The organism is Actinosynnema sp. NPDC091369 (assembly GCF_044757065.1).
Lineage (GTDB): Bacteria > Actinomycetota > Actinomycetes > Mycobacteriales > Pseudonocardiaceae > Actinosynnema.
This window is the reverse complement of record NZ_JBIVUG010000001.1, coordinates 1,628,857-1,670,172: the sequence shown is the minus strand read 5'-3', so window position 1 is coordinate 1,670,172 and position 41,316 is coordinate 1,628,857. Positions and strand designations below refer to the sequence as shown.

Genomic DNA, 41,316 nt, shown 5'->3' with positions numbered 1-41,316 from the left:
TCCGGACCCGCCCCACGCCACCCCGTCGGCAGGAAGCACCCCAAACCAGACACACCAAAACGAGTCAGAACCAAACAACCCGGTTAAAACTCAAGCTGAACGTAGGACTCACGCGACTTGGACGTAGGACTCACGGCGCGGATGGCGTCGGGGAGGGAGTGCAGGAGGGAGGTGGCGGGGATCGGGGCGCCGTCGGCGGCCAGGTCGGCGGCGAGGACGTGGACCTTCGCGGCGCAGCCGGCGGCCAGGACCGGGTCCAGGCCCGAGGCCAGGAGGGAGCCCAGGACGCCGGAGAGGACGTCGCCCGAGCCGGCGGTCGCGGCCCACGACGTGCGGGCGCGGTTGACCAGGACGCGGCCGTCCGGGCCGGCGACGACGGTCGCGTGGCCCTTCAGCAGCACGACGGCGTTGAACCGCTCCGCCGCCTTCCGCGCGGCCGTCACCCGATCAGGGCCGACCGGCCCGGCCAACCGCTCGTACTCGCGGTCGTGCGGCGTCAGCACGAGCGGCGTGTCGGGGTCGCGCGCGTCCCACAGGTCCGGGTTGTTGGCGAGCATGGTGATCGCGTCGGCGTCCGCGCACACCGGGACCCCGGCCTCCAGGACCGCCCGGAGCACCGACTCCGCGCCCAGCCCGGTGCCCAACCCCGGCCCCACGACCCACGCCTGCACGCGGCCGGCGTCCGTGATCGACCCCGTGCAGATCGCCTCCGGCCACCGCGCCCGCACGTTCTCGGCCGCCGCACCGGCGTACCTGACCAGCCCGGACGTGGACAGCAGCGCCGCACCGGTCGCCAGCACGGCCGCACCGGGGTACGTCGACGACCCGGCCGCCACACCCGTCACGCCCTGCGTGTACTTGTCGTCCTCCGGCCCCGGCACCGGCCACGCCATGCCGACGTCGTCGACGTCGAGCTCCATCAGGTCCGGCCCGTGCAGCTCGCCGCCCAGGCCGATGTCGACCAGCCGCACGTCACCGCAGTCCGCCAACGCGTGCACGGGCTTGAGGCACCCGAACGTCACGGTGGTGTGCGCGCGCACCGCGGGACCGGAGGTCGCGCCCGTGTCGGGGTCGATGCCGCTGGGCAGGTCGACCGACAGCACGGGCGCGTCGAGGTGCGCCACGTGCTCGGCGGCGTCCGGCCGCAGCGGGCCGCGGGCCGAGAGCCCCACGATCCCGTCGATCACCAGGTCGACGTCCACCAGCCGGTCGACCACCCGCCCGCCAGCACGACGGAACGCAGCCAAGCCCTCCGCGTGCACACGATCAGGCGTCAGCAGCACAGCGGACACGGCGACACCGCGTTTGCGGAGGTAGTAACCCGCCCACAGCGCGTCGCCACCGTTGTTGCCCGCGCCGACGAGCAGGCCGACCCGCCGCTTGCCGGCCAGCAGCTCCGCCGCGACGACCGCCACGCCGAACGCCGCCCGCCGCATGAGCGCGCCGGGCGGCACGACCGCCATGACGCGTTCTTCCGCCGCCCGGACCCGTTCCGTCGTCCACAGACCCCGCATGGGGCCAAGCCTGCCCTACTCGACCGTGACGGACTTGGCGAGGTTGCGCGGCTTGTCCACGTCGTAACCGCGGCTGCGGGCGATCTCCGCGGCGAGCACCTGCAACGGCACCGTGGAGATCAACGGCTGCAGCAGCGTCGACACCGCCGGGATCTCGATCAGGTGATCCGCGAACGGGCGAACCGTCTCGTCACCCTCTTCGGCGATCACGATCGTGCGCGCGCCGCGTGCCTGGATCTCGGAGATGTTCGACACCAACTTCGAGTGCAGCACCGCGCGACCCTTCGGCGACGGCATCACCACGACCACCGGCAGGCCCTCTTCGATCAACGCGATCGGCCCGTGCTTCAGCTCGCCCGCCGCGAAGCCCTCGGCGTGCATGTAGGCGAGCTCCTTGAGCTTCAACGCGCCCTCGAGCGCCACCGGGTAGCCGACGTGCCGGCCGAGGAACAGCACGGCCTTCGAGTCGGCCAGCTCGCGGCCCAGCGCGCGGACCTGCTCGACGGTGCCGAGCACCTTCTGCACGGCGTCCGGCATGGCTTCGAGCTGGTGGAACTCCTGGGCCACCTCGTCGGGGTACTTCGTGCCGCGCGCCTGCGCCAGGGCCAGGCCGACCAGGTAGTTCGCCGCGATCTGGGCCAGGAACGCCTTGGTCGACGCGACGCCGATCTCGGGACCCGCGTGCGTGTAGAGCACGGCGTCGGACTCGCGCGGGATCTGCGCGCCGTTGGTGTTGCACACCGCCAGCACCCGCGCCTTCTGCGACCGTGCGTGCCGGACGGCCTCCAACGTGTCAGCCGTTTCACCCGACTGGGACACGGCGACGACGAGCGTGTCGCGGTCCAGCACCGGGTCGCGGTAGCGGAACTCGCTGGCCAGCTCGACCTCGACGGGCAGGCGCGTCCAGTGCTCGATGGCGTACTTGGCGACCAGGCCCGAGTGGTACGCCGAGCCGCAGGCCACCACGAAGACCTTGTCCACGTCACGCAGGTCCTGGTCGGACAGGCGCTGCTCGTCCAGCACGACCCGGCCGTCGCGGAAGTGGCCGCGCAGCGTGTTGGCCAGCGCTTCCGGCTGCTCCTCGATCTCCTTGAGCATGAAGTACTCGTGGCCGCCCTTCTCGGCGGCGGACAGGTCCCAGTTCACCGTGAACGGCTTGGCCTGCGCGTCGGCGCCGTCGAAGTCGGTGACGCGGTAGCCGTCGCGGTCGATCACCACGAGCTGGTCCTGGCCGAGTTCGACGGCCTCGCGGGTGTGCTCGATGAACGCGGACACGTCGCTGGCGACGAACGTCTCGCCCTCGCCGACGCCCACCACCAGCGGTGACGAGCGGCGGGCCGCGATGACCACGTCCGGGTGATCCGCGTGCGTGACGACGAGCGTGAACGCGCCTTCGAGGCGGCGGACGACCGAGCGGACGCTGGCCTCCAGGTCGCCCTTGGTGTCGCCCTCGTCGTACGCGCGGGCGATGAGGTGCGCGGTGGTCTCGGTGTCGGTGTCGCTGGCCATCTCGACGCCGACGGCCTCGAGCTCGGCGCGCAGGGCGGCGAAGTTCTCGATGATGCCGTTGTGGACGACGGCGACGCGGCCCGTGACGTCGCAGTGCGGGTGGGAGTTGCGGTCGATCGGCGCGCCGTGCGTGGCCCAGCGGGTGTGACCCATGCCGGCGGTGCCGGTGAAGGCGTCGCGGCCGACCTCGTCCAGGCGGGCCTCCAGGTTCGTCAGGCGGCCGGCCTTGCGCTCGACGGCCAGGCCGCCGTCACCGTCGAGGACGGCGACGCCCGCCGAGTCGTAGCCCCGGTACTCCAGCCGCCGCAGCCCGTCGAGCACGACGTCCAGCGCCGACCTGTGTCCCACATATCCCACGATTCCGCACACGCCGCACAGCGTAACTAGACCAGGGCCATCCCTCGAACGGGCCGGTTGACCGCGTTGCCGCAGGTCACGCCCGGAATTGGTGTAGACCAATCGGAGCGTGCGCGCCGTCACCTCGATCGACTACCGTTCGCGTGGTGAGCGGCTACTCGGCGAAGCAGGTGCTCGACCAGCTCAGCAGGCCCGGTGAGCACCCCGTGCTGCGGGGCGACCTGGCGCTGGTCGGGCTTCCGGGCCTGGTCTACACGCCCGAGGTCGGGCTGGGACTGCCCGCGGTCGCGTTCGGCCACGGCTGGTTGCAGCCGGTCAACCGCTACCGCGCGCTGCTGCGGCACCTGGCGTCGTGGGGCTTCGTGGCCGCCGCGCCGGGGACCCAGCGCGGGCCGCTGATGTCGGCGCGGCTGCTGGCCGGGAACCTGCGGACGACGCTGGACGTGTGCACCGGCGTGCGGCTGGGCGACGGCGGGATCAGCGTGGACGCGTCGCGGCTGGCGGTCGCGGGTCACTCGATGGGTGGCGGCGCGGCGGTGCTCGCGGCGGCGGACGACGAGCGCGTGCGGGCGGTCGTGACGTTCGCCGCATCCGAGACCCGGCCGTCGGCCCTCGACGCGGCCCGCCGGGTGACCGCGCCCGGGTTGCACCTGGCCGGCGGGGAGGACCGGATCGCGCCGCCGGTCGGGCACGCGGAGGCGATCGCGGAGGCGTGGCAGGGGCCGGTGCAGCTGCGGTCGTTGCCGAAGGCCAGCCACCTGGGGTTCGCGGAGGGGCGGCACTGGAGCGAGCTGCTGCTCGACGGCAAGGGTGAGCGGGCGGCGCAGAAGTTGGCGCGGGCGCTGATGACGGCGTTCCTGCTGCGGACGCTCAAGGGCGACAAGCGGTGGGACGCGCTGCTGGACGGCGACGTGAAGGGTGCCGTGCTGACCTACCAACGCGGCCCGCTGGTGCGCGGCTGAGGGGTCGGATCGAGCGTTCGCGCGGCGAGGCGCGGCGCTGACGCGATTCGCGGCGGACGCGCGAGATCCGCTGGGGCCTGGGCGCGACGACCGGGCCGAGAGCGGCTGCCGGCTGCGCGATGGCTGCCGGGCTGTGCGGCGACTGCGGGCTGTTTTCAGGCGAAGCCAGGCCAGGCGGCGGTGCGGGCCTGGCGGGTGGTGGTGGTGGTGGCGGCGTTGGTGGTCGTCGTCGTGGGGTTGGGCAGGTGGCTGAGGTCCTGTGGCCCCTCGTCGGGTCCGGTGGACGTTTCCCGGTGGCACGGTCGGCGCGGTGGTGGGCGTCGGCGGTGGTTGTCGGGGGGCGGTCTCGTTCTAACCGAGGTACGGGAACGGCGTTTCCGTACATTGTCGGGCGATGTTCACCCGATCGGTTGGTAGGACGCGACGAGGGGCCTGGGGGACGTCAGGTCAGCCAGCTCTGGCCGCCGAAGTCGTCGTCATCGTCCACCGGGGCCGGGCGGCGGGGTGCCGGGCGGGCCGGGGGCGGTGGCGGCGGGACGGCGGCCGGGGGTGCCGGCGGGGGTGGCGGGGTCGGGGACCAGGAGGTGGACACCGGCGGCGGGGTTTCGTAGGTCGGCTCGTCGTCTTCCGCGCCGAACTTGTACTCGCCGCTCTTCTTCTCCGTCGCCGCCTGGGTGTTCCAACCGCCGGCGGCCTTCTGCGCCTTCTCGGCCTCGTTCAGCCGCTCGACGATCTTCTGCGCGACCTGGCCCTGCTTGGCGAAGCTGTCGCTCGCCTGCTCCTTCGCCTCGCGCGTGCGACGTTCCCGCAGCTCACGCCGGTCGGCGTGCTCCCGCGCGATCTGGTCCATGCGGCTCATCGCCACAGCCAGCCGCTCCGACGCGACGCTCATCGGCCCTCCTCACCCAAGACACCCTGGACGCGGCTGAGGCTGGCGTCGTCGTCGAACAGCGACCCGGTCGTGCGCCACTGCCCGGGGCTGTTGCGCTCGCTGTCGCCGCCGCCGCCCTGCTGGCCACCGCCGGGCATGCCGCCACCCATCATCCCGCCGCCCATCATGCCGCCACCGACGGCGGAACCGCCGGGCTGGCCCGCCGCCTGCGACTCCTGCATCGACGGGAGGGTGGCCGAGCCGGCCTGGCCCGCCTGCGACGCGTTCGTGTCGGCCGCCAGGCCCTGGTCGGCGGCGCCGGCCGGGGAGTTGTTCCACGTGTGGTCCGAACCGGACGCCGACGAAGCGCCGCCCAGCACGGAGTCCGCGCCGTTGAAGCCGGAACCGCCGCCGAGGACGGAAGCGCCGGACGTCGACGTGGTGCCCTCGGTGTTGTACTGGGTGAAACCGCCGTCGAACGCCGCCGGCGGGGCCTGGAAGCCCGGGGCCTGGAAGCCGGGCGCCTGGAACGGCTGCGCGGCCGGTGGCTGGAACGCCGACGGTTCGGTGAAGCCGCCCGCGATCGGGGCCGCCGCCGGGGCGCCGCCGGTGAAGGCGGCGTGGTCCGGTGCGGGCATCGGGGTGGCCGACGGCTCGGTGAACCCGCCCGAGAAGCCCGGGTCGGGTGCGGTCGGCGGGCTGAACTGCGGTTCGGTGAACCCGCCCGAGAAGCCGGGGTCCGGTGCGGTCGGCGGGCTGAACTGCGGCTCCGTGAAACCGCCGCCGCCGAAGCCCTGGTCGGGGGCGGGCACCGCGCTGACCTGCGGCTCGCCGAAGCCACCGCCGCCGACGGCCGCGCCCACGGCCGGTTCCGGCTGCCCGATCAGCGTGTCCGCCTGGGCGGGCATGGTGGTGACGTCCGCCGGCAGCGGCACGGCGTTGTCCATCCCCGGGATGCCCGGCGTCGCGCCGGAGTCGGCGTTGTCCTCGCCGAACTCCACGCCGTACTCCTCGGGCGAGCCGTCGCCGTTGTCGACCGTGAGGTTGATCTCGCCGGTCAGCGGGTCGACCTCGGCGGTGATGGCCAGGCCGTCCAGTTCGATCAACGCCTTGCCGTCCGCGCCCGCCTCGACCGGGATCGCGCCGTTCGCGCCGCCCTCGGCCGGGCCCGCGACGACACCGGCCGCGCCGACCGCACCGGGGGTGCCGCCGGGCACCGCGCCCGTGGTCGAGGTCGCGCCGGCCACCGCGCCCGCCAGCGCCGCCGCGCCGTTCTGACCCATCAGGGCCTTGAGCGCGTCGGGGTTGTTGCTGAAGTCGACGTCGTAGGTCTTCGGCTCGCTTTGCGGCGTGTCGACGGTGATCTGCACGTGGCCGTTCTCGTCCGGCTCCGTGATCTTGATCTCGTTGTCGCCGCTCTTGATGGTGACGGTCTCCGGGGCCTCTTCGTCGCCCTTCAACCCGTCGGGCTTGCCGGCCTGGTCGTCCGGCTTGCCGTCGCCGTCGAGGTCGTCGATCTTGCCGTCGCCGTCGGTGTCGCCGGGCAGCTTGATCTCGTCCGGCTTGCCGTCGCCGTCCTTGTCCAGCGGGTTCTCGGGCTTCGGCATCTCGGGCACGGGCGGCGTGCCGCCGCCACCACCGGAACCGCTGCCGCCGCCACCCGTGCCGCCGCCGGTGCCGCCACCGCCCCCGGTGCCACCGCCGGTGTCGCCGCCCTTGTCCCCGCCCTTGTCGCCGCCCTGGTCACTCGCGGGCGCCGGGAACGGGTTCTCGAACTCCGCCATGTAGTTGGCGAGGGTCTCCCACTGGGCGTCCACCGAGGACTTGGTCTCGGTGCAGCACGTCTTGAACTGCTCGTAGAGCTGCCAGAACTCGCGGTTGAACGACTCGCGGATCCACTTCTTGCACTGGTTGATCGCGTAGTCGCGGTTCTCGTCGTTCAGGCTGCAGTCGTCGGAGTGGATCCGGTCGGCGATGTTGCTGCCGGTCTTCGAGTCGACCCAGCCGGCGATCTCCAGCACGCGGTCCTTGGAGTAGTCGCCCTCGCCGCGCGCGAACGAGACGACCTTCTCCGCCATGTACGTGTCGGCCTGGCCGATCTGCTCCCGGTACATGCCCAGGACCTCGTCGGCCTTGCTCTTGCACAGGTCGTACACGCCGCGGACCGCGGTGCGGGTCAGCTTCGCCGCGCCCTCGAACGCGTCGGCCAGCTCGGTGATCTTCGGCGAGAGCTCGCCGGTGTAGTGCTCGTGGGACTTGGTGGCCGCCTGGCCCTCCCACTCGCCGTACAGCGCCTTGAGCTGGTTGTCGACGTCGGACTTCATCTCGTCGATCTTGCTCTTGGCGGTGCTGAACTCGTCGGCTTCCATCAGCAGCTTGTGGAAGTTGATCCCGCGCTGCTCGTCGTACGGCTTCTGGATCTGCTCGGCGTAGTTGATCGCCGTGGTGTTGCCCATGCAGTCGCCGGGCCGGTTGTTCCAGATGCCCTCGAACTTCTCGAAGACCTTCAGCCCGGCCTTGCCCGCGTCGAACAGCTCGTCGGACAGCTTCACGCCCGAGCCGGACGCGGTCGGCGGCTGCTTGGCGTCCAGGTCCTGCTGGCCGTCCTGGACGGCCTTGGTCTGCTCCTGGCTGTTGTAGCTGTTGGACTCGCCCTCGGCCTTGGCCTCGTCGTAGCGGTTCTGCAGGCCGTTGTCGGCGGACGCGCCGTCACCCCAGTTCCAGAAGCTGGAGGTGTCGTAGCGGTCCTTGTAGGCGTTCGCCTCGTCGGGGATGTTCCACGGCGCGGTCTCGGACACGTAGGCGTGCATGAGCTCCGCCTTCTTGTCCTCCGAGACGTTCGGGTCGTCGAGAACGGCCTTGACGTCGTTCCAGCTCGGCTCGGCCATCAGTACTGGCTCCCCAAGTCGGCAGCGTTCGTGGATTCGACGTCGCCGTAGGTCGTGGCACCGGAAGCGATCTTCCCGGCGAATCCGCCGAGGACGCTCGTCATGTTCGTGATGCCTTTGCCGAAGTTGTCGATGCCCGCTTTGTAGTTGGTGAAGTGCTGCTGGTGCGCTTCCCCGAAATCACGGGCGACCGTCTGGGTCTGACCGACGTCCTTCAACCCGTCGGCCGTCTCCTTCGCCGCATCGGAAATGCCCTTCGAGGCTTTTTGCATCGCCTCGGTACTGGTGCCGTAACCGGCCACGGCGCTCCACTCCCCTCCGTGGCGCGAAGGCCACGACCCAACTCGACGACTCGCCCCTTTTCGACGCGACGCTTCGGTGTGCGGTTCCCATCGTGGCACCCCGGCGGGCGGCCTGACGGCGGTTCCGCACGGGTCCTTGCAGGTGTAAACGCGCCGGTGGCGGCTACTGCGGCGGACCGGCGGGCGGCTGGGGACCGTGGGGAGGGTTCGGGCCGTGCGGCGGCTGGCCCGGCTGGCCGGGGTAGGGGCCACCGGGCTGCTGCCCCGGCTGACCCGGGAACTGCTGACCCGGGAACTGCTGACCGGGGAACGGCTGTCCCGACTGGCCCTGACCGGGGTGGCCCTGGCCGGGGAACGGCTGACCCGGGTAGGGCTGGCCGGGGTAACTCTGGCCGGGGTGGGGCTGACCGGGGTAGGGCTGGCCGGGGTAGGGCTGGCCGGCGTGATGACCCTGGTACGGCTGCCGACCCCGGTTGCCGCCGCTCTTCTTCACCAGCACCACGATGCCCACCACGACGGCGATCACCACGATCGCGATGATCCCCATCTCGGCGAAACCCAAGTTGCCCATCCCCGAACCCCCCGAACGACTCGCGCGTCAGTGCACCGAGGAAACCACACCGGCGAGCCGCTGCGCCGCGGACTCCGCCAGTTCGTGCGTGGCCGCCTCGACCATGACCCGGACCAGCTGCTCGGTGCCGGACGGCCGCAGCAGCACCCGGCCGGTGTCGCCCAGCTCGGCCTCGACCGCGGCGACGGCCTCCTTGACCGCGGCGTCCTTCGCCACCGCCGCCTTGTCACCGACGACCACGTTGATCAGCACCTGCGGCAGCCGGCGCATCACGCCCGCCAGCTCGGCCAGCGGCTTGCCGGTCTCGGCCATCCGGGCCATCAGGCGCAGCGCGGTCAGCAGACCGTCGCCGGTCGTGGCGTGCGCGGGCAGGATCACGTGCCCGGACTGCTCGCCGCCCAGCGCGAACCCGCCCGCGCGCAGCTCCTCCAGCACGTAGCGGTCGCCCACGGCGGTCGTCTTGAGCGCGATGCCGTGCTCGCGCATCGCCAGGTGCAGGCCGAGGTTGCTCATCACGGTCGCGACCAGCGTGTCGTCGGTCAGCTCGCCGGCTTCCTTCATGCCCAGCGCCAGCACCGCCATGACCTGGTCGCCGTCGAGGTCGTTGCCGTCGGCGTCGACCGCGACGCAGCGGTCCGCGTCACCGTCGTGCGCGATGCCCAGGTCGGCGCCGTGCTCGACCACGGCGGCACGCAGCTTCGCGACGTGGTTGGAGCCGCAGTCGTCGTTGATGTTCAAGCCGTCGGGCGCGGCGTGGATCTCCACGACCTCGGCGCCGGCGCGGCGGTAGGCGTCGGGTGCGGCCACGGACGCGGCGCCGTTCGCGCAGTCCACCACGACCTTCAGGCCGTCCAGGCGGTGCGGCGTCACCTTCAGCAGGTGCTGCACGTACTGGCCCTCGGCGTCCTCGATGTCGCGCACGCGGCCGATGCCCGCGCCGGTCGGGCGGTGGTCGCGCTCGCCCAGCTTCTGCTCGATCTCGTCCTCGACCGCGTCGGGCAGCTTGTGCCCGCCCGCGGCGAACAGCTTGATGCCGTTGTCGGGCATGGGGTTGTGCGAGGCGGAGATCATCACGCCGACGTCCGCGCCCAGCGCCGACACCAGGTAGGCGACGGCGGGGGTGGGCAGCACGCCCGCGCGCAGCACGTCCGCGCCCGCCGAGGTGAGGCCGGCCACCACGGCCGCCTCCAGCATCTCGCCGCTGGCCCGCGGGTCGCGGCCGACCACCGCGACCGGGCGGTGCGAGCGGTCGTGCTCGGCCAGCACCCGTGCCGCGGAGGCGGCGATGGACAGCGCGAGTTCCGGGGTCAGGTCCGCGTTGGCGAGACCGCGTACGCCGTCAGTGCCGAACAGCCGAGCCATGATCGCCGTGACCTCCATGTAGCGAGGAAAAGAGGGGAAAAACACTGCGGGAGCAGCAGTTCGACGAAGAACTGACTGCTCCCGCAGGATGGTGCTCGCTGGACCCGGGTGAGGGGTCAGCGCTTGCTGTACTGAGGCGCCTTGCGGGCCTTCTTGAGACCGTACTTCTTCCGCTCCTTGACCCGGGGGTCGCGGGTGAGGAAGCCGGCCTTCTTCAGCACCGGGCGGTCCTCGGAGTCGACGGCGATCAGCGCACGCGCGATCGCGAGGCGCAGCGCGCCGGCCTGGCCGGTCGTGCCGCCGCCGCGCAGGTTCGCGATGACGTCGAACGTCTCCGGCTTCTCGGTGGTCACCAGGGGCTCGCGGATGAGCTGCTGGTGCACCTTGTTCGGGAAGTAGTCCTCGAGGGACTTCCCGTTCAGGGTGAACTTGCCGCTGCCGGGGAGCAGCCGCACGCGGACGATGGCCTGCTTGCGCCGGCCGACGGTCTGCGCGAGGTGGTGCGCACCCGCGTTGAGGGTGTGCCGCACGACGGGCGTGGCCTCGACCTCGGCGGAGTCCTCGACCTCGTCGGACTCGGCTGCCGGGGTGTCGGCGTCGGTGGCCTCGGCCTCGGTGGCCTCCGCCTCGACGGCTTCGGTCTCGACGGCGTCCGTCTCGACGGCGTCGCTCTCGGCCTCAGGGGTCGTCACGTCGATGTCCTCGGTCTGGTGCTCGGTCACTGGGCGACCTTCTTGATCTCGAACGGCTGCGGCTGCTGCGCAGCGTGCGGGTGGTTCGGGCCCGTGTAGACCTTGAGCTTGCCCGCGATCGCGCGGCCGAGGCGGTTCTTGGGCAGCATGCCCTTGATCGCCTTCTCGACCAGCCGGTCGGCGCGGGTGTCGAGCACCTCGCCGAACGAGCGCTGGCTCAGGCCGCCCGGAAAACCGGAGTGCCGGTACACGAACTCCTGATCACGCTTCTTGCCGGTCAACGCCACCTTGTCCGCGTTGATGACGATGACGAAGTCACCGGTGTCAACGTGTGGGGCGTAAGTCGGCTTGTGCTTGCCGCGCAGCAGCGTCGCGGCCTGGGTGGCGAGCCGACCGAGCACCACGTCCTGGGCGTCGATCACGTGCCAGGTTCGGGTCACCTCGCCGGGCTTCGGGCTGTACGTGCGCACGGGTCTACCTCGTCGTCACTTGCGTCTGGGGTCATTGCGGCGGTTGCTCAGGCCAGAGACCCCAGGTGGGCAGAGGACCAGAACACGCGGCACGCATACTGCGCACCAGTTACCGCACAACAACGTAGGAAGATACCGGTTGGGGTCGGCGTGGGTCAAAACGGGGGTCCCGAACCGGCCGCGAACAGACGCGTGGCCCCGGAACCTCGAGGTTCCCGGGGCCACGCGGGGGGTCACACCGAGGTGACCGAAGTCACCAGCGAGCGGCGTTCTTCGACTCCGCGGCCTGGTACGCGTCGGTCGCGGACTGCACGGCCGTGCCGATCTGGGCCAGCACCTGCTGGAGGCCGGCGGCGGACTCGTCCCACGCGCGCTGGGCGGCCTGGTAGTTCTCCGACGCGCCACCGCCCCACTGGGCGATGACCGGCGCGAGGCGGGACTTCAGGTTGTCCAGCTCGGACTGGATCTTGCCGGCCTGGTTGGTGATGTCACCGGCGGCGCTGCTCAGCGAGCCGAAGTCGACCTTGATCTGGTTGGTGTCCATGGTCTCCCCTTGGAGGTGAAGTCAGAAAGAGAAGGAAAAGCGAAAGGAACGGAAACGAGGCGCCAATGCGAAGCGTCAGCCACCGAGGCGGTTGGTGATCGCCGACATCTCCTGCGCCTGCTCCTCTTCCTGCTGGACGTAGGTCTGCGCGCTGCCGTCCATCTGGTCGGCGATGTCGAGCAGCGCCTTCTGCAGCTTGTCGGCGTCCTCGCGGAAGCGCTCCATCAGCTTCTGGAACGCGAGGGCGGCGCCACCGCTCCACGCGCTGGACAGACCGTCGATCGTGCCGCCGAGCTGACCCAGGACGCCCTGCACGTTGTTGTTGGTGCTCACGATGTCCTTGGCGGCATCGAAGAGCTCCTGTGATCCAGTCTCGTAACCGGCCATTTGGGTGCGACCCCCTTGGTAGATGAGATCAGGCGTTCTCGCTTGGTACGCCTCTTACGACGCAGACCTTGCCATGTCCGGTTCCACGCTGTCCCGACTTCTTCGGAAGTCGTTGCGGTTGTAAACGCAGGAGACGTCGGAGCCCGTTCAGTAGAGGATTCGCGCTTGCGAAAAGTCCTCGTCATCGCCCCTTTCGGGGGGAAGTTGGCCGCTGGGGCCCGCCACCGGGCGGGAACCGAGCACGGGCCGCGGCGGAACCGGATTTGCATTAGCGTCCGTTTGCTCTCGCGATTTCTCCGGCGCGAGCAGTTCGGGGCCCGACGGCAACTCTTCGACGGGCAGGCCGCGGTGCTGCCGAAAACCGGCGGCGACCCGCTGCACGTCCGGCGACGTGGGCGCGTGCCGGTCGGGCCGGACCTGCCGCGCCTTGGCCTGCTCGGCGAGCTGCCGGTTCCGCTCGCGCTGGGCCGCGCTCCGCTCGCCCGCGGCGGCGGCGGCCCGCCTACCTCTGGTCACCGCCGCGTCGAGGTCGGCGCGGAACCGGGCGAAGACCTCCGGGATGCCGGTCATCACATTCCCCACACAGTCACTTGGTCACGGTCAGCGTGCCGACCACCTGTTCGCACGCGGGGCGGACCCGGTCGCGCCCGTCCTGCGGGTACTGGCACCCGACGCTGACCTGGACGTCGTCCTGGAACAGCACGTACCAGTCGATGACGGCCGACCCCGCCTGTTCCCGGTAGTAAACGACATCCTTGGCGCCGAAGTCCGCGGAAGGGTCGAAATCGGACACGTTCTCGCGCTGGTCGTACTGGTCGCGCAGCTCGGTCTCGGCCCGGCCCCGGTCCTCGGTGGCGTTGTAGTTGAGCAACCGCTCCTCCACCGCGATGACGTCCAGGTCGGACCCGGCCGCCTCGGGCTTGAGCAGCACCTTGCGGGTCTCGACCTGGCCGCCGGTCTGCTGCCAGCCGCCGGGCGCGACGAAGCTGTAGTCGTACTGCGCGATGGTCTTGCCCGTGACACCGGACGCGGTCGTGGTGGGCGCGGCGGGCGTGGTCGCCCCGCCGCCGATGTCGTTCTCCCTGGTCAACGCGTACGCCACGGACGCGCCGACGATCGCGACCACCACGGCGACGGCCGTCACGAGCAGCGGCACGCGGCTGCGGCGGGCCGGTGCGGGCGGGGGGACGGGCGGCGGGAAGTACCCGGGCTGCGGGAACCCGGCGGGCGGCGAGGGCGGTGTGATCCGCCGGGTGATCTTGCGGGTCTGGTTGTCGGTGATCTTCTGCGTGACGTCGCCCTGGCCGGCGGGCAGCGCGCCCGTGCGCAGCGGGTCCACGCTCACCGCCCGCAGCGCGCCCCGGGCCACCACGGTCTCCGGCTGGTCGATGCTCGTGGGCACCACGCCGGACTGCTCCAGGACCAGGCGGGCCACCAGCGGGATGCGGCTGGACCCGCCGACCAGGAACACCCCGGCCAGGCCGCGCGGGTCGAGGCCGGCGTCCCGCACGGCCGTCACCACCAGGGCGGCGGCGCGGGTCAGCGGCGTGCTGATCAGGCGTTCCAGGTCCGTGCGGGTGACGTGGGCGTCGGGGAACGGCGGCGGCATCGGCACGTCGGTGTAGGCGTGCCGGGACAGCGTCTCCTTCGCGCCGCGCACGTCCTGGCGCAGCACCCGGCGCTTGCGGCGGTCGGCCAGCTCGCGGCCCTCGACGAGCTGCCGCCACGCGTCCGGGTCGCCGGGCGCGACCAGCGAGCCGACGTGCTCCAGCAGCGCCTGGTCGACGTCCGCGCCGCCGAAGCCGGGGTCGCCCTTGGTGGCCAGGACTCGGAACGTGCTGCCCTGGCGGGTCACCACGCTGGCGTCCACCGTGCCGCCGCCGAGGTCGAGCACGGCCAGCGCCGCGCCGTCGGGGATGGCGTGGGTCGCCGAGTGGAACACCGCCGCCGCGACCGGCTCGGGCACCAGCCGGATCTCCTGGCCCAGCCCCCGGGCGGCCTGGAGCAGCACCCTGGTGCGGATCGCGCCCCAGTCCGCCGGGTGGGTGAGCACCAGCAGGTCGACCCGGGCGCCGCCGGCCACGTGCCGCGCCTCGTCCACGGCCCTGGTCAGCACGGCCCGCACGACGTCGACGACGGGCAGCACGCTGGAGCCGAGCAGCAGTTCGCCCTCGTCGACGCGGCGCTTGGGGTGCGGCTCGTAGCGGGACGGGTCCACCGCCGCCTGGCGCTCGGCCTCCTGTCCGACGAACAGCGTGCCGTCGGCCGCGGCGAACACCGCGGAGGGCACGATCGGCTGCCCGTCGACCACGACGACCTGCGGTTCGCGGCCGTGCCGGGACATGGCGACGCAGGTGCTGGACGTGCCGAAGTCCACCGCCACGTGCAAGCTCATCCGTCATCCCCTCGTCGGCCGGGGCGGGCCTGCATATGCATACCTCACGGGACCGACGGTGCGCCGCCGGGTCGCGGGACCACCGCCGAGGCCCGCCGGAAGGCCCGCCGCATCCTCTCGGTCGCCTGGGCCGCGCCGACGTCCCGGTACTCGCGCATCGCCGGTTCCAGCTCGCGCACCGCGTCCTCGGGCCTGCCCAGCTCCAGGTAGCCCTCGGCCATGGACGCCACCGCGTCCACCACGCCGACGCCTTCGCCGATGTCGACGAAGATCCGGTGCGCCCGCCTGGCGAGGCGCACGCCCTCGGCGTGGTCGCCGACGGCCAACTTCACCCGGCCGGCGAGGTTCGTCACCCAGCCCGCGGCCCGCGGGTCGTCGATCGTCTCGATCAGCCGCACCGCCCGGTCCGCCGCTTCGACCGCCCGGTCCAGGTCGCCGTTGTCCAGCGCGCACCGGGCGATGCCGTAGTGCACCTGCGCCTCGGGGAGCGTCAGGCCGAGATCGCGGGAGATCGCCAACGCCTCGTCGAAGCAGGACAGGGACTCCTGATGTCGACCCGACTCGCCGAGGATCAGGGCCAACTCCCGCACCGTCGAGCAGTAGGCGGTCCGGGAACCGCTGGCGCGCCCGACCTCGACCGCGCGACGGGCCAGGTCGATCGCCGACCCCTGTCCGTTCATGTGGCAGTAGTGCGCCAGCGTCGCCAGGGCGATCGCCTCCTCCACGGTGTCGCCGTACCGCCGGAACACCTCGGCGCACTGCTCCAGCTGCCGCAACAAGCCGTCCTCGACGGACCGCTTGAGCAGCTGGTACGCCCGGTGGAACTCCACGCGCCACGTCAACCGGACGTGGCCCTCGGCGTGCAGGACGCCTTGGACCCGCTCGGCCAGCTCCACCACCCGGTCCAGGGGGATGAAGACGTCGAGGTACCTGACCGTGCGCTCGTAGAGCCAGGCCGCCGCCACACCCCAGCCCTCGCGGCAGGCCACCTCGACAGCGCGTTCCAGCTGGACCTGTTCGACCAGCAGCCACTTGGCGCCGTCCGCGGTCAACCGGTCGACCTCCGGCGCGGTGAGCACGTCCGACGGCTTCACCGGGAGCAGGGGCAGCTCGTCCACGGTCACCGCCAGCCGGTGGCACGCGGCGTCCGCGAGCGCGGTCAGCGCGTCGAGGTAGGCGCGCAGCGCCGGGGCGCCGCCGTCGTCGTGGTCGACCAGCTCGGCGGCGTAGACGGCCAGGATGTCGTGCAGCCGGTAGCGCGGCTCGCCGGTAGCGTCACGGCCCACCTCCTCCAGCAGGTTGGCCTCGACCAGCTGCTCGATCGGCTGCTCCGGGTCGGCCAGCCCGGTCAGCGCCTTGACCGCCCAGGACGCCACGTCGGACGCGCCGAGCAGCCCCAGCCTGCGGAACGCCAGCGCCGCGCCGGGCGGCAACGCCTCGTAGCTCAGCTCCAGGCCCGCCCGGACCTCCAGGTCGCCCGCGGCCAGCTCGTCCAGCCTGCGGCGTTCGTCGGCGAGCCGGTCGGCCAGCTTGGCCAGCGGCAGCGACGGGCGCGCGGCCAGCCTGGCGCCGACGATCCGCAGGGCCAGCGGCAGGCCGCCGCACGCCTGCGCGATCGAGACCGCGGCCCCGGCCTCCGCCTCCACCCGGTGCTCGCCGATCACCCGCGACAGCAGGGCGAGTCCCGCCGAGGCGGTCAGCGGCGGCACCCGCAGGGAGCGGACACCGGGCAGGCCGGCGAGCCGGTGGCGGCTGCTGATCAGCACGGCGCTGGTCGCCGTGCCGGGGAGGAGGTGCCGCACCTGCTCGAAGCCCGCCGCGTCGTCCAGGACCAGGAGCACCGCGCGGTCGGCGACGCGGGACCGGAACGCGGCGGCGCGGGCCTCCAGCCGGTCCGGCATGGCCGCGGGGTTGAGGCCGACCGCGGTCAGCAGCTCGGCCAGCACCTCGGCCGGGTCGCGCGGCACGGCGCCGGCCCCGTCCAGGCGGACGAACAGCTGGCCGTCCGGGAACCGGTCCCGCAGGGCGTGCGCGACGCGGACGGTCAGGGTGCTCTTGCCCGTGCCGGGCGCCCCGGTGATCGCGACCACCGGCACCGCCGTCCGCGATGGGACGGTGAGCAGCGCCGACGCCCGCGCGCAGAGGTCGTCTCGGCCGATGAAGTCGGCCGTGTCGGGAGGCAGCTGGCACAGGGCGGTCCACGGCGTGAGCGCGGGCCTCGCGTCACCGGCCAGCACGGTGCGGTGCACCGCGCGCAGGTAGTCGCTGGGGTCGACGCCCAGCTCCTCGGCCAGCAGCTCGCGCACCTCGCGGAACGCGGCCAGCGCCTCGCCCTGGCGGTCGCTGTCGTGCAGGGCCAGCACCAGCTGACCCCAGAACCGCTCGCGCAGGGGGTGCGCCCTGGTCAGCGCCCGCAGCTCGGGGACGAGCCCGGCGGTCCGGCCCGCCGCCAGGTCCGCCTCGACCCGTCGTTCCAGCACCACCAACCGCTCGTCGCGCAGCGGCTCGACGTCTTCGCGGTGCAGCGCGTCCGACTCCACGTCCGACAGCGGGTCGCCGCGCCACAACGCCAACGCCTCGGCGTGGCGGCCCTCCGCCGCCAGCCGGCGGAACCGGTGCAGGTCGACCGACTCCGGGTCGACCTCGGCCACGTACGCGTTGGTGGCCGTCCGCACCACGTTGGCGGCACCGAGCGCCTGGCGCAGCCGTCGGACCACCATCTGCAACGTCGCCTTGGCCCGGTCGGGGTTCGGCGCGCCGTCGTCCCACAGCCGGTCGACCAGCGCGTCCACCGGCACCGGCTGGTTCGCCCGCAGCAGCAACGTCGCCAGCAGCACCCGCGCGCGGCCGGCGGGGATCGGCACGGGCACGTCGCCGTGCCACACCTCCAGCGGGCCCAGCACGTTGAACCGGACCTGCGGGCGCGCTCCCGCGGCGGTCACGGCGATCCCGCCTTGGTCCGGACGCGGTCCGCGGCGGCGTGACCCAGGTCGTCCAGCACGAGCACCGCCTCGGACCACATCCGGCGCGCCGCGTCGCGGTCGCCGGAGGCGGCGAGCGTGTCGCCGAGCCGGTCCAGGGTGAGGGCCTCCTCGTAGCGCTCGCCGATGGACCGGTACATCGTCAGCGCGACGTCGTAGCTGCGCACCGCGTCGGCCGGGTTGCCGAGGTGGTGGTGGACGTAGCCCAGGCTGTCCCAGACGACCGCCTCGCCGGACACGTCGCCGGCCTCGCGGTGCAGCGCCAACGCGCGACGGCAGTGGTCCAGCGCGGTGCGGTGGTCGCCCAGGAGGGCGTGCAGCCAGCCGACCGAGTTGAGGGTGCGGCGGTAGAGCATGGCGTCGCCCAGCTCGTCCGCGATCCCCAGGGCCTCCCGGGCGTGGTGCAGCGCCTCGACGTGCTGCCCGTCGTCCTCGTGCAGGACGCCGAGGTCGGCGTGGATGGTCGCCTGGGCGCGGCGGTCACCGGTGGCGCGCGCCGAGGCCAGCGCCCGCTCGAAGTGCGCCGCCGACTCCTCGAAGTGCCCGAGCACGACGTGGATGCGGCCCAGGCCGCGGTGGACCGCCAGGAGTGCGGCCCCGTCGTCGAGCTCGCGGGCCGAGTCCAGGGCCAGCCGGTGGCAGCGCAGCGCCTCCCGCCAGTACCCGCGCCGGCCGCAGAACGACGTGAGCCACGAGGTGAGCCGCCAGGTGTGCGCGGGGAAGCCGTGCCGGGACGCGTGCTCGACCACCCCGAACACCGTGGCCTTCTCCAGCTCCAGCCAGGCCAGCGCGTCGTCGCGGTCGGCGGCGCCGGTCACGACCACGTCGGGCAGCGGCGGGTCGAGGGGCGTGTCGGAGTCGCGATAGGGGGCGCGCACGCACTCGACCTCCTTCACGGTGTGCAGGTAGTGGTCGAGCAGGCGGTGCAGGGCGGTGCGCCGCTCCGCGTCGCCGAAGCGCTCGACCACGACCTCGCGGGCGTAGGTGTGCACGAGGTCGTGCAGGGAGAAGCGGCTCGGCCGGTGCTCGACCAGCAGGTTCATCCCGCTCAGCTCGCGCAGGCACGCCCGTGCGCCGCGCACCGCGATCCCGGCCAGGCTCGCGGCGGCCGGGACCGACACCTCTGGGCCCGGGGTGCAGGCCCAGCAGCTCGAACACGCGGCGGGCGGCCGGGGTGAGCCGCTCGCACGACCACGAGATGACGGCCTTGACGCCGGCGACCTCGTCACCGGTGTCGAGCGCGTCGAGCCGGGTGCGCTCGTCGGCGAGCTCGGCGGCCAACGCGGGCAGCGGGAACTCCGGGTGCGCCGCCGCCCGTGCGGCGACCACGGCCAGCGCCAGCGGCAGCCCGGCGCAGTGCGCCACCACCTCCCGCGCGGCCTCGGGCTCGGCCGCCACCCGCTCCTCGCCGAGCTGCCGCCGCAGCAGCGCGAACGCGTCGGCGTCGGTCAGCACGCCCAGGGCCAGCGGCCGGGCGCCCTCCCGCACGATCAACCCGTCCAGCCGACGCCTGCTGGTCACCACGGTGGAGCAGCCCGGCCCGCTCGGCAGCAGCGGCCGGACCTGCTCGCTGTCGTGGGCGTTGTCCAGCACGACGAGGACCCGCCGGTCGGCCGTCGCACTGCGGTACAGGCCGACCAGCTCGTCCGTCGTCGACGGCATCCGCTCCCGCGCCACGCCCAGCGCGCCGAGGAAGCCACGCAGCGCCTCGCCGGGGTCGGCCGGTGAGCCGCTCGGGTCGAACCCGCGCAGGTCCGCGTAGAGCTGCCCGTCGGGGAACCGGTCGGCGTGCCGCGCGGCCCAGTGCAGCGCCAGCGTGGTCTTGCCGATGCCGGCAGCGCCGTCGACCGCGGAGATCACCACGGTGCCGCCGCCCGCGCCGGACGCCGGGTCGAGCAGCCCGGCCAGCAGGTCCAGCTCAGGGCCGCGGCCGACGAAGAACCGGGTGTGCGCGGGGAGCTGGCGCGGCGCGGACACGGCGGCCGAGGCCGTCTCCTCGGACGTCACGATCCGCCGGTGCAGCTCCTGCAACCGCGGCGCCGGGTCGACGCCGAGCTCGTCGACCAACCGGCCGCGCAGCGCGTCGTAGACGGCCAGCGCCTCGGCCTGCCGGCCGGACCGGGCCAGCGCCAGCATCAACTGGCCCCAGAACCGCTCGCGCAACGGGTGCTCCCGGGTCAGCGCGCGCAGCTCCGGCACCAGCTCGGCGGCCCGGCCCGCGGCCAGGTCGACGTCGATCCGGCGTTCCAGCACGGTCAGCCGCTCCTCCAGCAGCGGCGCCACGTCCTGCACGTGCGGCACGTCGGACAGCGGGTCGCCCCGCCACAGCGCCAACGCCTCGGCGAACCGCTCCTGCGCCACCAACGCGCGGAACCGGTCCAGGTCCAGCGCGTCCGGGGGCACCTCGGCCAGGTAGCCGTTCGTGGCCGTGCGGACCACGTTCGCCTCACCCAACGCCTGCCGCAGCCGCCGCACCACCATCTGCAACGTCGCCTTCGCCCGGTCCGGGTTCGGCGCGGCGCCGTCCCACAGCCGGTCGACGAGCTCGTCGGCCGTCACCGGGCGGTTCGCGTTCAGCACCAGCACCGCCAGCAACGACCGCGCCCGACCCGCCGGGACGGGCACCAGCACGTCGCCGTGCCACACCTCCAGCGGCCCCAGGACGTTGAACCGCGTCGTCGTCACGCCCACGACCCTCTCATGCCCGTCCGCGCAGCTCACGCCGCTCGTCCGCGGTCACCCCGAGCGCGGCGAGCCGGGCCCGCAGTCCGGTCTCGTGCGGCAGGCCCCGCTCGACCGACAGGTCCAGCGCGCGGACCAGGTGGGTCCGGGCCGCCTCCGGGTCGTCCATCATCAGCAGCAGGTCGGCGTAGTTGGCGTGCAGGCGCACCAGGTTCAGCCCGCTCCACGCCTCGGTGCCGTGCGCCAGGATCGCCCGGTACGTGTCCGCCGCCTCCCGCAACCGGCCCAGCTCCGCCAGGATCCGCGCCAGGGTGTCCTTCACCGCGCCGAAGTCCGGCTGGTCGGGCATCCGCTCGCTGAGCGCGACCGCCCGCAGGCAGACCTCCAGCGCCTGCTCCGGGTCGCCCGCGAGCAGCAGCGTCCCGGCGTAGTTGTTCAACGTCACGACCAGGCCGGCGAGGTCGCCCAGCTCGGCGCGCCGCTCGGCCGCGCGCTTGCTGTGCTCGACGGACAGCTCGTAGCGGCCCAGCGCCTGGTACGCGCTGGCCAGCTCGGTCAGGGTCACCGCGATGCCGTGCTCGTGCCCGATCTCCTCGCGGATCTCCAGCGCTTGGCGCAACAGCGGCACCGCCTCCTCACCGCGCAGCGTGTTGCGGTGGATGCTGCCGAGGGTGTGCAGCGCGACGGCCTCGGCGAACCGGTTGCCCAGCAGGCACGCCGAGTCCAGCGCGACCCGGGTCAACGTCGCCCACTCGGCCCAGTGCGACGACAGGTACAGGTAGCCCCACAGGCCGGTGGGCAGCTGCCAGGCGTGCTCCAGCCTGCCCCGTTCCCGCGCGAACCCGATCAGCACCCGCAGGTTCGCGAACTCGTCGTCCACCCAGCCCACGGCGCGCCGGCGGTCGGGGAACGCCACCAGCGGCACGGCGTCGGTCAGCGGGGTGAGCGGCAGCTCGGTGCGGCTCTTGCGCAGCACCCGGTCCGCCCGGTCGACGTTGTGCAGGAAGAAGTCGAGCAGCCGGTCCACGGCCCGGTCGCGCTCGTGCTCGGTCTCGTCGGTCCGGGCGCGGCCCTCGGCGTGCAGCCGCAGCAGGTCGTGCAGCGCGAACCGGCCCGGCCGGTGCTGCTCCAGCAGGTGCGCGCGCAGCAGCTCGCCCAGCGTCGACCGCGCCTCCGCCACGCCGACGCCGGTCAGCGCCGCGGCGGACTCGGCGGTGAAGTCGCGGCACGGCGTGACGCCGAGCAGCCGGAACAGCCGCTGCGCGGCCGGCGTCAGCTTCCGGTACGACAGGTTGAACGTCGAGCGGACCGCGGCGGGCAGGTCGCCGGGGATCTCCAGCTCGGCGAGCCGGTCGCCCGACCGCAGCGCGGCCACGTAGTCCGCGACGCCGCCCGGCTCGACGGTCAGGGTCGCCGCGGCGACTCGCAGGGCCAGCGGCAGCCCCGCGCACACGTCCACCAGCTCGGCGACCGCGTCCGGCTCGGCGTCCACCCGGTCCGGGCCCAGGATGCGGCGCAGCAGGTCCACCGCCTCGGCCGGGGCGAGCCCGTCCAGCCGGACGAGCACGGCGTCGTCCAGCGCGACCAGGCCGCGCAGGTCGTCGCGGCCGGTGATCACGGTGAAGTTCCCGCCGCCGGGCGCCAGCAGCGGACGCACCTGCGCCACGTCGGCGGCGTTGTCCAGCACGACCAGGGTGCGCCGGTCGGCGACCACCGACCGGTACAGCGCGACCTGGTCGTCCAGCCCGAGTGGGATTCGCTCCGGTGCCACGCCCAACCCGCCGAGCAGGTGGGTCAACGCCTGACCGGGGGTCAGCGGCCGGACGTCGTGGTCGTAGCCGCGCAGGTTGACCACGAGCTGCCCGTCCGGGAAGCCCGCGGTCACGCGGTGCGCCCAGTGCACGGCCAGCGCCGTCTTGCCCAGCCCGCCCATGCCGGTGATCGCGACCACCCGCGCGTCACCCGCCACCCGGTCCAGCTCCGCGAGCTCCCCGTGCCGCCCGGTGAAGCTGCGCACGTCCGCCGGGAGCTGCCGGGGCGCGATCGGCCGGCCGCGTGGCCCGACCCCCGCGCCCAGGACCTCCTGGTGCGCGTCGCCCAGGCGTTCCCCGGGGTCCACGCCCAGCTCGTCGGCGAGCAGCGCGCGCACCTCCTGGTGGGCCGCCAACGCCTCGACCGTGCGCCCCGACCGGTGCAGGGCCAGCACCAGCGCGGCCCAGAACCGCTCGCGCAACGGGTGCTCCCGGGTCAGCGCGCGCAGCTCCGGCACCAGCTCGGCGGCCCGACCTGCCGCCAAGTCCGCCTCGACCCGGCGTTCCAGCACGGCCAACCGCTCCTCGAACAGCGGCGCGACCTCCTCGGGCCGCAGCACGTCCGACAGCGGGTCGCCCCGCCACAGCGCCAACGCCTCGGCGAACCGCTCCTGCGCCACCAACGCGCGGAACCGGTCCAGGTCCAGCGCACCCGGAGGCACCTCGGCCAGGTAGCCGTTCGTCGCCGTCCGCACCACGTTCGCCTCACCCAACGCCTGCCGCAACCGCCGCACCACCATCTGCAACGTCGCCCTCGCCCGGTCCGGGTTCGACGCGGCGCCGTCCCACAACCGGTCCACCAGCTCGTCCACCGACACCGGCCGGTTCGCCCGCAGCAGCAACACCGCCAACAACAACCGCGCCCGACCGGCCGGAACCGGCACCAGCACGTCGCCGTGCCACACCTCCAGCGGACCGAGCACGGCGAACTCGATCACCAGACCCCCTCCACCTCGGCGTTGACATGGTTCACGACGTGCCGCCGGGTGGCTACTCGGTTGTCGCGGCACGCACCAGCCGGACGAAGTGGTCCCACTCGGACCGGAGCCACGCCGACGCCTCGGCGGTCGACGTGAACTCGTCCGGCCGCACGCAGTCCCGGGCGGGAAGGGTCTCGGCGACCTGGTCGGGCAGCCGGCCGACGGCGTTGGCCGCCGTGTGGGCGTACCAGGTCAGCGCCCGTGCGGTGGCCGCGTCGGCGTCGTCGCCGGCGGTCTCGGACAGCTCCGCGGCGTACCGCCGCAGCAGCGGGTGGGTCGAGAAGCGGCCCTCGGCCGGCTCGGTCAGCAGGTGGGCGTCGGTCAGCTCGGCCACCGCGGCCACCGCGTCGGGCACGGGCAGGCCCGCCAGCGCCGCCGCCGCGGACACCGGCACCGCCGGCACGGGGTGGCGGCCCAGCAGCCGGAACAGCCGGGCGGCGGCCGGCCCGAGCAGCCGGTACGACCACGAGAACGCGGTGCTCAGGCGGGCGTCGTCCTCGCCCGCGTCCAAGTGCTCCAACGGGTCCTGCCCGTTCGCCAGCTCGTCGGCGATGTGCGCCAACGTGAAGTGCGGGTTGACCGCGGCCCGGGTCGCCACCAGCGCCAGCGCGAGCGGCAGGCCGGCGCACAGCTCCACCAGCGTCCCCGTCGCGGCCTCCTGCGCCTCCACCCGGTCCCCACCGAGCCTGCGGTCCAGCAGCGCGCGCGACTCCGAGTCGTCGAGCGGCCCCAGGGTGATCGACCGGGCGGCCAGGCCGGTGAGCCGGTTGCGGCTGGTGACCACCACGAACGCGCCGTCGGGCAGCAGGTGCCGCACCTGGTCCGCGTCACGGGCGTTGTCGAGCACCACCAGCAGCTTGCGGCCCTGCACCGCGCGGCGGAACAACGCCACCTGCGCCTCGAACGACGCGGGCACCCGCGCGGCTGGCACCTCGAGCGCGTCCAGGAAACCCCGGACGACCTCACCCGGCGGCACGGGTTCGGCCGACGAGTCGACCCCGCGCAGGTTCACGTACAGCCGACCGCCGGTGAACGCCTCGGCGGCCAGGTTCGCCCAGTGCACGGCCAGCGCCGTCTTCCCGATCCCCGGCATGCCGTCGACCACCACCACGCCCGGCCCGGCCTCCGCGCACGCGGTCAGCTCGGCCAGCGCCGCGTCCCGGCCCACGAAGTGCGGGCCGCGCGAGGGCAGCAGGTGCGGCACCACCGACCGCGCCGGCGGCACGTCCGGGTTGGCGACGAGGATCCGCTCGTGCAGCTCGCGCAGCGCGCGGCCCGGCTCGACGCCCAGCTCGGCGGCGAACACCTCGCGGGCCGCGCGGTAGGCGGCCAGCGCCTCGGCCTGCCGCTCCGACCGGTACAGCGCCAGCATCAGCTGCGCCCAGAACCGCTCCCGCAACGGGTGCGCCCGGGTCAGCGCCCGCAGCTCGCCGACCAGCTCGGTCGCCGCACCCGCGGCCAGGTCTGCGTCGACCCGCCGGGCCAGCACGGACAGCCGCTCCTCCTCCAGCGGCACGACCTCCAGCCGGTGCAACGCGTCCGACCGCACGTCCGACAACGGCGTGCCGCGCCACAGCGCCAACGCCTCCGCGTACCGCCCCTCGGCCGCGTAGGACCGGAACCGGCACAGGTCCAGCGCGTGCGCGGGCACGTCGGCGACGTAGCCGCCGCCGGCGGTGCGCACCGCGTTCGCGGGACCGAGCGCGCGGCGCAACCTCGTCACCGTCATCTGGAGCGTGGCGCGGGCGCGGGCGCGGGCCGGGTCGGGCGGGCGGTCGTCCCACAGCCGCTCGACCAGCTCGTCGGCGGTGACGACCTCGCCCACCCGCAGCAACAGCGCGGCCAGCAGGACCCGCGCCTTGCCCGCGGGGACGGCGACGGGGTGGCCCGCGTGCCGGACTTCGAGCGGTCCGAGCACCTTGAACTCAGTCGTCACCGGCCCCCCTCGCACGGTGACGAGTGTACCGGCGTGATCACGGGCGGTGACCTCACGACGACAGTCGGCTGATCTCGCCGCGCAGCGACTCCGCTTCCTCCGGGTCCAGCTCGGTGAAGATCGCCAACGCCTGGCGCGCCGCCGCCACCGCCTCGTCGACCGCGCCCCGATCCCGCTCGGCGTGCGCCAAGCGGCGCAGCGTGTACGCCTCCTCGTCCCGCGAACCGGTGTCGCGCCACAGCTCCACGGCCTCGCGGAACCGGGCGACCGCCTCGTCCGGCCGGCCCGAGTGGTGCAGGGCGTGCCCGAGGCTGTCGAGCGCGTTCGCCTGGCCGAACCGGTCCCCCACCGCCCGGAACACCTCCAGCGCCTCGCCGCAGTGCTCCAGCGCCGCGTCGTGGTCGCCCAGCAGGGAGTGGAACCAGCCGACCGCGTTCAGCGCGCCCGCCACCGTGCACGCGTCACCCGTTTCGCGGAACAGCTCCAACGCGCTGCGGCACTCCCGCAACGAGTCGGCGTACCGGCCCTGCCGCTCGAACACCGCCGCCAACCCGCGGTGCGCGCGGGCCCGGCCGAACGCGTCGCCCAGCTCCGCGGAGAGCTCCAGCGCACGGCGGTAGTGCTCGGCCGCGTGGTCGAGCTCGCCGAGCTTCATCCGCACCAGGCCGATGTTGCGGTGCGCCCGGACCTGCGCGTCGAGGTCGCCGAGCTGCTCACCGGACGCGAGCGCGATCCGCTGCGTCGCCAGCTGGTCGTGCCAGTGGCCCCGGCGCTGGAAGTAGGTGGCGCAGGACCACGCGAGCCGCCACGCGTGCGCGGGGAAACCCCGCTCGTGCGCCCAGCCGATGAGCGTCACCAGCACCTGGTGCTCGGCCTCGAACCAGGCCAGCGCGTCGCGGTGGTCGGCGAGCGGGGTCAGCACCACCGCGTCGTCCGCCGGGTCGAGGTCGAGCGGGTCGCGCTGCGGGTAGAGCAGCCGGTCGGCCCGGTCGGCGGTGTGCAGGTAGTGGTCCAGCATGCGGCGCAGCACGTCGCGCCGCTCGGCGTCGGTGAGGTGCTCGCGCGCCTGGGCGCCCGCGTGGAGGCACACCAGGTCGTGCGAGAGGACCCGGCCCGGCGAGGGCTGGGACAGCAGCCGGGACCGCACGAGCTCGCGCAGCGGCTCGCGCAGCCGTGCCGGCGGCAGGCCGGCCATGCTCGCGATCACCTCCGCGCTCCGGTTCGGCCCGGGGTGCAGGCCCAGCAGGCAGAACACCTCCGCGGCGAGTGGGCTCAGCTGCCCGCTCGACCAGGACAGCACGGCCCGCAGGTCGGTCGTCGGGCCACCCGCGTCCAACGCGGCCAGCCTCGTGCGCTGGTCGGCGAGTTCGGCGGCCAACGCGCTCAGCGGCAGCGAAGCGTCCGCCGCGGCGCGGGCGGCGACGATGGCCAGCGCGAGCGGCAACCCGCCGCAGTTCCCGACCAGCGCGGCCAGCGCCTCCGGTTCGGCCGCCGCCCGACGCGCGCCGACCTGCCGCTCCAGCAACGACCGCGCGTCCGGCTCGGCGAGCAGGCCCAGCGGCAGCGGCACCGCGCCCTCGCGCACCACCAGGCCGCTCAGGTCGTTGCGGCTGGTGATCAGCACCCGGGGCAGCGCGCCGCCGGGCAGCAGCGGCCGCACCTGGTCGCTGTCGCGCGCGTTGTCCAGCACCACCAGCACCCGGCGGTCGGCCAGCACGGTCCGGTACAGCGCGGCGCGGGCGTCCAGGTCGACCGGCAACCGGTCGCCCGGCACGCCCAGCGCCTCCAGGAAGCCGCGGATCGCCTCACCCGGCGGCACCGGCTCGGCCTCCGGGTGGAACCCGCGCAGGTCCACGTACAGCTGCCCGTCGGGGAACCGGTCGGCCACCCGGTTCGCCCAGCGCAGCGCGAGCGTCGTCTTGCCGACGCCCGCCGCGCCGCCGATCGCCGAGATCACCACCGTGCCCGCGTCGCCGTCCAGCAGGTTGTCCAGCTCGCGCAGCTCGGCGTCGCGGCCGACGAACAGCCCGTGGGACGCGGGCACCTGCCGCGGCACGGGCCGCGCGTCGAGCAGGTCGCGGTGCAGCCGCCGCACGTTCGGCCCCGGGTCGACGCCCAGCTCCTCGGCCAGCCGCGACCGCAGCTCCTCGTACGCGGCCAGCGCCTCGTCCCGACGCCCGACGCGGGACAGGGCCAGCATCAGCAGGCCCCAGAACCGCTCGCGCAACGGGTGTTCACGGGTCAGCGACCGCAGCTCCGGCACGAGCCCGGCGGCCCGTCCGGCCTCCAGGTCGGCCTCGATCCGGCGTTCCCGCACGACCAGGTGCTCTTCCAGCAGCGGCGCCACGTCCTCGGCGTGCAGCAGCGGCGACGGCACGTCCGACAGCGGCTCGCCACGCCACAACCGCAGCGCCGCCGTGAAGTCGCCCGCCGCCACCAGCTCCCGGAACCGGTGCAGGTCCAGCGCGCCGGGCGGGACGTCGGCCAGGTAGCCGTTCGGGGCCGTGCGCACCACGTTCGCCTCGCCCAGCGCCTGCCGCAGCCGAGTCACCGCCATCTGCAACGTGGCCCTGGCCCGGCGCGGGTTCGGCGCGTCGCCGTCCCACAGCCGCTCGACCAGGTCGTCCACCGCCACCGGCCGGTTGGCGCGCAGCAGCAACGTCGCCAGCAGCACGCGCGCCCGCCCCGCGGGCACGGGCACCGGCCGCTCGCCGAGCCGCACGTCCAGCGGTCCGAGCACGCCGAACCGGATGTTCGCCGTCATGCCGGGCAGCCCTCCGCTCCACGTCGTGTCGACGCCGCATGTGTACCCGACCCCGGCGCCCGGCGTCGCCGGAGATTCCCGTCCCCGTGAGGACGCCGTGAGCCGACTGTGAGGCCCGCCGCGCACAGTGGTCACGTGCACCGCCGCGACCCCCAGTGGGCCGCGGGACCGGAAGTCCGACCCAGGGGGGAAGCCGGTCCCGGTGGCGGGCGGGTCGTCGGGGGGCGACGCGCTCGCCGGCCCTCGCCGCGGTGACGACCGGATCGCGGGGTCGCCGACTCCTCCCCGTCGGCGCCCCGCGACGTCGGCCCGCGCTCAGCCCAGGCCGGCCAGCCGGGCGCGGATCTCGGCCTCCTGCGGGAAACCCGCCTTGACGCACAGCTCCAGGGCTTGGGCCAGGTGCACCCGCGCGGTGCCCGGGTCGCCCAGGCGCAGCAGCAGGTCCGCGTAGTTCAGGTGGGTCCGCATGGCGGACAGGCTGTTCAGCTCGCCGACGCCCCGCGTGAAGATCCGCCGGTAGGTCGCCGCCGCGTCGGTGAGCCGCCCGAGGCCGATGAGGACCTGCGCCAACGTCTCCTCCACCACGCCCACCGCCAGCCGGCCGGGCAGCCGCAGGTACAGCTCGACGGCGCGCAGGCACACCTCCAGCGCCTGCTCGTGGCGACCGGCCGCGCTCAACGTGCCGGCGTGGTTGTTCAACGCGATCGCCAGCGCGGGCTCGTTGCCCGACCCGGCCCACAGCTGCACCGCCCGCTCGCCGAACCGGACGGCCTCGTCGTACCGGCCGAACGACTCGTAGGCGCCCGCGAGCTCCAGGCAGCTGGCCGCCATGCCGTGCACGTGGCCGATCTCCTCCCGGATCGCCAACGCCTGGTGCAGGTGGTCCAGCGCCTCCTCGGGCCGCATGTTGCGGGTGATGCCGCCGAGCGTGTGCAGGGCGACCGCCTCGGCGAACCGGTTGCCGAGCCGGCGCGCGGACGCCAGCGCGATCTCGGTGAACTGCCGCCACTCGGTCCACACGTAGTGGCGGTACAGGTAGCCCCACAGCGCGGTCGGGATCTGCCACGCGTGCTCGTCCCGGCCGCGCTCGCCCGCGTACGGGATCACCAGCCGCAGGTTCGGCATCTCGCCGTCCACCCAGGCCACCGCCTCCTCCTGGTCGACGAACGCCAGCAGCGGCACGGCGCCGTCGACCGGGGTCAGCGGCAGCTCGGTGCGGGTCGGCCGGATCACCCGGTCCGCGCGGTCGATGTTGTGCAGGTAGAAGTCGAGCAGCCGGACCACGGCCGACTCCCGCTCCTCCACCGGCTCCTCGGCCTGCGCGCAGGTCTCCGCGTGCAGCCGCAGCAGGTCGTGCAGCGCGAACCGGCCCGTCCGCGGCTGCTCCAGCAGGTGCGCGCGCAGCAGCTCGCCCAGCGCCCGCCTCGCCTCGACCGGTCCCACGCCGGCCAGCGCGGCGGCGGTCTCGACCGTGAAGTCCCGGCACGGCGCGACGCCGAGCAGCCGGAACAGCCGTTGCGCGGCCGGCGTCAACGCCCGGTACGACAGGCGGAAGGTGCTGATCACCGCGGACGCCGGGTCGCCGGGGATCTCCAGCTCGGCCAGCGGGTCGCCCGCCTTCACCGCGGCCACGTAGTCGGCCACGCCGCGCGGCTCGCCCGCCAGCGTCGCCGCCGCCACCCGCAGGGCCAGTGGCAACCCCGCGCACACGTCCACCAGCTCGGCGACCGCGTCCGGCTCCGCGTCCACCCGGCCCGGGCCGAGGACGCGGCGCAGCAGGTCCACCGCCTCGGCCGGCGCCAAGCCGTCCAGCCGGACCAGCACGGCGTCGTCCAGCGCCACCAGGCCGCGCAGGTCGTTGCGACCGGTCAGCACGGCGAAGTTGCCCGCGCCGGGCGGCAGCAGCGGACGCACCTGCGCCACGTCGGCGACGTTGTCCAGCACGACCAGGATCCGCCGGTCGGCCAGCACCGACCGGTACAGCGCGACCTGCTCGTCCAGGGCCGCGGGCACCCGTTCCGCGGGCACGCCCAGCCCGCCGAGCAGCTGGGTCAGCGCCTGCTCGGGGGTCAGCGGCGGGAAGTCCGGGTCGTACCCGCGCAGGTTGATCATCAACTGCCCGTCGGGGAAGTCCGCCGCCACCCGGTGCGCCCAGTGCACCGCCAGCGCCGTCTTGCCCAACCCGCCCATGCCGGTGATCGCGACCGAGGTGGCGGCCCGCGCGTGCGCCGCCAACCGGTCCAGCGCGGCCACCTCGTCCCGCCGCCCGGTGAAGCTGCGCACGTCGGCGGGCAGCTGCCGGGGCGCGCCCACCCGGCCGGGCGGCTCCGGCGCCGCGCCCAGGGCCAGCCGGTGCGCCTCCCGCAACTGCTCGCCCGGCTCCGCCCCCAGCTCCTCGGCCAGCAGCACGCGCACCTCCTGGTACGCCGCCAACGCCTCAGCCGTGCGCCCCGACCGGTGCAGGGCGTGCACGAGCATCGCCCAGAACCGCTCCCGCAACGGGTGCTCTCGGGTCAGCGACCGCAGCTCCGGCACCAGCTCGGCGGCCCGGCCCGCCTCCAGGTCCGCCTCGATGCGCCGCTCCAGCACCGTCAGCCGCTCCTCCAGCAGCGGCGCGACCTCCTCGGCGTGCAGCACGTCCGACCGCACGTCCGACAGCGGCGTGCCGCGCCACAGCGCCAGCGCCTCGGCGTACCGGCCCCGCCCCGCCAGGTCGCGGAACTCGTGCAGGTCCAGCGCGCCCGGCGCGACGTCGACCAGGTAGCCGTGCGTCACCGTGCGCACCACGGTCGGATCGCCCAGCGCCTGCCGCAACCGGGCCACCACCATGTGCAGCGTCGCCCTGGTGCGCTGCGGGTTCGGTTGCGCGCCGTCCCACAGCCGCTCGACCAGCTCGTCGACCGTCACCACCTGGCCCGCCCGCAGCAGCAACGCGGCCAGCAGCGCCCGGCCCCGCCCGGCGGGCACCACCACCGGCTCGTCGCCGCGCCACACCTCCAGCGGCCCGAGGACGGCGAAGCGGGTCACCGGCCCGGTCACGGCAGACCGGCCGCTTTCGCCCGCAACGCCGCCACGTTGCCGTGCCCCAGCTCCTCCAGGATGTCCAGCGCCGCCTGCCACGCCTCGCGCGCCGCCTCGTGGTCGCCCGCCAGCACGTGCGTGTCGCCGAGCCGCTGCAGCGTCGCGGCTTCCTCGTAGCGGTCACCGCTCTCCCGGTACCGCGGCAGCGCCTCCCGGTAGCAGCGGACGGCCTCGTCCAGCTCGTGCAGCCGGTGGTGCACGTAGCCGAGGCTGTCCCACGTGGCCGCCTCCGCCAGCACGTCGTTGACCTCGCGGGCCAGCACCAGGGCCCGGCCGCAGTCGGCCAACGCCCCGCGCAGGTCCTCGCCGAGCATCGCGCGGGCCCAGCCGACGGCGTTGAGCGCGCGGGCCGTGCCGGGCCGGTCGCCCAGCCGCTCGAACACCGCCAGCGCCTGCTCGGCGTGGTGCAGCGCCTCGGGCAGCCGCTCCCACGCCTCGTACAGCCCGCCGAGGTGGCGGTGGATGTGCGCCTGGCTCTGCCGGTCGCCCAGCTCGCGCGCCAGCTCCAGTGCGGCGGTGAGGTGCACCTCGGACTCGGGGAACCGCCGCAGCACCACGAGGATCCGGCCCAGGCCGCGGTGGGTGGACGCGAGCGCGACCCGGTCGCCCAACCGCCGCGCCGACGCCAGCGCGATCTCCAGGCACCTGGCCTGCTCGTGCCAGTACGACCGCAGCCGGGCGAACGCCGTGGTCGTCCACGCCAACTGCCAGGCGTGCGCGTCGAAGCCGTGCGCGGCGGCGTGCCCGACCGCGGCGAACAGCGACGCCTGCTCCAGGTGGAACCACGCCAGCGCGTCGGCCCGCGTGGTCAGCTCCGTCACCACCGCGCCCGGCGCGGGCTCGGCCAGCGGCACCTCCTCGCGCTGCGAGTACAGCAGCCGGTCGGCCGTGTCCGCGGTGTGCAGGTAGTGGTCGAGCACCCGCCGCAGCGCCTCCCGCACCCCCGCCCGGTCCTCCTCCGCGGCGACCAGGTCACGCGCGCAGGCGTGCACCAGGTCGTGCAGCGTGAAGCGGCCCGGCACCGGCTCGGCGATCATGTGCAGCCTGCTCAGCTCGGCCAGCGCCTGGCGGGCGGCCCGCGGCGGCACGCCCGCGAGGCTCGCCGCCGACGGCACCGACACCTCCGGTCCCGCGTGCACCCCCAGCAGCACGAACATCCGCGCCGCGGCCGGGCTCAAGCGCGCGTAGGACCAGGAGAACACCGTCTTGACGCTGGTCGCCGCCTCGCCCGTGTCCAACGCCTCCAGCCGGGTCCGCTCGTCGGCCAGCTCACCGGCCAGCTCGCCCAGCGTGAAGTCCGGGTGCGCCGCCGCCCGCGCCGCGACCACCGACAACGCCAGGGGCAACCCGCCGCAGTGGCCGATCAGGTCGCGCGCCGCGGCCGGCGCGGCGTCCACCCGCCGCGCGCCCAGCTGCCGCACCAGCAGCTCGGTCGACTCGCCGTCCGACAGCACGCCCAGCGGCAGCGGTCGCGCGCCCTCGCGCACCACCAGCCCGTCGAGCTGGTTGCGGCTGGTCACCAGGGCCAGGCACGCCGAGCCGCTGGGCAGCAGCGGCCGGACCTGCTCGCTGTCCGCCGCGTTGTCCAGCACCACCAGCACCCGGCGCTCGGCCAGCAGGCTCCGGTACAGCCCCACCTGCTCGTCCAACCCGGACGGGATGCGCTCCAGCGGCACGCCCAGCGCGCCGAGGAAACCGCGCAGCACCTCGTCCGGGCTCGTCGGCACGCCCGCCGGGTCGAACCCGCGCAGGTTCACGTAGAGCTGCCCGTCCGGGAAGCGGTGCGCGTTGCGGCCGGCCCAGTGCAGCGCCAACGCCGTCTTGCCCACGCCCGCCGCGCCGTTGATCACCGGGATCACCGCCGCGCCCGCGGCCTGGTCGAGCAGCGCCGACAACGCGGCCAGCTCCCGCTCCCGGCCGACGAAGTACCGGGTGTGCATCGGCAGCTGCCGCGGCGCGGACACCGGCTGGGGCGCGCTCGACGGGCGCGCGGCGACGTCCGGCGCGGCGGTGAGGACCCGCTGGTGCAGCTCTTGCAGCCGCGGGCCCGGGTCGACGCCGAGCTGCTCGGCCAGCAGCGCGCTCACCGACCGGTAGGCGGCCAACGCCTCGGCCTGCCGGTCCGAGGCCGCCAGCGCCTCCATCAGCTGACCCCAGAACCGCTCCCGCAGCGGGTGCTCGCGGGTCAGCGACCGCAGCTCCGGCACCACCTCCGCGGCCCGGCCCGCCACCAGGTCCGCGTCGAGCCGCCGTTCCAGCGCGTCGAGGCGCTCCTCGAGCAGCGGCGCGACGTCCTCGCCGTGCAGCACGTCCGAAGGCACGTCCGACAGCGGCGCGCCCCGCCACAGCTCCAGTGCCTCGGCGAGCCGGTCGCGGCCCACCAGCTCGCGGAACCGGTGCAGGTCCAGCGCACCCGGAGGCACCTCGGCCGCGTACCCGCCCACGGCGGTGCGCACCACGTTCGCCTCGCCCAGCGACTGCCGCAGCCTGGTCACCACCATGTGCAACGTCGCCTTGGTGCGGGCGGGGTTCGCCGACCGGCCGTCCCACAGCCGGTCCACCAGCGCATCGGTCGGCACCACGTCACCCGCGCGGAGCAACAAACTCGCCAGCAGCACGCGCGCCTTGCCCGTCGGCAACACCACCTGCCTGCCACCGTGCCAGACCTCAAGGGGCCCCAGCACCTTGAACTCGAGCTCCACGCGCCACCCCCCAACGTGCGCGCCGAAGCATAGGGCAGCGCCCCGACAGCCCTCTGTGACGGCGTGAGTCAAGTGTGAGCGCCGTTCGGCAGAGTCGGACCCGTCCACCGCACCGGCCGCACGGCGGCCTGCGACACCGGGGGGTGCCGCCGTCCGGGCGGGTGGGGCGGCGCGGTGCGACGACGGCCCGCGCGCGGCACGACGCACTCCCGTCGAGCCGCGCGCGGGCCACCGGTCCGCGGCAGACACGCGGGAGGCCCCGCCGCGGCGGGGCCTCCCGGTCGTCCGGTACCCGGTCAGTCCGGGTCGATCCACGCCACCTGGATGCGCTGCTGGCCCAGCTTGCGGGTGACCAGCGTGCCCCGGCCGGGGGGCTGCGGTGACGCCTTGAGGTTGCCCACGATCGCCCCCTCCTCCTTCGAGCCGGAGCCGACCATGATGGGCGCCGAGATCTCCTTCAGCTTGCCCAGGATCGGGTCGTACATCGCCCGCGACGCGCCACCCATGCGCCGGACCGCGACGATGTGCAGGCCGACGTCCTTGGCCTGCGGGATGAACTCCGCCAGCGGCTGCAACGGGTTCTGCGCGCCCTGCGGGGCGACCAGGTCGTAGTCGTCCACGACCACGAACAGCTCCGGGCCCTTCCACCAGGAGCGGTTCTTCAACTGCTCCTGCGTGACGTCCGGGCCGGGCAGCCGGTTGGCCATCGAGCCGCGCACGTCCTTGATCATGTCCGTGAGCTGCGCCGAGGACACCGCGTAGGACAGCAGGTGGTCGGTCTCGATGTAGCCGAGCATGGTGCGCCGGTAGTCGACCAGCATGATCAGCGCCTCGGTCGAGGTGTAGCTGGTCATGATGCCGCGCACGATCGTGCGCAGCAGGTTGGTCTTGCCGGACTCGCCGTCGGCCAGCGCCATGAAGTGCGGGTCCGAGTCGAAGTCCAGGTACACCGGCGCGAGCTCGTCCTCGTTGACGCCGATCGGCACCAGGTGGCCCCGGTTCGGCCGCTGCTGCTGCACCTGGCCCAGGAACTCCTGGTACGGCAGCAGGTCGGGCAGCAGCCGGACCTGCGGCGCGCGCGGGCCGCGCCAGGCGCCGCTCACCTTGGCGATCATGTCCTGCACGCCCGCCGCCACGTTCTCCGCGTCCGACGAGGCGTCGATGCGCGGCAGCGCGGTCAGGAAGTGCAGCTTCTGCGGCGACAGACCGCGACCCGGGCGGCCCGGCGGCACGTTGACCGCGACCTTGCGGTCCACCTCGGACTCGCTGACGTCACCGAGGCGCAGCTCGAACCGCGTGCCGAGCAGGTCCTTCATCGCGGGCCGGATCTCCGCCCACCGGTTCGCCGCCACGACCACGTGCACGCCGTAGGACAGACCCTGCGCGGCCAGCGCCTGGACCATCGGCTCCAGCACCTCGAACTCCTGCCGGAAGTTCATCCAGCCGTCCACGACCAGGAACGCGTCACCGAAGTCGTCGTCGCGGATCTCGCCGCGCCGCCTGCGGTTGCGGAACTCGACCATGGAGTCGATGCCCTGCGCGCGGAACCGCTGCTCGCGCTCGGCGATCAGGCCCGACAGCTCGGCCACCATCCGGCGCGCCTTGTCCACGTCCAACCGGCTGGCGAACCCACCGACGTGCGGCAGGTTCTCCAGCGACGCCAGCGTGCCGCCACCGAGGTCGAGGCAGTAGAACTGCACTTCCTGCGGCGTGTGCGTCAACGCCATCGCGGTGATCATCGTGCGCAGCATCATCGACTTGCCCGACTGCGGGCCGCCGACGATCGCGCCGTGGCCCGCGGCGCCGGAGAAGTCCGCCCACAGCAGGTCGCGCCGCTGCTCGAACGGCTTGTCCACCACGCCGAGCGGCACCTGGAGCTTGCCGTTGGAGAAGAAGCCGGGCGGGGTCAGGCCGCGGTCCTCGGTCGCCTGCAACGGCGGCAGCAGCGTGTCCAGCGACGGCGGCTCGTTCAGCGGCGGCAGCCACACCTCGTGCGCGGGCGGGCCCTGGCCCACCAGCCGCTCGACGATGACCTCGAGCTCGGAGGGCTCGTTCGAGTCCTCCTCCTTCTTCTCCTGCTTGACCGGCTCGACCGGCCGCACCGGCTCCTTGGGGATCTCGATGTAGTCCGGCACGAAGTAGCGCGGCCGCTTGTCGCTGGTCACCGGCGCGGACGGGCCCGCGACCTGCAACCCGGCGGGCCGGTACGGGCCGGACACGTACAGCGCCTTGAACCGGGTCAGCGGCGAGCCCTGCACGCCCAGGTACCCCGAACCCGGGATGGGCGGCAGCTCGTAGGCGTCCGGCACGCCGATCGCGGCGCGCGACTCGGCGGCGGAGAACGTCTTCAGACCGATCCGGTAGGACAGGAACGTGTCCAGACCGCGCAGCTTGCCCTCTTCGAGGCGCTGCGAGGCCAGCAGCATGTGCATCTGGAGCGACCGGCCGACGCGGCCGATCTGCAGGAAGATGTCGATGAAGTCCGGCTTCGCGGTCAGCATCTCGGAGAACTCGTCGATGCAGATGAACAGCGCGGGCAGCGGGTCGAGGTCGGCGCCGTTCTCGCGCGCCTTCTCGTAGTCCCACACGTTCTTGTAGTTGCCCTTGGCCAGCACTTCCTGGCGCCGGGACACCTCACCGGCGATGGCGTCCTTCATGCGGTCGACCAGGGTCAGGTCGCCCGCCAGGTTGGTGATCGTCGCGGCGACGTGCGGCGCCTTGTCCAGGCCGAGGAACGTCGCGCCACCCTTGAAGTCGACCAGGATCATGTTGAGCGAGGTCGAGGAGTGCGTGGCCAGCATGCCCAGCACCAGCGTGCGCAGGAACTCGGACTTGCCGGAACCGGTCGCGCCGATGCACAGGCCGTGCGGGCCCATGCCCTCCATGGCCGCTTCCTTGATGTCCAGCTCGACCTGCTGGCCGAACTCGCCGATGCCGAACGGCACCCGGTAGCGGTCGCGCACCGGCCGCGGCCGCCAGGCCGCCTGCACGTCGAAGGTCATCGGGTCGCCGGGGACGCCCAGGAACTCCAGCAGCGGCGGGTTGTTGCTCATCGACAGCGGGTCCTCGTCGCTGCCGCCAGCGTCCACGCCGCCGATCCGGTACGGCGACAGCCGCCGGGCCAGCGCCTCGGCCTCGACCACGCTCAGCCAGTCCGGCGAGCCGAACCACTCGACGCCGCTGGCGCTGCGCGCGCCCAGCTTGCCGTCCTCGATCACCAGCCGCAGGCCGCGGCGGGCGGTGAGGTTGCCCAGGGACTCGGACAGGTCGAGCAGCGTGACGCCGACCAGGCCCTCCTCCAGGATGATCTGCTCTTCCCGGGTGACGTCACCGTCGTCGATCACGATCACGACGTGCGGCTGGTCGGCGGGCGGCGGCGCGTTGCGGGTGAACCGCTGCCGGTCGCGCAGCTGGTCGTCCAGCATCTGCTCGACCTCGGTCAGCGAGCCCGCCATCATCCGCATCTGCCCGATGCCGTCGACGATCGTCGGGTGCTGCACGTGCGGCAGCCACTTCATCCACTCCCACTCGGCCTTGGTGCGGCCGGTGGTGACGACGGCGATCAGCAGGTCGTCCGGCGAGTGGAAGGTGACCATCTGGGCCAGCAGGGCGCGGGCCAGGCCGCGCTTGTGCTCGATGTCGCCGAGCAGGCCGACGGCGGCGAAGCCGCGCAGCGCGATCGAGATCGGCAGGTCGGGCACCAGCGAGTGGGCGCGCACGAACCGGCGCAGCGCCAGCGTCGCGATCGGCTCCAGCTCCTCGACCGGGCCGGTCTGCGGCGGCACGAGCCGGGTGGCCAGCCGCTGCGAGCCGCGGCCCGCGCGCAGGTGGCAGAAGTCGGGGTCGTTCTGCCGGCGCTCCCACATGCGCCGGGTGGTGGCCAGGGACCACAGCATCTGCGGGTCGGGGTGCACCCACTCGCGCTCGGCGCGCTGCTCGTTGGCGGCTTCGCGGGCGCGGTCGCGCATCTGGCCGAGGTAGCGCAGGTAGTCCTTGCGGTCCTCGTTCATCTCGGCCTTCTTCTGGCCCTTGCCACCGCCCATGCCGCCGGCCATCATGCCGATGGTCGAGACCAGCATCATGCCGGGCATGATCATCGCAGCGGGGCTGCGCCCGCTGTAGCTGAACATCAGCACCATCATGCCGACGGACGACACGATCATGACGACGGGCATCGCCTTCATCATGATGTTGCCGGGGATGACCCGGGGCACCTCGGGTGGCGGTTCGAGGTGGACCTCACCGCCCGGAGGGCGGGGGGCGGCGAGGCGTGCCGTGCGCTTGAACTGCAGCGTGCTCACCTAACAGGCACCTCTTCAGGTCGATCCAGAAACCAACACCCCGACTGCGCTCCACTGCCTCGGCCCGCCACAGTCGCACCGACACTATGGCGCATCGGAACCCCGCACGACGGGGGGTCGGTGAAATCCGCGGCCAACGTGTTGCGCGGAACGGCCGTGCCGCGGCGGCCGGTGGCCCCATACTGGGTCCGCTCCGCTAGGGGCGGGCCGAACCGCGTCCGACCGGACCAATAGGGTCGGGGCGGACCACAGCACACACTGATCAGGACATTAGGGGGCGCTGGTGGCGACCGGTACGACGGTGTTCAGCCGGGTGACGGTGGTTGCGCCGCGAACGCGTATCGACGTCGCGCTGCCCGCCGACGTCGCGGTGGCCGACCTGCTGCCGATGCTGCTGGACATGGCCAAGGAGGCCACTCCGGACGGTGGCGTGCGGCACGGCGGTTGGGCGTTGGCCAAGCTCGGCGACGGCCCCCTGGACCCCAGCCGCACGCTGGCCTCGCTCGGCGTGGTCGACGGCGAGCTCCTCCAGCTGCGCAAGCGCAACGAGAACCCGCCGCCCCCGCTGTACGACGACGTGGTCGACGCGATCGCCGAGTCGGACCCGGACAGCTTCCGCCCGTGGACCAAGGACACGGCACGGCGCTACGGCCACCTCGCGGGCGCGCTGGCGCTCGTCACGGCCGCCATCGCGGTGCTGATGGCCGGTCCGCTCGCGGGCGGCGGCAACCTCGCGCCGGCCATCTGCGCGGGCGCCCTGGCCGTGGTCGCCATCGCGGCGGGCGCGGTCGTGGCCCGGTCCTACGGCGCGACCGGCACGGGCGTGCTGATCGCCGCGGCGGGCGGCCTGCCCATGGCCTACGTCGCGGGCCTCTACATCGTGCCGGGCCCGATCGGCCGGCCGAGCCTGCTGCTGGCCAGCGTGCTGGTGCTGATCTTCGCCTCGGCCGCGATCCTGCTGATCGGCCGCGGCATCACGGTGTTCATCGCCGCCGCCACGGCCGGCGCGCTGAGCGCCCTCGCGTTCCTCATCGGCATCTTCGTCGACCACCCCGTGCAGGGCATCGCGGCGGCCACCGCGGCGGTCTCGCTGGCGGCGCTGTCCGTGCTGCCCCGGCTGACGATCCAGCTGGCCAAGCTGCCGCTGCCGACCGTGCCCGGCAGCGCGGAGGACCTCAAGGAGGACACCGGTTTCCCGGAGTACTCCGTGATCGAGCGGCGCACCGCGAACGCGCACGAGTACCTGACCGGCATGATCATCGGCTGTGGCGGCACGGCCGCCCTGTTCGCCGTCATCGCGGCGGGCAACGGCACCATCTGGGGCCCGCTGCTGGCGATCGTGGTGACGCTGGTGCTGCTGCTGCGCGGTCGCGCGTACGCCAACGGCGCGCAGGCGGTGGCGCTGCTGGCCAGCGGCATGGTCGCGGGCGCGGGCGTGCTGCTCGGGTGGCTGGTGGAGTCCTCGCCGGGCGACCGGCTGCTGTACGTGTTCGGCACCCTCGTCATCGTGGGCGCCGCCGCCCTCGTGCTCGGCGTGATCTTCCCGAACCAGAAGTTCTCCCCGGTGCTGCGCCGCACCGTCGACGTGCTGGAAGCCATCCTGATCGCCGCGGTGCTGCCGCTGGCGCTGGCGGTGATGGACCTGTACGTGGCCATGCGCCAGCTCATCCCCGCGTGAGGACCCGATGCGCATCCGCAAGCTCGCCGCGCTGACCGCGGCCGCGGTCACCCTGGTGACCGCGCCCGGCGCGTACGCCCAACCGTCCACGACGAACGCCAACGCCCGGCCGAACTCGCAACCGCCGCCGGTGGACCGGTCGTTCCTGCGGCAGCCCGAGCCGCCCATCGAGGACGTCAACTACACGAAGAAGACCGAGTGCGTCACCTCGGGCACGGGCAACCGCCCGATCCCGAACAAGCCGTGGGGCCAGATGCAGCTCCGGCTGGAGGAGGCGCACCGCTTCGCCACCGGCAAGGACGTCAAGCTCGCGATCATCGACACCGGCGTCAACACCCACCCGCGGTTGCAGGGCCGCGTCATCCCGGCCGGCGACTACGTCGAGACCGAGAAGAGGGGCAACGACGACTGCGACGGCCACGGCACCGAGGTGGCGGGCGTCGCGGCGGCCAGCAAGGATGAGGAGACCGGCTTCGTCGGCGCCGCGCCCGAGGCGACCGTGCTGGCGTTCCGGCAGACCAGCAACCACTTCAAGTTCGAGGACCCCGCCAAGAAGGACAACCGGGACTCCGCGGGCAAGGTCGCCACGCTGGCCAAGGCCATCATCTCCGCCGTCGACCAGGGCGCGCGGGTCATCAACATCTCGCTCACCGCGTGCGCGGCGCCGAGCGCGCCCAGCGACCAGGAGCGCGAGCTCCAGGCCGCGATCGACTGGGCGGTGAACGACAAGGACGTCGTCATCGTGACCGCCGCGGGCAACATCGACTCCAAGGGCGGCTGCCAGGCCCAGAACGACAACCAGGACCCGAACACGGTCAACGTGGTCGCGTCGCCGCCCTGGTACGCCGACAACGTCCTGTCGGTGGCGTCGATGAACATGGAGGGCGAGGTCTCGTCGTTCTCCGTGTGGGGCCCGTGGGTCAGCGTGGCCGCGCCGGGCGAGAACATCGTCACCCTCGACCCGCGCGGCCAGGGCCTGACCGACGCGAACTCCGACGAGAACAAGCGGCTCACCGCGATCCAGGGCACGAGCTTCGCCTCGCCGTACGTGGCGGGCGTGGTCGCGCTGGTGCGCGAGCGGTTCCCGAACCTGAAGGCGCGGCAGGTGATGGACCGGATCAAGGCGACCGCGCAGCACCCGGGCAACCCGAGCGGCCGCGACCACAAGGTCGGCTACGGGATGATCAACCCGGTGGCCGCGCTGACCGCCGAGCTGCCGTCCGAGCGGCAGGGCGCGAAGCCCACCACGCCGGAGCAGCTGATCACCAACCTGGGCCCGCTCAACCCGCCGAGCAGCACGCCGATGATCGTGGCGCTGTCGGGCACGGGCGCGGGCGTCGGCCTGCTCCTGCTGACCCTGTTCATCGTCCACACGGTCAATCGCAACCGCGCCAAGCGCACCCCCGCCCCGAGACGCTCGGTGATCTGATCCCGCTCGCGCGAAAGGGCCGCCATCCCGGCGGCCCTTTCCCGTGAGTCCTACCTCCAGACCGCGTGAGTCCTACGTTCAGAACGCGTGAGTCCTACGCTCAGGACCCCTGAGTTCAACGCTCGGAACGCGCTCAGTCCTCGCCCA

Annotated in this window: 25 protein-coding genes and 2 pseudogenes (1 of these 27 only partly in view); 3 read left to right on the top strand and 24 right to left on the bottom strand. The window is 73.7% G+C overall.

From position 1 onward, the window contains the following. Nucleotides 1-83: 83 nt before the first annotated feature. Together ACIQMJ_RS08360 and glmS are read right to left on the bottom strand one after the other, a co-directional pair. On the bottom strand, nucleotides 84-1,514 hold the full coding sequence (locus ACIQMJ_RS08360) for an NAD(P)H-hydrate dehydratase (RefSeq protein ID WP_499760216.1): 1,431 nt from the start codon (nucleotides 1,512-1,514) through the stop codon (nucleotides 84-86). 15 nt (nucleotides 1,515-1,529) lie between these two features. After that, nucleotides 1,530-3,392 (bottom strand): glutamine--fructose-6-phosphate transaminase (isomerizing), encoded by a 1,863-nt coding sequence (gene glmS / locus ACIQMJ_RS08355; protein ID WP_499760215.1) that lies wholly within the window; start codon nucleotides 3,390-3,392, stop codon nucleotides 1,530-1,532. A 134-nt stretch (nucleotides 3,393-3,526) separates the two neighbouring features. On the opposite strand from glmS, the gene ACIQMJ_RS08350 reads away from it, so the two are divergent. Next, nucleotides 3,527-4,342 carry a dienelactone hydrolase family protein gene (locus ACIQMJ_RS08350; RefSeq protein WP_499760214.1) on the top strand — a complete coding sequence of 272 codons (816 nt, stop codon included), beginning with the start codon at nucleotides 3,527-3,529 and terminating at the stop codon, nucleotides 4,340-4,342. 442 nt (nucleotides 4,343-4,784) lie between these two features. Here the strand turns inward: ACIQMJ_RS08350 and ACIQMJ_RS08345 are convergent, their stop codons facing one another. The 21 genes and pseudogenes from ACIQMJ_RS08345 to eccCa all read right to left on the bottom strand — a co-directional run bounded on the left by ACIQMJ_RS08345 (nucleotide 4,785) and on the right by eccCa (nucleotide 38,062). After that, nucleotides 4,785-5,234: a hypothetical protein gene (locus ACIQMJ_RS08345; RefSeq protein ID WP_499760213.1), complete on the bottom strand. Its 450-nt coding sequence runs from the start codon at nucleotides 5,232-5,234 to the stop codon at nucleotides 4,785-4,787. Continuing rightward, complete coding sequence (locus tag ACIQMJ_RS08340; RefSeq protein WP_499760212.1) at nucleotides 5,231-8,101, bottom strand: WXG100 family type VII secretion target; 2,871 nt, start codon at nucleotides 8,099-8,101, stop codon at nucleotides 5,231-5,233. The genes ACIQMJ_RS08345 and ACIQMJ_RS08340 overlap by 4 nt, the downstream gene beginning before the upstream one ends. Further along, nucleotides 8,101-8,403: a hypothetical protein gene (locus ACIQMJ_RS08335; protein WP_499760211.1), complete on the bottom strand. Its 303-nt coding sequence runs from the start codon at nucleotides 8,401-8,403 to the stop codon at nucleotides 8,101-8,103. The genes ACIQMJ_RS08340 and ACIQMJ_RS08335 overlap by 1 nt, the downstream gene beginning before the upstream one ends. A gap of 163 nt (nucleotides 8,404-8,566) precedes the next feature. Further along, nucleotides 8,567-8,974, bottom strand: coding sequence for a hypothetical protein (locus ACIQMJ_RS08330; RefSeq protein WP_499760210.1), 408 nt, complete (start codon nucleotides 8,972-8,974; stop codon nucleotides 8,567-8,569). 27 nt (nucleotides 8,975-9,001) lie between these two features. Next, the gene (gene glmM, locus ACIQMJ_RS08325) at nucleotides 9,002-10,336 is read right to left on the bottom strand and encodes a phosphoglucosamine mutase (RefSeq protein ID WP_499760272.1); all 1,335 of its coding nucleotides are present in this window, start codon (nucleotides 10,334-10,336) and stop codon (nucleotides 9,002-9,004) included. 116 nt (nucleotides 10,337-10,452) lie between these two features. Further along, nucleotides 10,453-11,058 (bottom strand): 30S ribosomal protein S9, encoded by a 606-nt coding sequence (gene rpsI / locus ACIQMJ_RS08320; protein ID WP_499760209.1) that lies wholly within the window; start codon nucleotides 11,056-11,058, stop codon nucleotides 10,453-10,455. Continuing rightward, nucleotides 11,055-11,498, bottom strand: a complete 444-nt coding sequence (gene rplM / locus ACIQMJ_RS08315) for a 50S ribosomal protein L13 (RefSeq protein ID WP_033436749.1) — start codon at nucleotides 11,496-11,498, stop codon at nucleotides 11,055-11,057. Before rplM ends, rpsI begins: the two co-directional genes overlap by 4 nt. A 253-nt stretch (nucleotides 11,499-11,751) precedes the next feature. Continuing rightward, nucleotides 11,752-12,042 (bottom strand): WXG100 family type VII secretion target, encoded by a 291-nt coding sequence (locus ACIQMJ_RS08310; protein WP_499760208.1) that lies wholly within the window; start codon nucleotides 12,040-12,042, stop codon nucleotides 11,752-11,754. A 75-nt stretch (nucleotides 12,043-12,117) separates the two neighbouring features. Beyond that, entirely contained in the window at nucleotides 12,118-12,429 is a 312-nt protein-coding gene (locus ACIQMJ_RS08305; RefSeq protein ID WP_499760207.1) for a WXG100 family type VII secretion target, read from the bottom strand. Nucleotides 12,430-12,576: 147 nt separating this feature from the next. Next, complete coding sequence (locus ACIQMJ_RS08300; protein WP_499760206.1) at nucleotides 12,577-12,999, bottom strand: hypothetical protein; 423 nt, start codon at nucleotides 12,997-12,999, stop codon at nucleotides 12,577-12,579. A 16-nt stretch (nucleotides 13,000-13,015) separates the two neighbouring features. Beyond that, nucleotides 13,016-14,824 (bottom strand): type VII secretion-associated protein, encoded by a 1,809-nt coding sequence (locus ACIQMJ_RS08295; protein WP_499760205.1) that lies wholly within the window; start codon nucleotides 14,822-14,824, stop codon nucleotides 13,016-13,018. 44 nt (nucleotides 14,825-14,868) lie between these two features. Further along, nucleotides 14,869-17,766, bottom strand: a complete 2,898-nt coding sequence (locus tag ACIQMJ_RS08290) for an AfsR/SARP family transcriptional regulator (RefSeq protein ID WP_499760204.1) — start codon at nucleotides 17,764-17,766, stop codon at nucleotides 14,869-14,871. Beyond that, nucleotides 17,763-18,356, bottom strand: a complete 594-nt coding sequence (locus tag ACIQMJ_RS08285; RefSeq protein WP_499760271.1) for a tetratricopeptide repeat protein — start codon at nucleotides 18,354-18,356, stop codon at nucleotides 17,763-17,765. The genes ACIQMJ_RS08290 and ACIQMJ_RS08285 overlap by 4 nt, the downstream gene beginning before the upstream one ends. Then, nucleotides 18,357-18,848, bottom strand: a pseudogene (locus ACIQMJ_RS08280) (hypothetical protein); the annotation flags it as partial. A gap of 976 nt (nucleotides 18,849-19,824) precedes the next feature. Next, nucleotides 19,825-20,430 (bottom strand): annotated as a pseudogene (locus ACIQMJ_RS08275) (AfsR/SARP family transcriptional regulator); the annotation flags it as partial. Nucleotides 20,431-20,503: 73 nt separating this feature from the next. Continuing rightward, on the bottom strand, nucleotides 20,504-23,236 hold the full coding sequence (locus tag ACIQMJ_RS08270) for an AfsR/SARP family transcriptional regulator (RefSeq protein WP_499760203.1): 2,733 nt from the start codon (nucleotides 23,234-23,236) through the stop codon (nucleotides 20,504-20,506). A 52-nt stretch (nucleotides 23,237-23,288) separates the two neighbouring features. Next, nucleotides 23,289-25,214 (bottom strand): AfsR/SARP family transcriptional regulator, encoded by a 1,926-nt coding sequence (locus ACIQMJ_RS08265; RefSeq protein ID WP_499760202.1) that lies wholly within the window; start codon nucleotides 25,212-25,214, stop codon nucleotides 23,289-23,291. Nucleotides 25,215-25,266: 52 nt separating this feature from the next. Further along, complete coding sequence (locus ACIQMJ_RS08260; protein WP_499760201.1) at nucleotides 25,267-27,978, bottom strand: AfsR/SARP family transcriptional regulator; 2,712 nt, start codon at nucleotides 27,976-27,978, stop codon at nucleotides 25,267-25,269. Nucleotides 27,979-28,293: 315 nt separating this feature from the next. Continuing rightward, the gene (locus ACIQMJ_RS08255) at nucleotides 28,294-31,017 is read right to left on the bottom strand and encodes an AfsR/SARP family transcriptional regulator (protein WP_499760200.1); all 2,724 of its coding nucleotides are present in this window, start codon (nucleotides 31,015-31,017) and stop codon (nucleotides 28,294-28,296) included. After that, nucleotides 31,014-33,761, bottom strand: a complete 2,748-nt coding sequence (locus ACIQMJ_RS08250; RefSeq protein ID WP_499760199.1) for an AfsR/SARP family transcriptional regulator — start codon at nucleotides 33,759-33,761, stop codon at nucleotides 31,014-31,016. The genes ACIQMJ_RS08255 and ACIQMJ_RS08250 overlap by 4 nt, the downstream gene beginning before the upstream one ends. Nucleotides 33,762-34,057: 296 nt before the next feature. Then, a complete protein-coding gene (gene eccCa / locus ACIQMJ_RS08245; RefSeq protein WP_499760198.1) occupies nucleotides 34,058-38,062 on the bottom strand; it encodes a type VII secretion protein EccCa in 4,005 nt (1,334 codons plus the stop codon). Nucleotides 38,063-38,345: 283 nt separating this feature from the next. Here eccCa and eccD point away from each other — a divergent pair, with 283 nt between their 5' ends. Both eccD and mycP read left to right on the top strand, forming a co-directional pair. Beyond that, on the top strand, nucleotides 38,346-39,740 hold the full coding sequence (gene eccD, locus ACIQMJ_RS08240) for a type VII secretion integral membrane protein EccD (RefSeq protein ID WP_499760197.1): 1,395 nt from the start codon (nucleotides 38,346-38,348) through the stop codon (nucleotides 39,738-39,740). A gap of 7 nt (nucleotides 39,741-39,747) precedes the next feature. Next, nucleotides 39,748-41,169: a type VII secretion-associated serine protease mycosin gene (mycP, locus tag ACIQMJ_RS08235; RefSeq protein ID WP_499760196.1), complete on the top strand. Its 1,422-nt coding sequence runs from the start codon at nucleotides 39,748-39,750 to the stop codon at nucleotides 41,167-41,169. A 133-nt stretch (nucleotides 41,170-41,302) separates the two neighbouring features. Here the strand turns inward: mycP and ACIQMJ_RS08230 are convergent, their stop codons facing one another. Further along, nucleotides 41,303-41,316 carry the final stretch of a WXG100 family type VII secretion target gene (locus ACIQMJ_RS08230; RefSeq protein ID WP_499760195.1) on the bottom strand. Its footprint extends 1,069 nt past the window's final position, so 14 of the gene's 1,083 nt are visible here — the last part of the coding sequence; the start codon falls outside the window, past its right edge; its stop codon occupies nucleotides 41,303-41,305.

Bases quoted from the DNA above. Each gene is read 5' to 3' on its own strand.
- ACIQMJ_RS08360 (WP_499760216.1), bottom strand. From the start codon at position 1,514: ATGCGGGGTCTGTGGACGACGGAACGGGTCCGGGCGGCGGAAGAACGC.
- ACIQMJ_RS08345 (WP_499760213.1), bottom strand. From the start codon at position 5,234: ATGAGCGTCGCGTCGGAGCGGCTGGCTGTGGCGATGAGCCGCATGGAC.
- ACIQMJ_RS08340 (WP_499760212.1), bottom strand. From the start codon at position 8,101: ATGGCCGAGCCGAGCTGGAACGACGTCAAGGCCGTTCTCGACGACCCG.
- ACIQMJ_RS08330 (WP_499760210.1), bottom strand. From the start codon at position 8,974: ATGGGCAACTTGGGTTTCGCCGAGATGGGGATCATCGCGATCGTGGTG.
- glmM (WP_499760272.1), bottom strand. From the start codon at position 10,336: ATGGCTCGGCTGTTCGGCACTGACGGCGTACGCGGTCTCGCCAACGCG.
- ACIQMJ_RS08310 (WP_499760208.1), bottom strand. From the start codon at position 12,042: ATGGACACCAACCAGATCAAGGTCGACTTCGGCTCGCTGAGCAGCGCC.
- ACIQMJ_RS08305 (WP_499760207.1), bottom strand. From the start codon at position 12,429: ATGGCCGGTTACGAGACTGGATCACAGGAGCTCTTCGATGCCGCCAAG.
- ACIQMJ_RS08300 (WP_499760206.1), bottom strand. From the start codon at position 12,999: ATGACCGGCATCCCGGAGGTCTTCGCCCGGTTCCGCGCCGACCTCGAC.
- ACIQMJ_RS08295 (WP_499760205.1), bottom strand. From the start codon at position 14,824: ATGAGCTTGCACGTGGCGGTGGACTTCGGCACGTCCAGCACCTGCGTC.
- ACIQMJ_RS08260 (WP_499760201.1), bottom strand. From the start codon at position 27,978: ATGACGGCGAACATCCGGTTCGGCGTGCTCGGACCGCTGGACGTGCGG.
- mycP (WP_499760196.1), top strand. From the start codon at position 39,748: ATGCGCATCCGCAAGCTCGCCGCGCTGACCGCGGCCGCGGTCACCCTG.